The following is a 57,671-nucleotide window of genomic DNA, read 5'->3' as shown; positions in this document are numbered from 1 at the left end:
AGTCAAAAGACTCATAACACTGACTGACCAGTAAAAGTCGTCAAAATGTCACAAAAAGCCCTGTAATATAACGTTTTCGTGCTAGAAAAAGCCCCCTTCTTTGCTCTAGAATACACGGTTTTGACTAACGGGCAGGTTGCCATGATCAAGACACCTTATTATCTTATCGATAAAGCGGCTCTTTTGAAGAATTTAGAGAAGATCGCTTACGTGCGTCAACAGTCCGGAGCTAAATCGTTACTGGCGCTGAAATGCTTTGCTACTTGGTCGGTATTCGACTTAATGCAAGAGTATATGGATGGCACAACATCATCGTCGTTATACGAAGTAAAACTTGGAAAAACAAAATTTCAAGGCGAAACCCATGCCTATAGCGTGGCCTATTCAGACGATGAAATTGAAGAAGTATTAGCGCACTCAGACAAGATCATTTTCAACTCTATAGGCCAATTCAATCGTTTTAAAGAAGCCAGTAAAGACAAAACTCGTGGTTTGCGAGTCAACCCGCAAGTCAGTACATCTGAGTTTTTGATTGCCGACCCTGCACGCCCATTTAGCCGTCTTGGTGAATGGGATCCAGAAAAAATCGCCACAGTGATCAACGACATTTCTGGTTTTATGTTCCACAACAATTGTGAGAACAACAGCTTCGAACGCTTTGATGAGATGCTGACTCTCATTGAAGAACGCTTTGGCCATTTAATCCAAAAAGTACAATGGGTGAGCCTAGGTGGCGGCATTCACTTTACAGGTGAAGGTTACCCTATTGATAAGTTCTGCCAACGCTTAAAACGCTTTGCCGAACAATACGGCATTCAAGTGTACCTAGAACCTGGCGAAGCCAGCATTACGAAGAGCACAACCTTAGAGGTCACGGTATTAGATACCTTATTTAACGGTAAAAACTTGGCTGTTGTTGATAGCTCTATTGAAGCGCATATGCTGGATCTACTGATCTATCGTGAAAACGCCAAAATGGCACCTTGTGATGGCGAACATGAATACATGATTTGTGGCAAGTCTTGTTTAGCGGGCGATATTTTCGGTGAATTTAAATTCAACAAAGCATTACAAGTGGGTGATCGTCTTTCTTTCCAAGACGCCGCAGGTTACACCATGGTGAAAAAGAACTGGTTTAACGGTGTTAAGATGCCGTCTATTGCCATACGCCAATTGGATGGCAGCATCGAACTTGTCAGGGAATTCGGCTACAACGATTTTGAACAGAATCTATCCTAATTCTGTTTCAACAAAATACTTTGGAGATAGTGTTACTATGAAAAAAAATGTCCTCATTATTGGCGGCGGAGGCGTGGCACGAGTTGTGGCACATAAATGCGCCCAACACAATGACACACTGGGCAATATCGCAATTGCTTCGCGCAGCGTTACGAAATGCGACGATATTGTAGCCAGTGTCCTCGACAAAGGCAGCTTGAAGGTAGAGGGCCGCATTCAAGCATTCGCCCTAGACGCTCTTGACGTGCCAGCAACGATTAAATTGATTCAAGAAACCGAATCACAAATCGTCATTAACGTAGGGTCTGCTTTCGTTAATATGTCTGTACTTGAAGCTTGCATGGAAACGGGTGCGGCTTATTTAGACACCGCCATCCATGAAGACCCAAACAAAATTTGCGAAACACCACCTTGGTATGCCAATTACGAGTGGAAACGTCGTGACGCCTGTAAAGCAAAAGGCATTACCGCGATCTTAGGTGTAGGTTTTGATCCAGGCGTAGTCAATGCTTACGCCGCGCTTGCTTATAACGACTACTTAGACTCCGTTGACTCCATTGACATCATCGACGTGAACGCTGGTAGCCATGGTAAATACTTCGCCACAAACTTTGACCCAGAAATTAACTTCCGTGAATTTACCGGACGGGTCTACTCATGGCAAAACAGCGCATGGCAAGAAAATAGCATGTTTGAAATCAGCCGTACTGACGACCTTCCTGTCGTCGGCACTCAAACGACTTACATGACAGGCCACGATGAAGTGCATTCACTTTCACAAAATCTCAATGTACCAAACGTACGTTTTTGGATGGGATTTGGTGAACATTATATTAATGTCTTCACGATACTTAAAAATTTAGGTTTACTCTCTGAACAACCTGTTACAACGGCAGAAGGCCTAGAAGTGGTTCCTCTTAAAGTGGTCAAAGCCGTACTGCCTGACCCATCTTCACTTGCCCCAGCTTACACAGGCAAAACGTGCATTGGTGACGTGATCAAAGGGAAAAAAGACGGTCAGGACAAAGAGATCTTTATCTACAATGTTGCCGACCATAAAGACGCTTATAACGAAGTCGGTAGCCAAGGCATCTCTTATACGGCTGGTGTTCCTCCTGTTGCCGCCGCCATTCTTGTTGCAAACGGCACGTGGGATGCAAAAGAAATGCGTAACGTTGAGCAGCTGGATCCTAAACCTTTCCTAGGTTTGTTAAACGAGATGGGCTTGCCAACTCGCATTAAAGACGAAAACGGCGACCGCCCTTTTACCCTCTAATAATCTCATTCATATCGGCGCTTTTCTAGCAAGAGGAGCGCTGATATTTATTCTTATAAATACCCATTTTATTTCTCTCGCCTCTACTTACGTAATCTCAATAAAGCCCATACAATACGCCAAAATCCACCCATCTGAGATTCTCTCTCAAAGGAACTTCCATAATGAAACAGCAACTCAAAATTGCAGCTATCACGGCTGTAATTTCATTAACACTTGCCGGTTGTGCATCAAATCCTGATTCCGCTGCCAATTTGGCCGCAGACGCAAAATATTCGCAAACCATCATTCAGATCAATGAACTCAAGCAAGCCATCGATAATGCAGACAAAAGCTTGGCAAAAGGCACAGAAAACGAACTGCCTTGGTTCGCCACTCAAGATATAGAGCAAGCGAAAAAGGCTTTAGCTGAAGCAAAAGAGAACTATTCTAAATTTGAATTTGATCCATCTAAAGCAAACACTAGCACAAGCTTTTTTGGTTCAACCACCTATCTTGAGACCGCAAATAGCGCCATCAAAACATTTAACGAGCACATGACCAACGCGGTTAACCTAAAAACCAAGGCGCAATCAACCTTACCAGAAGCCTTTGATTATCGTGCTCAGCTCAAAACCCTAAATGCGAAACAATACTTCCCTGGCGCCGCGCAAGAACTGGAAGACAACCTTAAAAAACTTGTTGACCAGATCGCGAATAATAAAGCTCAAGCGGCTGTAAGCGCCCAACCAGCACTTGTCGCTAAGATGCGTGCACTTGAAGTAAAAACGGTGACGGCTATTTACCTTACTGATGCCAAAAATGCGCTAGATAAGCTGATGAAAACAGACGCGACTCAGCATGCGCCTAAATCACTTTCTCAAGCCATGACAGCACTGACGGCAGCAACGGCTTTTGCTGCAACACAGCCAAGAGCAATAGACGACATCAAACGCCAAGGTGAAAACGTTATGTTCGCAGTGAATCGAGCAAAACAGATCACCCAAGCCGTTAAAAAGCTAAAGACTATTCAACCAAAAGATTATGAAGACTACATTGTCGGCTATGAAAAAGTGTTACTTTCCATCAGCAATGCGCTTAATGCTGACGACCGTAGAGACCTCGCTTTTGAAGCGCAAGGCAAAGAATTGGTTAGCTTTATAGAGACCAACCTAAAAGGTCAAGAAGCGTCCATTCAAGCACAACAACAGCTTCGTAAGGAACTAAAAGATCAGAAAAACTATTCCGTTTTACTAGAAGAAAAAATCAGCACACTGACTAACAATCTAGAAGACATGAAAAAAGCATTGGCTGATGCCCTAGCCAAAAAATAAAACATGCTCAATTAGCGCACAAAAAAAAGCCAGCTAGCCAGCTGGCTTTTTCGTATTTAGATTGCCATTATCGCTCAGAAAACTCAGTGAAGTACTCAGAGAACTCAACGGTGAGCAAACGCCGTTTTGGTGCAATCACCGTCGATTCTGTCTTTCTCTTCTTCCAAGATCTCATCGGTAAACTGGCTCATAAAGCAGCAACAAACCCCCTCGCCAATCATGGTTCGCGGTCCCATTGGGTGGCCAATGTGCTTGTACACACCGTGCGAGTGTCCATGACTATGATCGTGGGAGTGACCATGGGAATGACTATGCCCATGAGAATGGCTATGACCATGAGAATGGCTATGACCGTGACCATGGTCGTGAGTGTGATTTTTCAACACACTAATACTGGGCACTTCCCCCATTGAAATAACCGCGTGCTTTAGATCAAACTCAGACAAGCCTTGCGTGTCGTCCTGCGGATCGACAAATTCGGCATGGTGATGATGCACATCCACTTCGCCTGCAGCAAGACGGCGCTTGAAGGAGTTCATTAGCGTTTCTTCCCCTGTCTGCAATTCGCCCTGCATAATTTCTTCCACGCGGTTTTGAAAGGCATCAATAACACGAGGATGATCATTCAAATAAGGCGTTTGAACGAAAGTTACTTCTGGATTTTCTTGCGCCACCTTGTCAACATAACCTTGAATACGCTTGATCAGGCGACCAGTAAATAAGAAATAGGGCGCGACAACAATGCGTTTAAAGCCAAGCTTCATAAGCTTTTCAAGGCCCACGCCAACAGACGGGTAAGTCACACCAGAATAGACAGTATCTGCCCAACCAAATCCCATGTTTTCATTAACAATACGCGTTAACTTTGCGGCTTCAGCATTGGCGGAGGTATCAGAGGTACCGCGACCAACCACCACCAATAGAGTGTCGTATAGGTTTTTTGGTGGATGATCGGGATCAAGGCCCAATGATTCATAGATACGCGCTTGAAACGCTTCGATCATGTCATCTTGCAACCCCAATTCACGACCATAAGTGATATGAAGACCCGGATGTTTTTCTTCATAGGTAGTCAAGACGGAGGGTATATCATTTTTCGCATGCGTTGCGGCGAATAACATACCAGGGACGGCATAAATCTCTTCCACACCTTGGCTAACGAGACTGTCTAAGCCCATGTGAATATTCGGTGCTGAAAATTCTAAAAATCCATACTCGACAGGCAAGTCAGGGAAACGCTCTTTAAGCCCTTTCGCCACAAGACCAAATTCGCGCTCTGCGTCTTTATCGCGACTGCCGTGACCACAAATCATAATGCCCTTTTTGGCCTGTTCTTTATTGCTCATTATTTCTCTCTACTTTGAATCGTCTTAGCTGATAGTGAGTGTAGACACTACCAGCCAGGTTACAAGCGATCTTCTGCCCAAGATCACTGACGTTGTTCTTGTTGCTGATCTAAATCAAGCAACAAGGATTGAATTTTTTCTCGATGCGCATCGGCATTTTGCCACATGCCACGCTGTATGGCTTCTAATAAGCGTTCACCCATTTCTTCGAGTGCATGAGGATTATTATCGCGCATAAAGGCCTGATTGTCTGGGTCAAGCAACAATCTATCCGTCACCTGCTCGTATTGATAATCCGCTACCAGATCGGTGGTCGCATCGTAAGCAAATAAATAATCCACCGTGGCGGTCATTTCAAACGCCCCTTTGTAACCATGGGTCTGCATGGCTTCGATCCATTTAGGATTCAATACTCGCGAACGCACCACACGATTCAGCTCTTCTTTTAAAGTGCGAATTTTTGGCGAACTCGGATTGGAATGGTCACTATGATAAACGCTCGGTGCTTGACCACTAAACTCAGTGACCGCATTCGTCATGCCGCCTTGGAACTGATAATAATCATCTGAATCGAGAATATCATGCTCACGATTGTCTTGGTTTTGCACCACTGCATCCAGTTGTGACAAGCGCTCAATAAACGCCGCTTTTGCTTCAACGCCTTCTCCATTATTCTTAACACCATCATAATCAGCGTTATCGTTATAAGAGCCATAAGCATAACCGCCCCAGTTCACATAGGCTTCGGCAAGGTCCGCTTTGGTGTCCCAACAACGCTCATCAATAAGACCTTGCAACCCCGCGCCATAAGCCCCAGGTTTACTACCGAATACACGATAAGTCGCTTGGCGATTCGCCACAGCTTCATTCATGCCTTGAGCAAGTAATTTACTTTTACGCGCCTCCACATTGGCGCGAATCACATTGCCTGTACCGGGTTCTTGATAGGCCGCAATGGCTTGCACGGCTGCATCATAGAGCCGCATAACATTGGCAAACGCATCGCGGAAAAAACCAGAAACACGCAAGGTCACGTCCACCCGTGGCCGACCTAATTGCATGCAAGAAAGGATCTCAAAATCCGTCACACGATTTGACCCTGGCGCCCAAATCGGACGCACACCCATCAAAGCAAACGCTTGGGCAATATCATCACCGCCCGTTCGCATAGTCGCCGTTCCCCATACAGACAAACCAAGGTTTTCCGGATAATCACCATGCTCTTGTAAATGACGCTGGATCAGAGCATCTGCCGATTGCTGACCTATCGCCCAAGCAGCGGGAGACGGAATAGCACGATTATCGACGGAAAAAAGTTGCGCCCTGTTGGCAAAGTATCCAGTCGTCCACGAGTCGGTGCACCACTTGGGCCAGGAGGAATAAAACCGCCCGCCAAACCAATCAGCAAAGCTTGAATTTCATCGTGAGCACTTTGTTGTAAGGCAACGAATAAACATTTTTTACTGTGCGCCAATAAAGTCGCTGTTTGAGGCAATGTTACAGCTAACTCGTCTGTAGAATCGTCACCAATAACATGGCTCAACACCAACGATTTGGCTAATAACTCTAAACGCTCTTTAGTATCCGCATGGGTACGCCAAGCCAGTTCGCTGACCGACAACAAACGTTCGGGTTTATCCCCTAACCAAGGCATTCGCTCACTTTTCATAGGATCAAAGTCATCTTGCTCTAACGACAGATCTTTGACTAACGCATGTAAAATACCTTGACTGGTAATTTCGCTACCACGTGGCAGACGCAATAAAGCCACCAGCGTATCAGCGAGTTTATCGTCCTCTGGCAGCTCTCCTAGTCGATGCAAACCGTGACGAATTTGTGCTTCTTTTATCTCACACAAATAGGTGTCTAGGCCTTCCAGCACAGATTCTGCGTTATCCGCCTGCACTCCTGTCAACTCTTCAAGCAAATGTGTGGATTGAACTTTTTCAAGAATTTGCCCACGCAGCCAGGTTTCGCGGCGCACATCCATGCCCATGGCTTGGTAGTATTCATCCACAAGATTTTCTAGCTCAGCCATGTCGCCATAGGTTTCAGCGCGAGTCATGGGTGGCATAAGATGATCAATAATCACCGCTTGCGTGCGGCGCTTAGCCTGCGCACCTTCCCCAGGATCGTTGACAATAAAAGGATAAAAATGTGGCATCGGGCCAAGAGCAATATCTGGCCAGCAAGACGCCGATAAAGCGGTACCTTTGCCAGGCAACCATTCAAGATTGCCATGTTTGCCCACATGAACAAAAGCATCCACCTGATACACATGGCGCAACCAAAAATAAAACGCCAAATAGCTGTGCGGCGGAATCAAGTCTGGATCATGATAATTCGCGGCGAGATCTAAGTTAAAACCGCGAGCGGGCTGAATCCCCACAAAGGTTTCCCCTAAGCGAATCCCTGCCAACATCATACGACGTTGACCGTTTTGCTCGCGGCATTTGTGATCCTCTTCTGGAGGTACCCAGCGCCCCCAAACAGCGTTTTGGCATTCCAGCGGCAGCTGATAAAAATATTCTAAATACTCTTCCAAGGCGAGGCTTTGCCAGCAACCACGTTCATGCAAGGTGCTGGGGTTGTTGGTAACCGCACCGAGTAATTCTTCGATCAAGGCATTGCCATGCTCAGGAATATTGTCGATAGGATAACCAGCAGCTTCTAAAGCTTTTAATAAATTTACCGAGGACGCAGGTGTGTCCAAGCCTACGCCATTACCGATACGGCCATCTTTAGTTGGGTAATTGGCTAACACAAAAGCGATGCGTTTTTGATGGTTGGGTTTACTGGCTAAAATGGCAAAACGTTTAGCCAGCTGAGCCACAAAACGCGCACGTTCTTCATGCAACTCGTAGCGAACTAAATCGACTTGAGCAATGTCGTTATAATGACTCGAAGCCTTAAAACTCAACGCGCGAGTAATAATACGTCCATCCATTTCTGGTAAGACAATTTGCATGGCCACATCACGACTGCGTAAACCTTGGGTCTGTGCTTGCCAATCCTCTTCAGTGCTGCCAGAAAGGATTAACTGCAACACGGGAATCGGCGACGCAAAAGCCGACTGAAAATCTGTCGGCTCAGAGGCTAAATCAGGACTCCCTACTCGATTCGCCGCGAAGCCCGTGGTATTTAAAATCACCTTGGCTTGGGTGCGCTCCACTAATGATTCGATCAGGCCCACCGACACATCATCTTTTAGTGAACTCACCGCCACGACCAATGGTACCAGCCCTTCTTGCTCTAAAATCTCAATCAGACCATCAAACATAGCAGTGTTACCGCTCTGTAAATGAGAACGATAAAACGCCAGAATAGCGACAGGACGAGCTTCTGCTAATGACTCTGAATAGTGGCTCTGCCACTGAGCAAACCCCGTCGAATAACCTGCATGATAGATTAGCGCACTGGGCAAAGGGGCTGGCTCTTGCCAAGAAAAAGGCTTTCCAAAGTAACGCTCTGCGAGAAAATAGAACAACTGCTGAGCGTTTATTTGCCCACTTTCACGCAAGTAGCGCCACACTCGGTGACAGTCTTCTGGACTGGCATTAGAAGCATAGGTGAGAGAAGGATCATGGGCCTCATCACCGGGAACAAAAATTAAAGTTCGCCCCGCTTTGGCTTGTGCCCACTCCTGCAAACGCTGAAAACCATACGTCCAATAGTGCTCCCCGCCAAGTAGAGAAACGACGACAACCTTAGCGTGATCAAGCACTTTATGTTCATACAAGTCGAAAGCGGCAGGCTTAATCAGCTGCATCCAATTGGCGAGACGAACACTCGGTAATCGCGTGATGTCCCATCCATCATCGGTGCCATAAAAAGCAATGATCTGATCAAGCGCACTGCCCAGCGCACCAAGCACACTATCCGCTGCGGCCAGAATGACGAGGCTCTGCAGGAGTTTGCCCAAGATCGACAATCCCTTCGTCGTCAACAAAGCCACCCGGTTTGGCTGCTAATAAGTGCACTCTTTCTCCAATTGTTTTTCACTAAATCAATCTAGTTATTCAGTTATTCGATATTTATTCACGGCGTTACGAGCGAAGCCAAGACGAGGCAAAAATAGACGAGAAAGCGGAGTTTATAGTTATAAATGAGCAATTCGAGTCTATTTTTAACAAAGTATTGGCAAGTGCAGTAGCCGTGATCAAGCACTCAGGGCATCATGCAAAACGCCTTCTATCTGCTCTTTATGAATACCTTTACCGATGAACACTAACTGGGTTTTACGCACTTCTTCTGGTTGCCATAAGCGGTCAAAATAACGATCCAAACGTGTTCCCACGACCTGAAATACTTGACGCATTGGCTTACCGTGTACTGCAGCAAAGCCTTTCACACGAAAGATATTATGTTCTTCAACCAGTTGAGTCAGGGTGTCTTGCAAAAGATCAGACTGCACTTCACCTAATGTCACGACAAAAGAATCGAAATGATCGTGAGCATGGTCATGATGCGCACCATGAGCGTGATGATGATCATGATGGTTATGTACCTCATCGATTCGGCTTTCTGTTGCTGCATCAATGCCTAACAAAACATCCAATGCCGCCTCACCATTTTCGATATAAACGGTTTTGACCGTGCTTGGCACTTCATGGGCAATAATGGCTTGAACACGGGCGCGCTCTTCGTCATTGAGCAAGTCGTTTTTACTGACCACAACCAGATCGGCGGCACTTAGCTGATCATCTAATAATTCTTGCAAGCTTGGATCATGATCCAAACTTTCATCCGCTAAACGTTGTGCTTGCACCTTGTCTTCATCATGGGCAAAACGACCTGCTGCAACTGCAGCGCCATCCACCACAGTAATCACTGCATCCACAGTGCAATACTCTTTTATCCCCGGCCAATTAAATGCCTGTACTAACGGTTTTGGTAGAGCCAGCCCACTGGTTTCAATCAAGATGTGGTCAATATCACCACGGCGTGCCACAAGCTGCTGCATAACAGGCAAGAACTCTTCTTCTACCGTGCAACAAATACAACCGTTAGCCAGTTCATAAAAGCCGTCGTCACTGCGCTGTGACGTCTGTTCGCCCTCTTCCCCTTCAGGACAATCTAATGGACATGCTCGCAATAGATCCGAATCAATATCTAATTCGCCAAATTCATTGACGATCACCGCTATACGTTTGCCTGCGGCTTGCTTTAGCACATTGGATAATAAAGTGGTTTTACCACTGCCCAAAAAGCCAGTCACAATTGTGGTAGGAATTTTATTCAATTGCATGATTCATCCTTTCTTACTTTTAGGGATAATATATTTAAGTTAGGTATTTTTAGGCTTATGTATCTTACGAAAAATGTGCGCTTGTCCTTTATCGTACAAATAGGAATCCGCAAAATCTTCTGTGTCTAACACCTTCCCGACCAGTATCAAACTGGTACGAGTGAATTTTTTCTCTCTTACTTTGGCGACAATGTCCGCTAAAATGCCCACCACATAATCTTGATCTGGCCAGCTGGTGCGATAACACACCGCAACAGGACAGTCCTCACCATAGTGTGGAATCAGCTCTTCAACAATTTTATGAATACGCGTAATACCAAGATGAATCGCTAACGTCGCGCCACTTTGCGCCAACGCTGGCAAACGCTCTCTTTCTGGAAAAGGCGTTTTGCCTTCATAGCGTGTCATGATCACTGTTTGTGACACGCCTGATAAGGTCAACTCTTTGCGTAATAACGCGGCCGAGGCGGCAACAGCACTGACACCTGGAATCACTTCGTAATCAATACCTAAGACTTCTAAACGGCGAATTTGTTCACCAATTGCACCGTATAACGCCGGATCACCAGATTGCAGACGAGCAACGTCCTTGCCTTCTTGTGCCGCCTTTTCGATAACGGCGGTGGTTTCATCCAGATTCATCTCGGCGGTATCGTATATCGCTTCCGCAGAACCACGCACACTGTCAATCACTTGTGGGGGAATCAAAGAGCCTGCATAAAGAACTATCGGGCAGCGTTCCATGGTTTTGACGGCTTTCACTGTCATCAACTCTGGATCGCCAGGACCTGCACCAATAAAGTAAACCTTCATTTATTTTCCCTTATCACTTTTTTATACAGAGCAAACACCATAAAAACTAAAGCTTTTTAGAATAGCCACGCGGGGTGTAAATCCAATGTTTTTCACCATTCACAATGTGTTTGGTGTCAGAATTACCGACGCTAACCATGGTAAACATATCCACGTTTTTGGCATCTAATTCACCAAGCGTCGTAAAGGTGATTTCTTCTTCCGGACGGGTTAATTGACGGCCAATCATAACAGGGGTGCTGGCTGGACGGTATTGCAATAAAACATCACGAGCGTGGTTTAATTGCCAATCGCGTTTTTTTGACACGGGATTATAAAAGGAAACCACAAAGTCACCAGCACCACAGGCATGAAGACGCTTATCAATGGTTTCCCATGGTGTTAATAAATCGGACAGTGAAATAGTACAGAAATCGTGACCCAGCATGGCACCAACTCGGCTAGCGCCGGCTTGCATGGCGGAAATACCAGGGATAACTTCAATATCGACATTTAGCCACTCAGGGTGATTTTCTTTGCCTTGTAATTGCATATCCAGCAACTCAAATACCAAAGTCGCCATGGCATAAATGCCAATATCACCACTGGAAATCAGCGCGGTATTTTTGCCTTGCGCAGCCAAATCTAAAGCCAAACGGGCACGACCAATTTCTTCGCCTAGAGGCAAGTCATGGAAGGTTTTTCCGGCGCTAAGCTCACCCAACAAGTCCAGATAATAACCATATGCAACCCAATCACTGCAGACCGCTAACGCTTTCGTGGCATTGGGAGCCACCAGACCTAAATCACCGCGCCCATGCCCATTACAAATAACTTGCTCATGCACTCTCTACAATCTAATCATGCGCCACAAGGCGCGAATAAGACTATTGTACACGGATTGCAAATCTGACGGGATGAAAACACCACTATTTCAAATGAACGCTTTTCAGGAAAAAATTAAGACTCAATGCGCACAAGCTGACACTGGAACTTTTTCATGCTGCGAAGTTCAAGTTGCGCTTCATCACTATGAATCCAAAAAGATACCCCCTCACCCAAGTAAGAAGCGCCGGAGGCACTCACGGCTTGGGTTAACTGATACTCTTTTTTCTGCCAAGACAGTTGAGCTTGATCAGCGTGAAAAAGAATGGCTAATGGTTTTCCATTGCAGTTATAAACAGCAGAATTAGTTTGTATGGTATTTTCAGCTTCATACATGTCATCGTCAGAGACATTAGTCGTCTTAACGGAACTGCAGGCTACCAAACCCAAAAAAGAAAAAATCACTAAGGTATTTTGTAAGGCTATTTTTTTTATACGCATTGTCGAGACTCCATTCTAGAACCACTTGTTCCAGTCCACTTATTTGTCTGAGTGATGGCTAAGTAGCTTAAATTTTAACACTCCATTCGATCTCTAGCCAGAAAATAAGACCCGCCACATTGATGGAGGTGGTTACTTCCACCAATCCGCTCTTTTATTTATTGATGAACAAAAGCGTTGTCACAAAATCACCACAATTGAGCCGACTTGAGACTTTGACAGCAAGTGACAAAAACGAGTATATTTCCTTGGTCGGATGTATCCGACTTCGTTCTCGGGGCGGGGTGAAATTCCCCACCGGCGGTAAAGACTTTGTTTAAACTAAAAAGTTTAAACAACAATCTAAGCCCGCGAGCGCCTTTAAGAAGTTTTTCTTTTAGGGTCAGCAGATCTGGTGTAATTCCAGAGCCGACGGTCATAGTCCGGATGATAGAGAGCGCGTCAGACAAAACCTATTAGAGTACCGTATTTTTTGCGGTGCCCAACAAAGGTATGCCATTTAAACATGGTGTATTTGCCTGCCCGTTCGCCCTGATTCACCTTAAATATTTAGGATTATAAAATGAATCAGAGACTCAACGAATATTGAATTCACTCCAGCAACAAAACGTATCGCTATTCTTCATGCTTCTTGGCACACTGAAATCGTGCTCAATTGCGTGGAAGGCTTCACTAAAGAACTTGTTTCTCGTGGTTACGATGCGTCGTTAATTGACATTATTCCCGTGCCTGGTGGCTACGAAATCCCACTACAAGCAAAACTGCTCGCAAAAAGCGGACAATATTCCGCGATTGCAGGCACAGCATTGGTTGTGGATGGCGGCATTTATCGCCATGATTTTGTTGCCTCAACTATTTGCAACGCCTTGATGCAAGTTCAATTGGAAACGGAAGTACCGGTTCTTACCGCAGTACTGACGCCACATAACTTCCATGAGCACGACGAACACAAAAACTACTTCAGCCGTCACTTTATTAAGAAGGGGATTGAGCTGGCGAACGCTTGCGATCAGACTATTCGCTTGACTGAGAAAGCCAAACAAATGCGATAAGCGTTTACTCTTACGATCAACAGAATCGTTAAACGCCTCGTATCTCATGAGATACGAGGCGTTTTTTTGTTTTAACTGTAAACCCTACTAAGAAAAAGCATGAGATTTCAGCGATATATAAAGATCACTATTCTTATCAGCCTCAATACATAACCCCAACAAATCATCAATAAAAAAACCTAACGCCCGTCGCTCTATTCGCTCTATTCCTTGTTGCTGTTGTAACGACAAGTTGGCATATTTTGATGCCGCACCAAAGTCACCAAACAACACGTGGCCCTCTTCGTTGATCAGAGCATTGTGGGCATAAAGGTCACCATGGCTGACTTTTTTCTCGCAAAAATGTGCTACCAATTGATCCACTTGCTCCACAATACGAGCGATTTTATCAATCGAAAACCGCTGATCTAAGGCAAAAGTATCCCGTGTACAAGAAGCAAGACTGGGTGGCTGGCCTAGATTCGTGTAATGAGCTGGAATCAATTCCATCACCAGCGCAGCACAGTCTTCCTCTGTTACTTTTGCCAAAGGCTGAACAAGATTAGGATGATTCCCTACCGCTAAGCATGCATCCAGTTCATCCTGCGGAAAACCGTCACTGGTCACCTCGCCTTTAAATACTTTTACTGCCACAGAGTCTGAAAAATGAAAGGGGTTTTCTCGCCATGTCGCGAGGGAAATAACCCCAGATGCGCCCTGCCCTAAAACCTGATGTAATTCTAAGTCTCGAAATTGCACTGTCTTAAATTCATTATGGGGATCACGTGCAGCACAAAATGGATTACCAGAAAATGCTAACCAAGCCAAACGAGGTAGCGTTAATAAAACATCAGGAAAAGCCGCCAGCTTATTTGCCGACAAACGAATCAACTCTAATTTACGACAATGAGCAATGGAATCAGGCAATGCTGTTAAACGATTCCCTGCTAAAGCCAGCTTCTGTAGACGAACTAACTTTCCAAAATCCTCCGGAAGAGAATCGATTTTGTTATCGGTAAGAATTAACCAACGAGTCAGTATAGGCAATGAATCAGAAGACACGGTCATAATTTGGTTGCTTTTAAAGCCAATCATTTCCAAGTTTTCACATTGCCCTAGAACCTTTGGCAAGTGAGTGAAACGATTATTCGAGCAAAAAAGTATACGAAGTTTTTTGAGACGCGACAGGTCTGCGGGTAACTCACTTAGCTTATTATTCGACAAATCTAAAATTTCTAAACTATCAGCAAGATCGAAAATAGCCTCAGGGAAAGTCGTTAAATTATCGGATAGCTGCAAGCGGACAACGCCTTTCAGCTCTCCACGGTTAAGTTGATCGAGTGTGTGCAAAATAAAACTCTTTATAATGAAAATTTACACACATTATAACCAATTATGTACATTGTATGGTGGCTTTTAGCCCGTTAATAACACAGCAATTAATGCCATCAAACCTGGTAAACCTTGTACAAACAAAATCTTCTTGCTTGAGGTAATGGCACCATACACGCCAGCGACAACCACACAGAGTAAAAAGAAAATCGTTACGTGCGATCCCCCGTCACCAAGCCACAAGCTCCACAGCAGGCCCACAGCAAGAAAGCCATTGTAAAGTCCCTGATTCGCTGCCATCACCTTACTTGCTTTGGCAAAGTCTGGCTTCAATCCAAAAATCTTCATGCCTTTAGGCGTATCCCAAAGAAACATCTCAATATACATGATGTAGAAATGCAAAAATGCGACAAAAACCGTGGCTAACGTTGCGATTAACTCCATACCCTCTCTCCTTCTTATTTTTATCCCATTAAGCATGGCTTTCCCCAGTCTCCTATCTCATTGCCGTCAAGAAACAGAGAAACTATTTTGCTCTATCCTGGTCTACTTCACCAAGCACGTTGGATTTTTCATCTGTTTGTGCAAGTTTTTGCTGGAAATCTTGCAGCGCAATGGTCAGCGCACCTACGGCGACTCTGGGACTCAATATCGTGACTTTCCAATAATGCAATAAGATCAACAGCCAACTTGATATGATCTGGCGCCTGGTCTAAAGACATAAAAACTCCATGCGAAAAACGGCAATAATATATAGGTAAAATACACTAAATAGTCCGTAAAAAACCATTTTGCCGTCTATAATGGCTTTTGGCATTATCAATTGTTCAGCGAAAATAAGACAAATACAATACACACCGAACATAAACAAGCCTAATTTAACGAGGTTACCGTGATTACAAATGAATTTTGGTTAGATCGATGGAAAACGGGACGTATCGGCTTTCACCAAGAAGGTGTTAATCCTAAACTAATTGAGTTTTGGCCCATATTACCAAAAGGCAGTAGCGTTCTTGTGCCTTTATGTGGCAAGTCCAATGATATGATCTGGTTGGCGGAACAAGGCTATTGGGTTACGGGCGTTGAACTGTCTTCCTTAGCAGTAATTCAATTTCTAGGTGATAATGACTTATCCTATGAAACCTATCAACAAGGCGAATTAAAAATTCATACTGTCAACGGCTTGCCATTGCGTATTGTTGAAGGCGATTACTTTTTATTCAACGAAACCGAATTTAATGCCTGCTACGATCGTGCCGCGATGATCGCTATGCCAGATTCCAAACGCACTGAGTATGTCTCACATACTCTTCAACGCTTATCCTCCACTGCCAGCTTATTGTTAGTCTCATTACACTATGATGGCGACAAACAAGGACCACCATTTTCTGTCAATGATGATAGTGTTGTGTCCCTCTGGGGAAATCAAATTCAAAAAATCGCCTCTGAAAACTTAGCTCTGACAAATCCGCAGTATAAAGAGGAAGGACACAATATATTTGAGGAAAGCGTGTGGCGTATTCAACCTTAAATAATATAAGCCCTAATAGACCTAGATTAGGCTGTCTACCCTAGGTTTTTTCTGGGATAATACAGCACAATTTTTCACCGATAATCCATGTATCCTTGTAATTGCAGCACGATAGTCATCGCCATTACGCCCGATACCAAGAGTAGATAATGATCAAACGACATAAAACCGCCAAGCATCTCTTTTCTTACCCATTGTATTGGGCCGAGTGTTACGGTGTTTCCCCCTTTCTTCCGACCACCAGAGAGGAAATGGATGCCCTTGGTTGGGACAGCTGCGATGTGATTATTGTCTCCGGTGATGCTTACGTGGATCACCCAAGTTTTGGCATGGCGGTATTGGGCCGCTTATTAGAAGCGCAAGGTTATCGTGTCGGCATTATTGATCAGCCTGATTGGCGCAATACGCAAGACTTTATGCGCCTTGGTCGCCCTAATCTGTATTTTGGCGTTACCGCTGGCAACATGGACTCCTTGATCAACCGCTACACCGCCGACTTAAAAGTACGCAACGACGATGCTTATACGCCGTACGGCGTTAGTGGAAAACGTCCTGACCGCGCGGTTATTGTCTACTCTCAGCGCTGTAAAGAAGCCTTTCATGATGTCCCTGTGATGATTGGTGGCATTGAGGCCAGCCTGCGACGCATTGCTCAATACGATTACTGGAGCGATGAAGTGCGCCGCTCAGTATTAATCGACTCTACTGCGGATATTTTGCTTTACGGCAACGCTGAACGGGCTATGATTGAAGTTACCCATCAAATGGCCATGGGTAAAACGCTTGACGAACTCACAGACATTCGCGGCACAACTATTGTTCGTAATGCGCCTCCTGGCGGCTACACTGAAATTGACTCCACGCGTGTTGATTGGCCAGGCAAAGTCGATCAGATCTACAGCCCTTACGAATACATTCCAGAAGGGAAATGTCAGACTAAGGATGAAGACGAGTCCGATGTCATGCCAATCCGTGTGATTCCTGCACCGCTGCGTCGCGGTGAAAAGCTCGATCCTGAAAAAACGTATATTCGTTTACCGTCTTTTGAAAAAGTATCCAAAGATCCCGTTTTGTACGCGCACACCTCTCGTATCTTGCATCTTGAGTCAAACCCACATAATGCTCGGGCGTTGATTCAAAAACATGGCAAAAAAGAAATTTGGGTTAATCCACCACCGATTCCATTAGAAACACCTGAAATGGACGGCGTGTTTGATTTGCCTTATGCGCGTGTGCCGCATCCGAAATACAAAAAAGCCCGCATTCCGGCTTATGATATGATTAAGACATCGATCAATATCATGCGTGGCTGTTTTGGTGGCTGTACTTTTTGTTCGATTACCGAACATGAAGGACGAGTCATTCAATCTCGCTCACACGAGTCCATCTTGAAGGAAATTGAAGACATCAAGGATAAGGTGCCAGGCTTCACAGGCCACATTTCTGACCTTGGTGGACCAACCTCCAACATGTACACACTAAACTGTAACGACGATGAAGTACAAGCGTCGTGCCGTAAACTGTCTTGTGTTTACCCGACCATTTGCTCCAACTTGAATACCGACCATAGTCCAACGACGCAACTGTATCGTAAAACTCGTGCAGTTGAAGGCATTCATACTGTGTCTATCGCTTCAGGCTTACGTTATGACCTTGCTGTAGAAGATCCTGAGTACGTTCGTGAGCTTGTCACTCACCATGTGGGCGGCTTACTAAAAATTGCCCCAGAGCACTCAGAGCAAGGCACCTTATCAAAAATGATGAAGCCAGGAATGGGAACATACGACCGCTTCAAGCGCATGTTTGATAAATATTCCAAAGAAGCAGGCAAGAAGCAGCATTTAATCCCTTACTTTATCGCTGCCCATCCAGGCAGTTCAGACGAAGATATGCTCAACCTTGCCGTCTGGTTAAAAACCAATGATTTCAAACCAGATCAAGTACAAACGTTTTACCCATCGCCCATGTCATTAGCAACGGCGATGTACCATTCTGGCAAAAACCCATTAAAGCCGGTGACATATAAGAGTGAAGACGTTTATACCCCTAAAGACGCCAAGCAACGCACTGTACAAAAAGGCTTCTTGCGCTATCACGATCCTAGCAACTGGCAAAATCTTCGCGATACGCTCATTAAAATGGGCCGCACCGACCTTATTGGTCATGGTGACAACAAATTAGTACCAGCGGAAGAGAAGGACAAACAGATTCATCGTCGTCCTCAGAAAGCAAAACCAGGTCAAGCGACAGGCGCCTCTCACACGTCAAACAGACCAACGATGGAAAAAAATATTGCGGCAGAAAAGGCTCGTCGTAAAAACAGCAACACGATGACAACAGTGCCAGCAAAACGTCGCAAGACAAAAGTAAAATCTCGTCAACAGTAAGCCTGTACCAGACGTCATTTTCAATATAAAACGTCAAACACAAAAAATGCGTCATGTTTCTTCAACATGACGCATTTTTTATTGAATGACATATTGGCTATGTTCTATTTAATCAACGCTCTGCGACGGCAAGTAATGACTAACTCAATCGCAGCGATAAAAATTAAGGTATAACCCAAGGTTTCAACGCCCTCTTCAACAATATTCTTCACAAGGCGCATATAGGAATCTCCCATAATAGCTTGCCAATATGACCCTCGCCCAAGTAAACGAGAAAAGACTACGATGGTGACAAAACCCGCCAAAAAAGTGCCAAAGCTGGGTTGCTGAGAATATTCTTTTAATGAAGCATATATGGAAGAAAAGCGTCCCCATAGAAAAACAAGCACGCAAACAAAAATCAAACCAACAATACTTTGCCAAGCGCCATCAAACACATACATGTCCAATAAAGAATCAGATTCACGCACAAACATCATGGCCAGCAAAGCACCAAGTAAGGTTGCTGCTATGTTTAATTTCGCGTCTAAACGTGCTGCATACAAAAACAACATACAGCTGAAAAATGACATAAAGTCTTGCATATGCTCAGTCAACGAACTCTCACTGTACTGAGCGGCTGTTTGAAATTCATAACCCTCTAAAGAGATTAATTGAGCCACTCCAGCCACGGCAAAAAGATACGCAAGACTACGAAAGATAAACATATAAAACCTCGACTTGTAATAGCGAGATTTTAATGAAAAAAGTGAAAAACGATGCATTACAAGAAGATGACACTATCATTTCTTATTTCATGCGCATGTTATGACATTTTATAATTAATATGTCATAACATGCGCACTAATATGATGAATAATATCGCAAGAGATAATTAAGAAGATTTATAATCAATAAGACTTAATGACGCCTCACTATCCATTAACTCATCTTGCATACTTTCTACATAACCTGCCACTTCATCAGGCGCCAAAAAGTGTGCTATGTGATACATGGCATCCCCTTCTTGAACTAATGGAATATTCTGCTTACCAATAATGATCCCGCCATTTTTGCACAACACCTTGTCCAGAATATCACCATAGGGGTCTTTAATTTCAGCCAGCACATCCCCCTCTTCAACAAGGTCACCCAATTCTTTGATGTGCGTGGTAAAACCGCTGTCCGTGGCGCGAATCCAGCTGCTGCTTCGAGCAATTCTAGGTTCTGATAGCGATTTTTTACTACGCGACTTAGGCAGCATACCTAAATGCCTCATCACACCCACAATGCCTTTCACACCGGCTCTTATAGACAGTTCATCAAAACGTAAAGCCTCTCCTGCTTCATAAAGAATGACTTTCGCGCCCACATCATTTGCGCATTCTCTTAATGAACCATCACGAAGGTTGGAATTCATCAGCACAGGCACACCAAATGCTTTCGCAATTTCTAGTGTTTCGGGGTCATCAAGGTTGGCTCGAATTTGCGGCAAATTCGTACGGTGTAAACTCCCAGTATGAAGATCAATACCGTAATCTGCTTTGGAAACAATTTCATTTAAAAAGCGATCAGCGACACGACCGGCCAAAGAGCCACGCTGAGAGCCAGGAAAAGAACGATTCAAATCACGACGGTCGGGTAAATAGCGACTCTGACTTAGAACACCATACCCATTCACAATGGGCACAGCTATCAGAGTCCCTTTCAAATTTTCTAAATACTTACTTTGAATAATACGGCTAATAATCTCAATGCCATTAAGTTCGTCGCCGTGAATGGCCGCACTAATAAATAATGTTGGACCAGATCTCTTTCCACGTTTAACAAAAACGGGCATCGACATATTTGTATCTGTATACAATTTCACCATTGGCAGCTTTATTCTTGCAGTGCCGCCTAATGGAATATCCACACCACCAATTGTTAAAACTGTTTTCGCCATTAGCCCTTCCCTTTTGTTTTGGTATTACTCAAAAAAGCTGTCTTTTCAATGTGCTGAATAATCATCGAAGCAACGTCTTTTCCTGTTGCTGCCTCAATACCTTCTAAACCTGGCGACGAATTAACTTCCATAATCAAAGGACCATGATTAGAGCGTAAAATGTCAACACCACACATATTCAAACCCATCACCTTTGCGGCTTCTACTGCCGTTCGCCTCTCTTCTGGAGACAATCTAATTAACGATGCCGTTCCACCACGATGAAGGTTAGAGCGAAATTCACCTTCAGCGCCTTGTCGTTTCATAGCAGCAATAACTTTACCACCAACAACTAGACAGCGAATGTCAGCACCACCCGCTTCTTTGATGTACTCTTGCACCAAAATATTGGCTTTTAGTCCCATAAAAGCCTCAATGATCGATTCTGCGGTTTTATTAGATTCCGCCAACACCACGCCGATCCCCTGTGTACCTTCTAATAACTTAATGACAACAGGCGCACCACCGACGTTTTTCAACAAGTCGCCTATTTTATCAGGATGGTGAGCAAAACCTGTTTTAGGCAAGCCCAAGCCCTTACGAGACATAAGCTGCAAAGATCTTAACTTATCACGTGAACGACTGATCGCCACGGACTCATTAATACTGTAAGTCCCCATCATCTCAAACTGTCTAACCACTGCTGTACCATAAAAAGTTACTGACGCGCCAATTCTTGGAATAACGGCATCGTATTTTGGTAAAGGTTGACCATTGTAACGCACAGACGGATTGCTACTGGTGATGTCCATATAGCAATGCATGGTATCAATAACATCTACCTCATGACCGAGCTGCTCACCGGCTTCAACCAATCGACGAGTAGAATAAAGCCGAGGATTACGAGAAAGTATTGCGATTTTCATAGATGTCCTTTGAACAGAAAAATAAAGCACACAAGCAAACTATGCTTATAAAAAGTGTCTATAAATAGAGAAAGACCATTGGCGCGAGAATAGTGAATCAGAATAAATTTAGAAAGAGATTTCTGCTTTTTCCATCAAAAAATCTCCAAGCATCTTTGCATCACAAAAACACTTAGAGATTCATTGAGCATTCAACAGAAAATAGCGATTATTTTTTCGGTGAAAACGGGTTTTCAGATGACTTGAACTCAAAAATAATCGGTGTACCGGTGATATTGAGCACCGTTCTAAACTTATTTTCCAAGTAGCGCTTATAACTACCAGGTAAAGAGTCTGTCTGATTTCCGTGCACCACAATGCGTGGCGGATTAGAGCCGCCTTGGTGGGCATAGCGTAACTTAATACGACGACTGTTCACCATTGGAGGCTGATGCTCTGCAACAGAATCTTCCAAAATCCGTGTCAAACGGTTGGTTGTCCATTTGGCATAGCAAGATTCATACGTACTCTCGATGGTATCGTATAAATCACCAACGCCCGTACCATGCAAGGCTGAAATATAATGAACCTTCGCATAAGGAACAAAACCTAAACGACGCTCTACTTCACTCTTAATGTGTTCGCGATCCTCTTTTTTAAGACCATCCCACTTATTAATAGCAATAATCACACCGCGACCAGCATCCAACACATAACCGATCATATGAAGATCTTGCTCAACCAAGTCTTCGTGAGAGTCGATCACAACAATAACCACGTTAGCGTCTTGAATGGCTTGCAACGTCTTCACAATAGAGAACTTTTCAACCGCTTCTTTCACGTGTTTACGACGACGAATACCTGCTGTATCAATAAGAGTGTATTCTTTATCATGACGAACATAAGGTATATACACACTATCGCGAGTCGTACCAGGCATATCATAGACGACCACACGGTCTTCACCTAACATGCGGTTAACCAACGTAGACTTGCCCACATTTGGACGCCCCACTACGCCAATACGAATACCACGAGACTCTAAACTAATCTGGTTTTTCGCTTCTTCAACACGCTCAGCATAAGGCAACATGACTTTATCAATTAAGACATGAACACCTTTACCATGGGAAGCCGCAATCGGGTGCAACTCACCAAACCCCAATGAATAGAAGTCCGCTAATGCGATATCTTCGTTAATGCCATCTGTCTTATTAACCACAAGAGAAACAGGCTTATTCGAGCGACGCAAATGATTAGCGATCATCTCGTCAGCAGGGTTTAAACCATGGCGGCCATCCACAATAAACAAAACAGTGTCGGCCTCTTCGATTGCCAACAAAGACTGTCGTGCCATTCTTTCATCAATACCTTGCTCATCACCACTGATACCACCAGTATCAATAACGATAAACTCATGTTCGCCAAGCTTACCATCACCGTATTTACGATCACGGGTCAGGCCAGGGTAATCGGCAACTAAAGCATCACGGGATCTCGTCAATTGATTGAAGAGCGTTGACTTGCCAACATTGGGTCTACCTACCAATGCAATAACTGGAATCATTTTTTTACCTATAAAAATACAAAGCGGCCACCACCCTAAAAAAGGATGGCAGCCTCTTTAAAAAATCGCTAACAAAATCAAAATTAATTTCAGTAGCTCAATGCCGTCACATTAGAGTTCGGCGTAAGAATAAACAGCTGCTTATCATTTGCGACCATACGACTGCCTGGTGGCACCTTGTTGTCAGCAACCTTGTGCACTGCTATTTCACCTGTGTTTAAGTCAAGTAAATGAACATAACCAGCTCGGTCCATAACAGCAACATAATCTCGGAAGAACTCAGGTGAAATCAAATCTCGCTCAACAAGATCTGTATTCTCCCATACTTCTGTACCATTTTTTGCATTCAGAGCAATGACTTTACTCGTCATATCAACAGCAATAAGTAGCTCTCCTCTCACCGCCACGCCAACTGAACTCGCAATACTGCGTTGCCATAATGGTCGTCCGCTATCAAGAGAAAGCGCAACAAGTGTTCCATTATAAGCGACAGCGTAAACAACGCCATTGCTTACCACCAAACGACCATCAATGTCACTCAGCCTTTCTATTTCATAACGGCCCTCAGGCTTCCCTACTTCATAAGACCACAGTAGATTACCACTTTGCAAAGAAAACGCTTTTAACTTACCACTTGCGAAACCGGCAACCACTTTGCCATCCGCAATAATGGGTGCGCTTGTACCACGTACTGTTAACGATGGCAAATCTTCTTTGGCCCGCCATAAAATATCACCAGACTCTGCATCCAGCACATTCAACCAGCCATCCGCTGTCTGTATTGCTAATTTACCAGCAGCATAAGCCGCTTCTGACAACACTTCTGAACTTAACGTTTTCTCCCATAAGACAGATTTATTCGTCAAAGAAACAGCAATCAGCTTGGCATCATATGTACCAAAAAACAGTGTATCACCATGACGCGTGACGCCAGAGCTGGGTTGAAACTCTGTCGATACGGTGTTTCTCTTTTTACCTTTTTCTTGCCCTAGCTCGTAAACAGTGCCTTTTTCTGTCACAAAAAACAGAGCATCATCTTCCGCAACAAGGTTAAAACGCTCGCTCGATTCACCAAAGTTTCCATCCACTCCAGTTCGCCATGACGTTTTTAAGTTCACTTTCGCATCTAAAGCAGGCAAGTCTGGTAAAGCAGGACGAGAGTTAGAGCACCCTTGGATGACTAGAGCAGAAAATAATACAACAAGAAAAAGAGACTTGTTCATAATTTAGCCTTTTACCAAATCTTTTAGTTTAATATCAAGCAGAGGATGATTCACACCCACGCCTAATGCTTCGTTTGCTTTCATGTAAGCAACACGCGCATCATCACGCTTGCCTTGCGATATTAAAATATCACCAATTAATTCTTGCTGTTGCGCAGCAAACTCTTCAGCGGTTACTTGCTCAGCACGAGCCATCGCACCCGCATAATCTTCTTTTTGAAGCAATAAACGCGCAACTCGTAAATTCGCAATAGCGATAAAAGACACATCCTTAGTCTTTGCGATAGCCGTGTCTAATGCATTGATAGCGGCATCGTATTGACCATTCTCAGCATCGACTCGCGCTAAAAACAATTGACCGAACATCGCGTAACCTGTGTCGCCATAATCATCAACTAACTGCTTGGCGATAAAGGTAACTGTTTTTTGGTTCTCTTCGTCACTCAAATCCGCTGATGCTTGAATCAAATTTTGATAAAGAGCGGACGCTTCACTCGTGTAATTCGCTTGACTCGTTTTCCAAGCTTGCCAGCCGAAATAGCCACCAACAGCAAGCGCTACTGCGACAAGCAGAATAACACCATTCTTCTTCCACCAAGATTTAAACGCTTCGATTTGTTCTTCTTCAGTCTTTAATTCAGACACTTTCTTTTCCTCATATAAGGCACTGCCAAATTACTTAAATGGCAGCACACCATTAAATCCAAAAATTCAATTAAATTTAGTATTTAGGTAATTAATAACATCATCGAGTGGGTAAGATTGTTGCTCTCCCGTTGACATGTCTTTTACTTGGCAAATACCTTGATCTATTTCGTCTTGACCTAAAATAATTGTAAAGCGTGCCTCTGATTTATCTGCCTTTTTCATTTGGTTCTTAAAGTTACCACCACCACAATGACGCAATATAACCAAATTGGAGCTCATTTCGCGCAATGTCTCAGCCAAAATAAAAGAAGCGACTTCGGCATCGTCACCAATACTAACAATAAAAATATCAGCAGAAAATTTAGCTGATTGAGGAATCAAATCTAACGTTTCAAGCAATAAAACTAAACGCTCGATGCCCATTGCAAATCCTACAGCAGGTGTCGACTTACCTCCTAGTTGCTCGACCAAACCGTCATAACGACCACCTGCACAAACGGTCGCCTGAGAACCTAGATGCGTCGTTACCCACTCAAAAACAGTTTTACCGTAATAATCTAAACCGCGCACTAAGCGGCGGTTAATAACATACGGTATTCCATTAGCTTTCAAGATGGCCTGTAAAAGATCAAAATGAGCCTGCGATTCTTCACCAATAAAATCTTCTAAGCTTGGCGCTTCTTTTAGTATCGCTTGGGTCGATTCATCTTTAGAGTCTAATATCCGTAATGGGTTCGTCGCTAAGCGGCGCTGGCTGTCTTCATCCAATTGCTCTTTAAAGGCCGTCAAGTATTCAACCAAAGCGGCTTTATACGTTTCACGCTCAGACGCCAATCCTATGGTATTCAATTGCAGCTCAACATGCTCCAACAACCGCAATTTTTTCCACAAGCGAGCAGACAAAATAATCAACTCAGCGTCAATATCAGCCGACCCCATACCAAAAGATTCGACACCGATCTGGTGAAACTGACGATAACGCCCCTTTTGCGGACGCTCATAACGAAACATAGGCCCCGTATACCAAAGGCGTTGAGTTTGATTAAACAATAATCCAGCCTGATCCGCAGCGCGAACACAACTTGCAGTACCTTCAGGGCGCAAGGTCAATGACTCGCCATTGCGATCATTGAATGTGTACATTTCTTTTTCCACAATGTCAGTTGTTTCACCGACACCGCGCTTAAACAAATCCGTGTTTTCTACGATAGGAAAACGAATTTGCTGGTACCCATACGACTTAACAACATCGGCCACTGTTTTTTCTAAATATAGCCAAACAGAGGATTGATCAGGCAAAATGTCATTCATTCCCCTAATCGCTTGAATTTTACGAGCCACAATGGATCCTTAATTTTTTACAATGATATTGGCTAATTCTCGTTCTTTGAGAAGCGCCTTTTTACGAATCATTTTTTCTAAGTCATCAACAAGCGTTTCATTCTTAGTTTTGCTATTAGGCTTGCCATCTTGGTAAATCAAGTTATTTGGCGACCCACCAGCGAGGCCAATATCAGCCTCTTTGGCTTCACCTGGGCCATTAACTACACACCCAATAACAGCCACATCCATAGGAATAACAATATCTTCAAGTCGCTCTTCGAGTCTCATTCATTGTCTTAATGACATCGAAATTCTGACGAGAGCAGCTTGGACAAGCAATGAAATTAATGCCACGATTTCGCAGTTTCAAACTGCGCAACATATCCCAACCCACTTTAATTTCTTGAACGGGATCTGCAGCTAAAGAGACACGCAAAGTATCACCAATACCGTCCATCAAAAGTAAACCAAGCCCAATAGAGGATTTCACTGTGCCAGAACGCAAACCACCAGCCTCTGTTATCCCTAAATGCAACGGGTTATCTATTTGACTGGCAATTTTCCGGTAGGCTTCTACCGTCATAAAAATATCAGATGCCTTTAAGCTCAACTTATATTCATGAAAATCTAACTCATCAAAATATTGAATCTGACGGAACGCAGACTCAACCAAGGCATCGGGTGTCGGCTCTCCGTATTTTTTTTGCAGGTCTTTTTCCAAAGACCCCGCATTAACACCAATACGAATGGGAATATTTTTATCGCGAGCGCAATCCACAACCGCACGAACACGGTCTTTATTGCCAATGTTACCAGGATTGATCCGCAGGCAATCAACACCATATTCGGCCACTTTCAAAGCGATTTTATAGTCAAAATGGATATCAGCAACCAATGGAATTGACACCGCTTCACGTATTTTTTTAAACGCTTCAGCCGCATCCATTGATGGAATAGATACACGCACAATATCCGCACCCGCCTCAGCGATGGCACGAATTTGAGCGACTGTTGCATCAACATCGCAAGTTTCAGTGTTCGTCATACTTTGAACACTGATGGGTGCGCCACCACCAACTGGCACATTCCCAACCATAATTTGACGTGAATGGCGACGTTTTATAGGGGATTCAAAATGCATAAGAGTCTCTACTTGAGCCTCAAATCGAGCCAAATCGTTACGAATAGAAGAAGAAAAATCGAACACTTCGCCTTTAAATTTCAAAGATGACACGCCTCTCGCGTAACCAAATACAATGCGATAAGGCGCTTTGCCTGTTAAAGACAAATTACTGCCCGCTGTCTTCACGCCAGAAAATAGAATTTTACCTGTGGCATCACGCACTTCTGTCCAACAATCCGCACTAAATGCGACTTCAACCTCATCGGTATAAGACGGCACAGTAGGGGCCGGCGTTGAAGGTACTTCAGCTGTTGCTCTTATAACATCCTCTGGTCGTACGCCCGCCTCTTCTAAAATGGCCATAGTCTCAGCTGACAAGCCAGTCACAACGGAACTAGTAGGTACTGATGGCGATTCAACAGCTTGCTCCTTAATGTCACTGACACCTAGATCACTTGTACTACTGCTCACATCACTATCACCGAGCCTCTGCTTCGTTCTCGCTTGTCGAAGTAGGTAAATCTGTTGACGCCTCTGGAGACACAGTCGGCTCATCGGGGGTTTGTAATGCCTCCATATTCGGCTCAACCATAGAAGCACTTTCACTGGCTTCTATTTGCTGTTCCTCTAAGGCTACTGTAGCCGATTGAGACGGCCACCAAAAAACTAAAAATACGAGAACAGCAACAATAACGACGGAAATAAACACAACAATAGGGTCACCTAGATGCGTTTGCTTATTCACCTTGTCGACAGGCTTAATGGTTGACTCAGCAACGTCCCTGCTACTGTCAAATGCATGCAACATCTCTGTATGCTCTATGCCTAACAAACGACAGTAGCTCTTTAGAAATCCTCGAGCAAAGGTCACAGAACGGAAATATTTAAAATCATTCGCCTCAAGTGCTCGCACTTGATCAATCGGAATTTTTAGCGCGGTCGCAACATATCTTTCATCAAACTCTAGCTCTAGTCTTTTTGACTTTAATCTATTGCCAATGTTAATAGTGTGCGTTTTGCTTACAGAAGCGTTCGTTTGAGATTCAGTTGTCATGTCAATACCTTGAGCCATGCAGGCATGTAAAATTACTCGCTGATGAATACAGTGTAGGGTCAGTCTCGCGTGCAGTTAGATGCCGCGACAGACAGTTGTATTCATCAAAATGCACCGATCCTCGGGCAATTTCTTTATCAGCCTGGATATTATTAAAAATTAAGCGAGCTTTGTCATTACTACCCTGTATTAAAACAAGATTGAGCCTCGGTCATCAAACCAATCAGAGGTAAATCTGCAATTTCTTTTGCCTGTTTGAGATAGTTTCCTGCCAAGTTTACTTGATTCTGACGTATTGCACATCTAGATAGATTTATTTGCACAGATTGACGTTTTAACAAGCGACTGGTATCGGCTTTTTCAAACGCATTACAGGCCTCTCCCCAGCGCTTCTTTAAGCCCAGCAGCACACCGTAGTTATTCCAGATAAAATCATCGTCTGGGTATTTTTGCAGCGCCTGATGATGTATTGAAAGCGCTTTATCATTAGGGTCAACGCTGAGCCAATACAAACTCAATAGTCGCCAATAATCATTGCCACGCTCGGACATACGAACCTGGTCAAGTTGCTTTTTCGCCAAGACCCACTGCCCCAGCAAAAGATGCGCTTGAACCATCAACAACCTCTCAGAATCAGACGTTGAGGATGATGGCGTGGAAACAGGTTTGTAAGCACAAGAGGCGCTCAATAAACAACACAAAAAAAGTGGCAACCAACACAACCGCATACTGACATCCTTGTCATTCACTAAAGAAAATAATTAACTTTTCACTTCTCGCAACTCAATGTATTTCTGACTACGGCGTGTTTTATCGTGGAAATCTCCAACCAACTGGCCACAAGCCGCATCGATATCATCTCCCCGAGTGGTTCGAACGGTCACAGTGTAACCCGCATCCGCCAAAATTTTCTGGAAACGGCGCGTACGATTATTCGATGGCTTTTCATAACCAGAGTGAGGGAATGGGTTAAATGGAATTAAGTTAACCTTACACTCCAAATCTTTAAGAAGCTCAGCTAACTCATAAGCCTGCTCTTCGTTATCATTCACACCAGACATTAAAGTATATTCAATTGTGATATGACGCTTGTCTGGCAGGTTGGCCAAATAAAACTGGCACGCCTCTAACAGTTCAGCAATTGGGTATTTTTTATTAATGGGTACAAGCTCGTTGCGCAAAGCATCGTTTGGCGCATGCAATGAAATCGCCAAAGATACGTCTGTACGTTTCACCAACTCATAAATTTTAGGGACGACACCAGAAGTACTCAAGGTGACGCGACGCTTAGACAAACCATAAGCATGGTCGTGCATCATTAAAATCATCGCATCAACAACCGGCTCAAAGTTCATTAAAGGTTCGCCCATTCCCATCATGACCACATTGGTAACGCGACGAGGGCCGTTTGGATCCATAGGTCCAAAGGATTTAATCGCAATCCAAACCTGACCAATGATTTCAGCAGGCGTTAAATTTCGGTTAAAACCTTGCTTACCCGTTGAACAAAAACTGCAATCCAGAGAACAACCTACCTGCGAAGACACGCACAGCGTGGCTCGGTCACCATCTGGAATCAAAACCGTTTCAACACAGTCATTCTTGCCCCCTTCAGTACGAATAATCCACTTACGCGTACCGTCAGTAGAAATAGTCTGCGACACCACTTCGGGTCCACGAATTTCACAGATCTGCTCTAGTTTTGCTCGTAACGCCTTACTGACATCTGTCATTTCTTCAAAGCTTTCAGCCCCCTTTTGATGAATCCATTTGATCACTTGAGTAGCACGAAATTTCTTCTCACCAATAGATTCAAAAAACTCAATCAGCTTGTCGGGGGATAAACCTAAAAGGTTTACTTTTTTGATGTCAGTCATAATTCAATATCGCTTGCTATAAGTAGCATTAAGTGTAAACGAAAAAAGCCTCTGAAAAGAAAAATCTTTTCAGAAGCCTCTGTAAAAAAGCGGGCTAGCGCCCGCTTTTTTAAAACAGATCGGACATAAAAGTCCTAGCTGTCAATTACTTACCGAAGAAGTAAGCAATTTCACGAGCTGCAGACTCAACAGAATCAGAACCGTGAACAGCGTTTGCATCGATAGACGTTGCGTAATCTGCGCGCAAAGTACCTGCAGCTGCATCTTTAGGGTTAGTTGCACCCATCAGTTCACGGTGACGAAGAACAGCGCCTTCACCCTCAAGAACAGACACAACAACAGGACCAGAAGTCATGAAAGCAACCAAATCTTTGTAGAAAGGACGCTCTTTGTGTTCAGCGTAGAAACCACCAGCCAATTCATCGTCTAGTTGAATCATTTTAGCTTCAACGATTTTGAAACCAGCACGCTCAAAACGAGTGTAAATTTCGCCAATTACGTTTTTCGCAACAGCATCAGGCTTGATGATAGATAGAGTGCGTTCTAACGCCATGATATAACTCCAAATTAAATTTAAAGGGACGATGCCTTTTGCATGGCCCGGACTTAAAAGTTCAGCGCGCGTATTATACGCATCAATTCATTAAAATTGTATGATCAAACGAACATTATTTATTCAAATAAGAATAAAAGTACCATTTTTCACACCTAAGCGACTGAACGAAGACGAGTCACTGCGTTTTTAATGGTTTCAGCGGCAAAATCCACTTCTTCCTCGGTCGTAAAGCGCCCTACAGAAAGACGCAAGGAGCTGTGCGCTAGATCATCAGCCAAGCCAATCGTGCGCAATACATAAGAAGGCTCTAGGCTGGCTGAAGTACAGGCGGAACCTGAAGAGACTGCAATATCGCTCAAGGACATTAATAAAACCTCCCCATCCACTCCAGAAAAGCCAACATTTAATACACCGGCAACGCGGTTATCTGAATCACCGTTAAGATACACACCAGATAACTCTGTCAATGAAGACCACAAACGTTCGCGCAGGGCTTTAATACGAGCACAATCCTGCTCCATTTCTTCGCCCGCTAAACGAAATGCTTCGCCCATACCAACAATTTGATGGGTTGCTAAAGTGCCAGAACGCATACCACGCTCATGACCACCACCGTGAATTTGCGCCTCCAGTTTTACTTTAGGCGAGCGCCTTACAAACAAAGCACCAATCCCTTTTGGACCATAGGTTTTATGAGCGGTAAGTGACATTAAATCTACATTCATTGCATTAACATCTATCTCAACTTTCCCTGTCGTCTGTGCCGCATCAACATGAAGAAACACGCCACGAGATCGAGTTAAACGACCAATAGATGCAATATCCGTCAGCACACCAAGCTCATTATTACCATGCATCAAAGACACCAAAACAGTATCTTCACGCAACGCTTCTTCCACCTGGCTTGGTGAAATCACACCATGCACGTCTGGCTGCAAATACGTCACTTCAAAACCATCTTTTTCAAGTTGCTTACAAGGATCCAAAACCGCCTTATGCTCAATCATGGAAGTAATGATATGGCGACCTTTTTGACGATAAGCATGAGCGACCCCTTTCAAGGCTAAATTATTGGCCTCCGTCGCACCCGACGTCCAAACAATCTCACGGGAATCCGCTTTAATTAAACTGGCCACCTGTAACCGAGCCTCTTCAACAGCCTCTTCTGCTCGCCAACCAAAAAGATGTGAGCGAGATGCAGGGTTGCCAAAATTCCCATCCTGCGTTAAACACGCCATCATTTTTTCAGCGACTCTTGGATCCACGGGTGTGGTTGCAGAGTTATCTAGGTAAACCAGGGTATTCATTAAAGCTCTCCAATATAAATTAAACAGGTACACATAAGCCGATAGCTCAACAGCCCAGAGTTAAGCCGCGGCCTGAGCGATACCTTTTATGCGACCGACAATGGAACGCAAACCGTTACCACGAGTCGGACTCAAATGTCTTTCAAGATCCAACTCTTCAAAATACGCTGTAATGTCGAAATCTAAAATTTCTTGTGGTGTTTTGTGATCCAATGCCGCAAGCACTAACCCCAACAAACCACGAACGATAATGGCATCACTGTCTACCGCAAAAGTAAGCACTTCACCTTTTATCGAATCCTGCTCACTACCCGGCTGAATCCAAACACTGCTCTGGCACCCTTTCACTAGACGTTCCGGCGTACGCCACACTTCATCAAACTCAGGCAATGACTTCCCCAAATCTATTATGTACTTATATTTATCTTCCCAATCGTCAAAGAACGACAGATCGTCAACGATATCTTCCGTACTAGGTAAAGCCATGACTACCCTCTTTTTTCATCAAGCCTATTAAAACAAAAACGGCTTTGGCTATATGCCAAGGCCGTTTCTTATTGTATTCGATTTTAGCAAATGACCGAAACTATCCCCAAAAAGACATTAGAAGAAAAGACCCGCTTCCAATTGCGCCTCTTCACTCATCATTTCTCGTGACCAAGGTGGATCAAACACCAAATCCACTTTCACTGAATCAACATTTGGCACTTTCGCCACTCGATACTTAACATCCCCCACCAACACAGGCCCCATTCCGCAACCTGGTGCCGTTAATGTCATATCAATCAAAACAGATTTTGCTTCTTGATCTAGCGTCACCTTATAAACCAAGCCTAACGATACTAGGCTGATCGGAATCTCAGGATCGTAAATGGTATCTAACGCCTGCCAGACTTGATCTTCACTGATCTGCCCAGTACCAAGATCTTCAAAATCCAAGACCTCAGGTTGCTGACCAATGGCCTCCGCGTCGGTACCGTCTATGCGCAGCATATTACCTTGCCAAGTGACTGTATAGTTGCCACCTAAACTCTGGTTGATCGTAATAAACTGACCTTCTGGAATACTAACTGGCTCACCACTCGGTACTCGTCGTGCTGGACAAGCACGATTTGTTACTACCATTTTTTGCATGAAGTTAACTCACACTAAAGCTTTCGCCACAGCCACACTCTGCTACAACGTTAGGGTTTTTAAACTTTACAACTTCGTTAACGCCCTCGCGCACTAAGTCGATCTCTGTGCCCTTCAACATGGCAACAGAGTGCGAATCCACTGCAAGTATCACGTTACCAAACTCTAATACGGTATCGTCACCTGAGGCGGTATCAACAATATCCAGCACATAAGAAAAACCCGTACAACCACTCTCTTTCGTGCTCAATCGAATCAACTTGCCAGGCTGCTTAACCAATTTAGAGGCAAAATATTTCTGTGCAGAAGCGGTTAAAGACACGCTAGAGACAGGATCAAACGTTGTTACTGTCATTGAAACCTCCTAAGCCAGCATTGTTTGCACTTTTTTCAGTGCCACAAACAAAGCGTCAACTTCTTCTAATGTATTATAAATCGCAAACGATGCGCGTGCTGTACCTGGCACATTAAAGCGCGCCATCAGTGGCTGCGCACAATGATCACCCGTACGCACAGCAATGCCTTGCCGATCCAACAAAAACCCGATGTCAGCAGGGTGTCCCTGATCCATCACAAAGCTCAACACGCCAATTTTTTCTTTGGCGGTCCCAATTATTGTCAAACCTTCAAACTGCTCAGCAAGCTCAGTTGCATGGTCCAACAAGGCTTTTTCATGAGCCGCAACAGCCTCTTGATCTAATGCACTAAACCAACGAATCGCTTCCGCCATCGCAATCGCATCACCCACATTAGGCGTACCTGCCTCAAAACGATAAGGCAAAACGTTCCAAGTTGCGTCTTGCAAAGTCACGGTAGAAATCATCTCGCCACCAGTGCGCCAAACAGGCCACTCAGCGAGAACTGACTCTTTACCCCAGAGCACACCGACACCCATTGGTCCATAAATCTTATGCCCAGAAAAGGCATAAAAATCACAACCTATGTCTTGCACATCAACATGACCATGAGCGGCACCTTGAGCACCATCTACCAGTACCCAAGCTCCGACTTTTTTTGCTTTCGCCGTCATTTCTTTAATTGGGTTCACGGTACCCAAGGCATTGGAAACATGCGGAAAAGCAACAAACTTAGTATGCTCATTTAGCATGGCATCATAAGCCCCTTGATCTAATTCACCAGAATCCGTTACCGGAACGGTTCTTAAAATCGCACCAGAAGCTTTACAGGCTTGTTGCCACGTCACTAGATTGGCATGGTGATCCATTCCTGTTGCAATAACCTCATCACCCGATGACAACAAAGAACCTAAACCATTGGCGACAATATTAATCGCCTCGGTAGTACCCGTCGTCCAAATCACTTCTTCGCGTTTTGGCGCGTTAATGAAGTTTTTTACGATGTCGCGCGCATCCTCAAAGCGACGTGTCGCTTCATCAGCAAGACGATGGGCACCACGATGCACATTAGAATTACAGGTCGAATAGTAATCCACCAAAGCATCAATCACACATTGCGGCTTTTGCGTCGTCGCTGCATTATCGAGGTATATCAAAGGTTTCCCATCAATCTCTCGCTTTAAAATCGGAAACTGCTTACGGATAGCGGCTACATCAAAACTCATCGTTTTCTCGCTTATTTCACTTCCATTTGCGCAAATCGTTCACGGATAATAGGACGAATCCACTCCGCTAACGCCGCATTTGGCATTAAATCAATCAACTCATTAATAAAACCAAAGTTGAGCATCACTTGCGCTTTCGAGCGGCTTACACCACGAGTCTGCAGATAATACAAAGCTTGCTTATCAATCTGAGCTACCGTTGCCCCATGAGCACATTTCACGTCGTCAGCGTATATTTCTAACTCTGGCTTAGTGTTAATCTCGGCTTTATCGGATAACAGCAAGTTGCGGTTATTTAGCTCTGCCAAGGTTTTCTGTGCATCACGGTGAATATGAATACGACCATTAAAAATAGCGCGAGAACGATCGGCTACGATACAACGCACATTCTCTTCAGTTTTGCCATTGGGCATAGCGTGCTCAACCGTCGCATGCAGATCAAACAGCTCTTTTCCATCTAACAAATACATGGCATTAAGCTTGGCATCGGCAAACTCACCCGCATGAATAATGTCGGTGTCTAAACGAGACAACTCACTACCAAAACCCACAAGAGTACTGTGCATTTTAGCGTGGTCATACAAGTTAAAATGGCTACCACCAATGGAAACATTACTGCCTGTCTGTAGAGCAAAGCGATAATGCTCTAGGCTAGCATTCGCTGCGACCTTATATTCAACAAACGCGGTATTAAAACTATCGCCTTGCGCTTGGACATCTTCAATCACGGTTAATCGCGAGCCAGCTGCCAAAGTGATTTGCACACGAGTGTGGGATTCGGCGCCTTGACTCAACAAAGAGCTAATACGAATCGGCTGAGTAACCTCGACCCCTTCCGCCACCGTGACCACCACGACATCTTGTGCTATTGCGTCGTTAACCAAACCGAAAATGTGGCGCTCTGGTTTAATAGTCGAAAATATATGTAGTGCTTCTGCTTGTTGCGCCGCATCTAAGTCACCACCCAATGAAATAGATAAACCTTCAGGCAAGGTTTTCGTCAATTGCGTTTGGTCAAACTGCCCATTAACAAAGACCAATTCAATTGCGGATAAATCCGCAATGGCAACCGGCAACAACTCGACTTTATCGGTAATGACTTTTGCTTGCGTACGCTCTACAGGGCGCAAAGGCGTATAACGCCACGCTTCCGTTTTACGCGTTGGCCACTTAGTATTTGCTAAAAGTTCCACTGCGTGAGGCTCGCTTTGGCGCAAGCCAGTCATTGATACCTTGCGCTCGAGCAATGGCGCTTTCTAACCATTCACTCATGCGTTACCCCTCAAGTTCGTCTTCAACTGGCTCTTTCTGCAACCAAGCATAACCTTGAGCTTCTAACTCAAGCGCAAGGGAAGCATCACCACTCTTAACGATTTTGCCGTCAGACAATACATGCACAAAATCAGGCTTAATGTAATCTAAAAGACGTTGATAATGGGTTACAACGATAAAACTGCGATCTGCGGAACGTTGGCTATTCACACCCTCTGCCACTATCTGCAGAGCGTCAATATCCAAACCAGAATCTGTTTCATCTAGAATGCAAAGCTTTGGTTTCAGCAATAACATCTGCATTAGCTCATTACGTTTTTTCTCGCCACCGGAGAAACCTTCGTTAACACCACGCTTCAAGAAAGCCACTGGCAAGTTAACTTGCTTACACGCCGCTTTCGCTTCTTTCAAGAAATCCGCAGAAGTAATGGCGTCTTCACCACGGGCTTGACGCTGCGCATCCACCGACGCTTTTAAAAATTCTAAGTTGCTGACACCAGGAATTTCGACTGGATATTGGAACGCCAAGAACAAACCCGCGCGAGCCCTGGTCTTCCGTCTCCATTTCCAGTAAATCTTCGCCATCAAGCGTCACGCTACCACTGTCTACACTGTAACCATCACGACCAGACAAAACATAGCCAAGAGTACTTTTACCAGCACCGTTTGGTCCCATGATTGCGTGCACTTCACCCGGTTTGATGTCTAAATCCAACCCTTTGATGATTTGTTTTTCTTCAACGCTGGCGTGCAAATCTTTTATCGTCAACAAACTTTTCGTGTTCGACATCTTTAATAATTCCTTAACCTACTGAGCCTTCAAGGCTTATTTCTAGTAACTTGCCCGCTTCAACGGCAAATTCCATTGGTAATTCTTTGAATACTTCCTTACAGAAGCCATTCACAATCATGGAAACGGCTTTTTCAGGATCGAGGCCACGCTGACGACACAAGAACATCTGTTCATCACTGACCTTAGAGGTTGTCGCTTCATGCTCAATAATGGCTGATGGGTTACGACTTTCCACGTAAGGGAAAGTGTGTGCGCCACACTGATCACCAATCAACAAAGAGTCACACTGGGTAAAGTTACGTGCGCCTTCGGCACCTGGGTTCATACGAACAAGCCCACGGTAGCTGTTGTTACTTCTGCCTGCCGAAATACCTTTAGAGATAATGGTGGATTTTGTATTCTTACCGATATGGATCATCTTGGTCCCAGTGTCTGCTTGCTGACGACCACGCGTCAAAGCAACTGAGTAGAACTCGCCTACACTATTATCGCCTTTCAAAATGCAGCTTGGGTACTTCCAAGTGACCGAAGAACCTGTCTCGACTTGCGTCCAAGAAATCTTAGCGTTGGTATGACAAATACCGCGCTTGGTGACAAAGTTGTAAATACCGCCTTTGCCGTTCTCGTCACCTGGATACCAGTTTTGCACCGTTGAGTATTTAATCTCAGCGTTATCCATGGCAACGAGCTCTACTACCGCTGCATGCAGCTGATTTTCATCACGCTGCGGCGCAGTACAACCTTCTAGATAACTCACGTGGCTACCTTCATCCGCGATAATCAGTGTGCGCTCGAATTGCCCCGTATTTTGCTCATTGATACGGAAGTAAGTAGACAATTCCATAGGACAGCGAGTGCCTTTAGGAATATAAACAAAAGAACCATCCGTAAACACAGCACAGTTCAACGCCGCATAATAATTGTCTTTCTTAGGAACAACACTACCGATGTACTTTTTAACAAGATCTGGATATTTGTGCAGCGCTTCAGAAATTGGGCAAAATATCACACCCGCTTCCTCTAGTTTCTCACGGAATGTCGTTACAACAGAGACAGAGTCAAATACCGCATCAACCGCGATACCGGCCAACATTTGCTGCTCTATCAAAGGAATACCAAGTTTTTCATAAGTACGCAGTAGTTCCGGATCCACCTCGTCCAAAGACTTAGGCTTGTCTTTCATACTTTTTGGAGCCGAATAGTAAGAAATAGACTGAAAATCTATTTTTGGGTAATCGACTAAAGCCCATTCAGGCTCTTCCATTTCCAACCATTCACGAAATGCGCTCAGGCGCCATTCGAGCATCCATTCAGGCTCACCTTTCATTTCAGAAATACGTCGGATGACACTTTCATCCAAACCTGGCTCAAATGTCTCTGATTCTACATCAGACACAAAACCTGCTTCGTACTCCCGTGCCAGCGCCTTATCTATCTGCTCAGTCATATAAAAACTCACTCAATTATAGCCACTAATACGCCGTGAATCAGCGCATTAAGCTCTATTAATTTATTTTCTATTTAATCAACAATGGCCGCGCTAATTTTGTCATTTTGAAGACAGCGTTGTCGGCTCTCAAGATCTTGTCGCTCAGCAACTTGACGTACATCATTGCGACGCACAAGCTGCTCTAAGCTAATTTGATTTAAAAAATCGTGTATTTGATCACTTAAATCACACCATAAATGATGGGTGAGACAAGTATTACCGCTTTGACAATCACTTCGGCCTTTGCAGCCCGTTGCATCTACCGACTCATTAACCGCATCGACTATTTGAGCAACAAAAATATCATGGTTAGATCGGCTAAGACGATAACCGCCACCAGGTCCTCGGACACTGTTTACCAAAGCTTTCTTACGGAGCTTAGAAAACAATTGCTCAAGATAAGACAATGATATTCCTTGTCTATTCGAAATATCCGATAACGACACAGGTCCTTTATCCGAATGCAATGCTAAATCAAGCATGGCGGTTACCGCATAACGACCTTTTGTTGTCAGGCGCATAAACTATCCACTTTAGATTATTCTGTAAAAGTAAATAGTACACAAAACCTACTGTTTTGATCAAGTATTTACCTGACTATTTTAGTAGGTTATTACACACCCATTGTCATGGGCGCATATTTTACGTGTACTGAGGCAAAAACTAAACCGCTGAATGTGTCTCTAAAGACTACCCTAAACATAATCCAGAGCAATAATAGAGCACGCCGTGGTGGTAATAAGGCAAAACTGACATAAAACCGATAAAAGCAAAGATAAAAACGTGTTCTTTTTATGCAAAAAAGCACACTATTAAATCATCATATGAGTGAAGTAAGGAGGGCCAATTATGCCACAAAAACCTATTGTCGATAAAAAAGTGGAGGTAGAAGAGCCGACTCCCAAAAAAAGCAAAATACCTATAGTCGCTTTTTTATCCTGTTTCCTATTGAGTGTTTGCGCTTCTTCTGGCGTGACCTACTTTCTACTTCAATCCCAAGAAGATGTTGAAACCCTCAACAAACTGAGCACTCATGAAGAACAATTACTCAACATACAGAAAATACAGTCTCAACAAGATATCAAGATACAAACCATTGAAGAACAAAATGAAACACTAAAGCTTTACCTAAGACACAGTAGCGCGACGGCTCTAAAAAATATCTTAATCAATCAAGAACAAAATATTCAGGCTTACCTAAAAGTCATGAAATCCGCCATGAGCGACCTATCTGCACTCAGTCCTAGAACAACGGACTGGAATAACGAATACCAATATCAATTAGATCTCGCACTAAAAGGCAGTATAAAAAGAGAAGATTTATTGAAGTTACTCAAAACGGGAGAACCGAACGAAAAAAGCCAGTAGCCGCAAATTTCCAACAACACACAAGGACGTATCCTTTTGCCATTACCAATGATTAAAAACACTAAAATATTAAAAGTGTACGATACCGCTAAAACCAGTTTCTGGTTTACACCATGCCTGATTTTATCGCTCACCATTTTAAGCTGTATATCACTGCTGCTGATTGATCTATACGCTGGGCTAAACTCGTTAAATTGGCTAAATTTCTTATACCACGCCGATGCAAGCATCACTCGAGACCTTCTTACTACCGTCGCGAGCAGTGTGATGACGGTAGTAAGTATCACGTTTTCCATTACCATAGTTGCCCTTACCAACGCCTCGTCGCAGTTTGGACCGAGATTAATTCGCAATTTTATGGAAGACTCTAGCACCCAAGTCGTACTTGGTATTTTTATATCTTTATTTGTTTACTGCTTGATTCTGGTTAGAACAACTGATGATTTTGCCGGTGGTGCTTTTCTTCCAGGGCTTACTATTGCTGGCGCAATATTAATGACGATGTTCGGCATTCTTTTGCTTATCTATTTTATTCACCACGTTTCTCTCAATCTGCAATCTGACAGTGTCATAGACAATGTTTATAAAGAGCTGCAAGACAGCATTAACCAAATCTTTAAACAGCAAAAAGAGGAAGAAGACACCTGCTCCTCAAGGAACAAAAGCCAAACTCAAGAGTCAACGCAAACAGAAAACAACAAGCAGTTCAATTTCAAAAGCCATTCATGTGGTTATATTCAAGCAATTAATTACTCAGATTTAACCGATTTAATGTGCAAACTAGATGGCCATCTGAATATCACAGTCAATCCAGGCGATTTTGTCGTCAACCGCATGATTGTGATGAAAAGTGACATCGAAAACTTTTCAGAAGAGGATAAACAAACACTGCACGAGTGCTTTACGTTGAGTACCTAAAACGCACCCCAATACAAGACCCAGAGTTTGCAGTGCACCAACTGGTTGAAATCGCCTTGAGAGCCCTATCACCCGGCATAAATGACCCCTATTCAGCCATCGCCTGCATAGATAAACTCACCGCAACGATTTGTGATTTGACTCAAAAAAACTTCCCTGAAGGCATCACCTATGATGAGGAAGGAGTAGAACGAGTAACCTACAAAACGACATCATTTGAAACCCTAGCCAATATCGCCTTTGACCAAATTCGCCAATATTCACAATCTTGCCTAGCAGTGCGTTTGCGTCAATTAGAAGGTTTGATTCGTATTGCTGAACAAGCAAATTATGCAACTCATTGGTCCTTTGTCCGTCATCAAAAGCTCATGATCGAACATGGATTAGAGCAACAGCAACTAATAGACTTGGACAGAAAGGAAGTCTCCATCCGCCTACAAGCCTTGAGCAAACTATTAGATAATGCGTAAAAAAATCGACAATGATTAGCCTATATAAAAAGCTAATCATCTGCGAGACGAAGTGACAAACTGATTGGGTAATGATCAGACGAATGGATATCTGTGTGAACATGCACGTCAACAACGCCTAATCCGCGGCAATAAATGTGATCAAGATGACGAAATAAATGACCTAGCCTTGGCTGACGAGTGATATCAACTTCTTTTAACGAGCATGACATAGCTAGCTCATCAAAATACTGCATTCTTTTTTTGTTCCAAGTATTAAAGTCACCGGCCAATAATATCGGGCCACTATGATGCTCTAGAGCCTGAAAAGCTTGATCAAGATGCGCGCTGAATTTTTCGAAAGAAACAAAGTTAATCATGTGAGTATTGATAACGAGCAGCGACTGCTCAAGGGTAGGTTCTGTTGTACTTGCTAACGGATACTCGGTTGCTAACACCATTTTTTTAGTTTTAGTAATAGGCTCACTATGAGTAGATGCTGAAAAAAATGCTTATTTGCCATAACGCTTGATCCGGTTTTAACTCCCGTTTCAATGTTAGACTTTACGTTTTTAAAGCTGCTCGCCATAATCCACTGATGTTGCGAAGAATGGTTAAACATTCCGTCAAAGGGCGAGTTTAGAATGGCTTCTTGCAACAGGATTAAATCTTTATCGTCAATGAGAGAAGTAAAATCATTCTGCCAACCCTTTCGTTTGCATTTAAACACATTCCACAACAATACCTTAATATCTGGCCCTATCACCTGTTTCGAAGCGCTTCCCATTATTTTTAACGACTCAACAGTGCTATAACGACTTTTCATCATAAAAAATAGCCTTTAAAAATGATAACAACAACGAACAAGAATTCGGATTACAAATACGGAGAAAACAAACGAAATAGGTTATTACGGATTTTCTTATAGATGGATAAACCTCGAACATCCTCTTCTACCACACCTTCAGCGTTGAATTTCTTGGACTCAAATAATTCCGTCAGCTGCGCATTCAGATCCGTATCAAAACATTCTAAATTGATTTCGAAGTTGAACTCTAAACTTCTGGCATCCCAGTTAGTAGAACCTATGAATGACCAGACATCATCAATAAGCACTATTTTGCTGTGATCAAACGGCCGCTTATTTTTATATATTTTTATACCATGCTCTATAATTCTTGGATAATTGGCTTCCATAACCCAATCTACAAATAGAATATTACTGTGCTCAGGCACAATAATTTCAACAGACACGCCACGCAAAGCTGCGGCATGAAGCGATGTCATTAATGTTTGATCAGGAATAAAATAGGGAGTGATGATTTTAACGCTTTTCTGCGCACAAACGAGTGCGTTAATTAGTGTCCAACGTATCCTATTATGATGCTCATCCGGGCCATCTTGAATAACTCTAGCGACAACAGATTTATCATTTTTTACCTTCAGAGTGCTTGGGCTATAGGAAGGAAATTGAATCAACTCTCTTGTAGCAAAGAACCAGTCCTCTATAAAAACTTGGCTAATTTGATCAATAACAGGGCCCACCACCTTAAAATGAACATCATCAATCGGGTGTTTTGCAGACTTAACCAGATTACTTTTACTGATATTCATGCCACCAATATAAGCTTCTTCACCATCAACACAGAGTATTTTCCTGTGGTTTCTTAGGTTAATAAAACGAATGCTTGTAAACGAAATCGCAGGTAAAAATTGTGCCGTTCTCACACCTCGTTTCTTTAATGCCCTATCTGATTTACGCCAGCTGTAACCAACTCCAATACCATCTAACAAAACATGCACTAACACACCACGCTGCTGCGCTTGCGCTAGTGCGTTAACGAATTGACGTCCAAGTGAGTCGTAATCAAAAATATAACTTGATAAAACTATGTGATGTTTTGCAGCTTGAATCGATTTTATCATCGCAGGATAAGCATTATCGCCGTTAACAAGGGGCTCAATACTATTATCATCAACATAATTCACTGGATGAATAGCGTACCCCGCGATAACAGAGGAATGCCAGTTTTCAGGTAGGCAATGAAAATCAATACAATCCTCTTTATAGCGGAAGTCTTGTTTGAGCGTTTGAGGGTGCTCTCTCTTTGCTATACGCCTAATGCGGTTTATGCCAAACAACCAGTAGAACAAACTGCCTAAGACAGGCGAAAATATCACCAAACCTATCCAAGCAAGAGAAGTACGTTCGTTTTCTTTGAACAGCAGCACATGCAAGGATGTCACAGCAGACAAACCAATATGCAACACGACGATAATAGTTACCCAGTGAAAGCTAACCCATTCAAGCAATACTTCAAATATCGGCATAAATCTCAACTCAAACAATACGCTGCTAAATCCATTCACCAACAACCTCTACTTCAATCACGTATTTTATAGTGATAAGTTACAACAATACTCAACTGGATAAAGCGATTTACATAATTTTTATAAAATACTTGATTATAAACATCAGCAATAATGCTAAACAACTCGACACGAAAGGCAACAATACATAACTTACGACAGAGACATCATTGGAAGACTGCATGAACGCATCCCGACGTTTGAATGCAAACCAAGCTGTCACAATTGTTGCGGTGCTGTCACAGCCTCTTCAGAGGAAATGTTGCGCCTACCAGTTAAATCAGACGCTGAGCGTAACGCCGTTTTAAAAGAGCTTAATTGTGTTCACTTGGGACCAAGTGGTTGAGAAGTGTATGATGAACGCCCATTAATCTGTCGATTATTTGGTACCACACCGAAAATGGCCTACCCATACGATTGCCGTCCAAAAGCCATGATTGATTCAGGTATTGAAGATCAAATTCATGAGCACATTGCCACTACTCGGCAAGTGTTAGTCTAACTTCTGAACGCAAAAAATGACTAGAGTGGTATAGCCCGATTTTTTAAGCCAACCACTCAAGCAATGAGTTTACGGCATCATAATGAACAAGCCAACAAAGTCCCTTGTTTAATTGCGCGTTTGGCATCTAACTCTGAGGCGACCGCAGCACCACCAATAAAATGCACTGGCCGATCTAAGCTTTCACCCAACGCCTTATTTGGCAATTGACCTGCACAAATAACCACATGATCAACGTCTAAACATTGCGGCTTACCAGATACTAGTATGTGCAGCCCTTGATCATCCACCTTTTGATACTCACAATCAGCGATCATGGTCACACCTTTTTTTAACAACTCCGTTCGATGAATCCAACCTGTCGTTTTACCTAAGTTCGCCCCCACTTTTGAGGCTTTTCGCTGCAATAGAAAAATATCTCTTGCTGCTGGTGCAAAATCGGCTTTCATGCCCTCGACACCCCCCTGGCACGAAACGTCATATCAACGCCCCACTGTTTCATAAAACCGTCAATACTTTGTGGGGAATGATTTGGGTCATGAATCAAATATTCACTGATATCAAAACCGATACCGCCTGCACCAATTACAGCCACACGCTTACCGACCGTATGACCGTTCATAACATCCAAATAGCTCAATACTTTAGGATGATTGATCCCCTCAATATCCAAATCTCTTGGTACAATCCCTGTGGCAAATACCAATTCATCAAAGTCGTATTGTTGCAACAGTAATTCGTCAACCTCGGTATCAAGCTGCAAGGTCACTCCTGTCAATTCCAACTGACGCGTAAAGTAACGTAAGGTTTCATAAAACTCTTCTTTACCAGGAATACGCTTAGCTATATTAAATTGCCCGCCAATTTCACTAGCAGCATCAAACAAAGTAACTTTATGACCTCGTCTCGCAGCGGTCGTCGCAAACGCCAAACCTGCAGGTCCTGCACCAATCACACCAATGTGTTTTGTTGTTTCTGACGGAGTAATGAGTAATTCAGTCTCATGACAGGCCCTTGGATTTACCAAACAAGATGTCATTTTATGATCGAAAACATGATCCAAACAGGCTTGGTTGCAGCCAATACAGGTATTGATTTCATCTGCTCGACCCTGCTCAGCTTTCACCACAAACTCAGGATCGGCCAAAAATGGCCTTGCCATTGAGATAAGATCCGCATCACCACGAGCCAAGACCGCCTCTGCAACATCGGGCATATTGATACGGTTTGACGTAATTAAAGGGACATTCAATGACTCTCTAAGCTTTGCGGTTACCCAAGTAAAGGCCGCTCTAGGTACTTTTGTCGCAATAGTCGGTACTCTTGCCTCATGCCAACCAATACCTGTATTAATAATACTGGCTCCTGCTTTTTCAATTCCTAAACCCAGTGTAACCACTTCTTCCAACGTACTTCCCTGTTCAACCAAATCCAACATTGACAGACGATAAATAATAATAAAATGATCACCTACCGCCTCCCGAATTCGACGCACAATTTCTAACGGTAGGCGAATACGATTTCCATAATCTCCACCCCAATCATCATCACGATGATTGGTGCGAGAAACAACAAACTGGTTAATTAAATACCCTTCCGACCCCATGACTTCAACGCCATCATAACCCGCCTTTTGCGCCAACACCGCGGCGCGCACAAAATCTTCAATTTGTTGAGAAACCTCTTCATCGGTTAACTCATGAGGACTAAAGGGATTAATTGGAGCCTGTAATGCAGAAGGCGCTACTAATTTAGGATTGTAGGCATATCGCCCAGTATGTAAAATTTGCATGCATATCTTACCGCCTTCAACATGAACCGCCTTGGTTACTTGGCTATGGTTGGCAACATCCTCATCGCTGACCATCAACGCGGCCCCAGCATACACACCACCTTCCACATTCGGGCCAATTCCACCTGTCACAATCAAAGCGACGCCACCTCTAGCACGTTCTGCATAAAATGCCGCCATACGAGCAAAACCGCCTTTGACTTCTTCTAACCCTAAATGCATAGATCCCATAATGACGCGGTTTTTTAACTGAGTAAAACCAAGATCTAATGGTTGAAAAAGGTGTGGGTATGGTGATTGGCTCATAATGTGACTCACTTTGTTTATTATTTTTAAATATTGCAGCTGCCCGCGTACAATTTTGACACTGTCAAGATAGATATTCATTTTGACATTGTCAAGATACAAGTATTTAATCAGCTCATGCCAACACTAAAAACTCAGTATCACCATGGTGATCTCACTAAATCACTGCTTGAATCCGCCTCTTTCATTATCAAAGAACAGGGCGTAGAAAGTCTCAGTATGCGCAAATTAGCAGACACCGTTGGAGTCTCAAGAACGGCGCCATATCATCATTTCAAAGATAAAAACGCCTTACTCTGTGCTCTAGCTGAAAAAGGTTTTCATGAACAAGAAGGCATATTGAATACCTTAAAAGCGCAAAAAATTAGTGCTGAAGAAAGCTTTAGGAATTACGTATGTGCTTACGTTGAGTATGCCCTTCGACACAGTGAAACCTACGATCTCATGTACGGTAGGACATTATGGAAAGCTGGCACACCAAGCGATTCACTAAAAAAAGCCTCTAAACAGACCTTTAAAGCATGGATTGACTGGGTCGAAACATTGCAAGCAGAAAACGTATTGCCAAAAAACAATACCGCATTAAGAATTGGACAAACCACATGGGCAAGTCTTCATGGGCTGGCTAGGCTTTTTATAGATGGTATCTACCTAGACCAAGCAGATCTTTCGGAAATGATTGAGCAAATGATTAAAAATCTTTGCTCAAATGCTTCAACCGGCTCCCAAATTTGATCGGGTATTAGACAACAACTGCTCCTTCCGTAAGCGTCTAATGTCCTTATGACTCAAATAAAGCAAAGGCGCTATAACGAAAAAAGAACCAACAAACAAACCTAAATCTGGCGCTTCACCAAAAAACCACCAACCAATCAGGAAAGCAAAAATCAATCCGGAATACTCAGCACTGGTTACCTGACTTGATGCAACATATCGATACCCGACTAGACACGATACGCTATATAAAATTGAGCATATCGACGACAAAGCCGAATACATTAATACATCCAACTGAAACGCAGCCCCCTCCCAAAAAGCCAATCCTCCAGCCAATGGCAACGCAAAGAGCTGGGTCACGAATAAGCCATATAGCATATCTTGTTGCTGCGGTAGACGCTTAATTAACAAGCTATTTGTAGCAAGCACAATCGCAAACAGAATGGCACTCACCATACCAGAGCTAACCTCTGTCGGCCTCAGTATCACTAAAATACCAATAAAGCCAAGAACCGCGGCGAACACAACATCCACTGTTAATCGCTCTTTATAGAAAAAAGCCCCCAAAAGCATAATAAAAATCGGGGCGGTATAAAACACCGCATTAGCCGTTGCCAATGATAGTTCCGCCAAAGAAAGGACCAATAAAACAGCCGCCAACACCCACATATTACCGCGAATAAAATGAAGCTTTAGCCCTAAAAAAGCGGTCGATTTTGCGTAGTGACGAAACCTAAACGCCACAATAGGACAAAGAATGAGGCACATAAAAACAGCACGCAGAAAAGTGAACTGAAAAATAGCCACATCAGAGCCTGCCATTTTGATAAAAGTGTCACACAGGGTAGCAAAAAAACTGCCTAATACTAATACAAAAATAGCACTACTAACGGTACGACCCGACACACAACTCTCCTACAAAGTATTCAAATTCACAGTAGCTTAGTAAGTTTACATCATTAGATAAAGTGATATATTCAAACCCAGTATTAGTTATTTGGATAATAAATATGACGCCTTTAAAATCCCTACCTGTGTTTGAGACAGTGGCTCGACTTAACAGCTTCTCATTAGCAGCCAACGAGCTAAATGTGAGCCAGAGCGCCGTATCCCATCAGATAAGAATTCTTGAAAACTATCTAGGAGAAAGCCTTTTTCATCGCCAAGGTAGAAACCTAGAACTCACCAAAGAAGGTAAGCAGTATTTAGATGCCATCAGCAGCTCATTACTGCAAATAAACGAAGCCACAAATCGTCTGAAGGGTGTACAGAAAACACATATAAGACTGGCCGTGTACAGCTCGTTTGCCGTCTACTGGCTAATCCCCAGACTACCAGAACTTAAACGTCTACACCCAAGCTTAGAGCTGAGTATAGAAATGAGCCACCACTCTCCAGATTTATCAGACAGAACGGCAGACTTTTTTATCACCGTTGAAAAAGAAAAAAGAGGGTTCTTATTTGAATCTTTATATCAAGAGGAGCTTTTTCCAGTATGTAGTCACCAATATTTTGAAACCATTAAAAACAAACTAAATATCACCTCAACTCAAGAATTAAGTGACAAACTAAAAGCAACGCCAAGCTTACTGGCACAATTTCCACTTATCACCTCATATAGCATCTATGATCGTCATACAGAGGATTGGAGACGATGGTTTGCAAATTTAAAGCAGCCTCTACCAAGTACAATACAATTTCACCGCTTTAGTCACCTCATGCTCGCATATGAAGCCGCAAAACACTCACTTGGCATTGCACTCGTTAATGACTATATGATGAATGAGAAATACGAAGAAACACCACTCACACGATTACCTTGCCAAGCGTTCAAAACAGGTGACAACTTTCATTTAGCGTACAAAGAAAGTCGTAAAAATGAAGACGCAATCAGACACCTAAAGCAATGGCTGAAAGAAGAGGCCAACTCTTTACCTCGATTTTAGCCTCTTTCACAAACATCAGATTCAGCGATTAGCTAATCAGTGGAGATAGAATATGCTGATAAAAGCGTATAGCGGCACATCACGCAGTATCTGCAGGTCGGCATTTATTCGACAAAAACTATATAAATCAAATTTTTGAAAAAATGCACAACAATCGCCTTGGTGTTGGATTCGCGCTGACGCGTAGAGCCTGCGAAACAGGCGCAAGCGAAGCGAATACTAGGGTGATATATAGTTAAAACCCTGTAGGTCGGTCTTCAGGCTTAAGGATCCCCACAAATATAGAGTGATGCCCACTTGTTGGTTAAACTATTTTCGCCAAAAAATAAGCCAGACAAGGGGCATCACATTGTTATTATCAAGTTTACTTCCTGACAATTCAATCTCCATTGATAAGCGAACCTATACAGCTTTATCAGATGCAGTATCCTCCGTTAAAGAAGGCGCCAGATTAAGCCTAACGGCAATTGGTAGAAAACTAGGAGAAGACGCTAACGTCATTGAAAAATATTGCATTAAACGAGTTGATCGACTGTTAGGAAACATCCAATTACACCAATGCCGAAATCAATTTTATAAGACCCTTGCCTCTCACTTTTCTTCACAAGAGTTCTTGCCCATCATTGTTGATTGGTCAAGTGTTTATGATTTTAGCTTTGTTTTACTGCGCGCCTCAGTGGCCTTTCAGGGAAGAGCTTTCACTTTATATGAAGAAGTACACCCTGAAGGAGCTATGAATAATCATAAAAGACATGTCGACTTCTTAAATAATTTAAAGCAAATACTTCCCTCTGACTGTACCCCTATTATCTGCACGGACGCAGGATTTAAGGTTCCGTGGTTCAAAGCAATAGAGCAATTAGATTGGTATTGGCTTGCACGTACACGTGGAACGGTAAAATGCCAAACGGATAAACGACCACAATGGACTCTCGTTGACGGTTATCATCATCAAGCCACCACAAAACCAATGGAGTTGTCCGGCTTGCGTCTATCAAAACAACAACAATGGCCTTGTCGTGGTGTTTTGTATAAAAGTCCACGCCCTACAAAGAAAAAAGCAAACCCGTTAAAAGACCAAACTGTAACAATTATAAGAAGTGCTCTAAAGCAAACAGAGAGCCTTGGTTTCTAGTCAGTAACTTGCCAAAAGGCGAGTTTCCTCCTCTTGCTCTAGTCAATATTTATAAGCGCAGAATGACTATCGAAGAAGCATTCCGAGACACGAAGAACGAATATTATGGGCTAGGACTAAAACGTAGCCGAAGCCAATCTATTGAGCGATTACAAACCCTTCTGTTAATTGCCTTACTTGCTCAATGGTGCCTTTACGTCATTGGGAAAGCGGCAGAGATGCAAGGTTATCATCGTCATTTCCAATCAAATACGATAACAACGAGGCGAGTATTGTCTTATTGCTATTTAGCCAAAAGGATCCTGAAAACCTCTCGTTATGAAATAACAGAAAAAATGTTATTTGAGGCGTTAGACCTTCTTCTATTGGAAACCAAGTGCTAGAAATAAATGTGGGGATCCTTAAGTCTTCAGGCCGTCAAAAAAGCTCGCGACAACACATCATGTCTTGTCGGGCTAAAGCCTTAAGGATCCCCACAAATATAGAGTGATGCCCACTTGTTGGTTAAACTATTTTCGCCAAAAAATAAGCCAGACAAGGGGCATCACATTGTTATTATCGAGTTTACTTCCTGACAATTCAATCTCCATTGATAAGCGAACCTATACAGCTTTATCAGATGCAGTATCCTCCGTTAAAGAAGGCGCCAGATTAAGCCTAACGGCAATTGGTAGAAAACTAGGAGAAGACGCTAACGTCATTGAAAAATATTGCATTAAACGAGTTGATCGACTGTTAGGAAACATCCAATTACACCAATGCCGAAATCAATTTTATAAGACCCTTGCCTCTCACTTTTCTGCACAAGAGTTCTTGCCCATCATTGTTGATTGGTCAAGTGTTTATGATTTTAGCTTTGTTTTACTGCGCGCCTCAGTGGCCTTTCAGGGAAGAGCTTTCACTTTATATGAAGAAGTACACCCTGAAGGAGCTATGAATAATCATAAAAGACATGTCGACTTCTTAAATAATTTAAAGCAAATACTTCCCTCTGACTGTACCCCTATTATCTGCACGGACGCAGGATTTAAGGTTCCGTGGTTCAAAGCAATAGAGCAATTAGATTGGTATTGGCTTGCACGTACACGTGGAACGGTAAAATGCCAAACGGATAAACGACCACAATGGACTCTCGTTGACGGTTATCATCATCAAGCCACCACAAAACCAATGGAGTTGTCCGGCTTGCGTCTATCAAAACAACAACAATGGCCTTGTCGTGGTGTTTTGTATAAAAGTCCACGCCCTACAAAGAAAAAAAGCAAACCCGTTAAAAGACCAAACTGTAACAATTATAAGAAGTGCTCTAAAGCAAACAGAGAGCCTTGGTTTCTAGTCAGTAACTTGCCAAAAGGCGAGTTTCCTCCTCTTGCTCTAGTCAATATTTATAAGCGCAGAATGACTATCGAAGAAGCATTCCGAGACACGAAGAACGAATATTATGGGCTAGGACTAAAACGTAGCCGAAGCCAATCTATTGAGCGATTACAAACCCTCCTGTTAATTGCCTTACTTGCTCAATGGTGCCTTTACGTCATTGGGAAAGCGGCAGAGATGCAAGGTTATCATCGTCATTTCCAATCAAATACGATAACAACGAGGCGAGTATTGTCTTATTGCTATTTAGCCAAAAGGATCCTGAAAACCTCCCGTTATGAAATAACAGAAAAAATGTTATTTGAGGCGTTAGACCTTCTTCTATTGGAAACCAAGTGCTAGAAATAAATGTGGGGATCCTTAAGGCTAAAGCCACGACCTACAAAAATCGAATAACCTGTCGGCCTTTAGGTCGTCAAAAGCGAAGCGAATACCAAGGTGATGGTGATGCACCTCGGCCCCTTTCTTTGAGACGAAAAAAAGCCCTGACAGCGTTAGCTATCAGGGCCTTCTTAATATAAAGCTTGACGACGACCTACTCTCACATGGGATCTCCCACACTACCATCGGCGATGGCGCTTTTCACTTCTGAGTTCGGGATGGGATCAGGTGGTTCAACGCCTCTATGATCGTCAAGCAATTCGTTTTGCGTTTTGTTCTGGCTGGGCGTTTTGTGGCCTCACCAAAACACGCGAATACGTGCTTGGATCTTTAACAATTCATTTTGAAATAGTGATAACCAAGTATCAAACCGATGCTCATCATTGCTGATGCTTTATCGTAATCTGTGTCTGTGATTGTAGCGTTTCCGCTTTAAAAACCACTTTGGTGTTATATGGTCAAGCCTCACGAGCAATTAGTATTGGTTAGCTCAATGCCTCACAGCACTTACACACCCAACCTATCAACGTCCTAGTCTCGAACGGCTCTTTAGGGAACTTATGTTCCAGTGAGATCTTATCTTAAGGGAGGCTTCCCGCTTAGATGCTTTCAGCGGTTATCCCGTCCGAACATAGCTACCCGGCAATGCCACTGGCGTGACAACCGGAACACCAGAGGTTCGTCCACTCCGGTCCTCTCGTACTAGGAGCAGCTCCTCTCAAATCTCAAACGTCCACGGCAGATAGGGACCGAACTGTCTCACGACGTTCTAAACCCAGCTCGCGTACCACTTTAAATGGCGAACAGCCATACCCTTGGGACCGGCTTCAGCCCCAGGATGTGATGAGCCGACATCGAGGTGCCAAACACCGCCGTCGATGTGAACTCTTGGGCGGTATCAGCCTGTTATCCCCGGAGTACCTTTTATCCGTTGAGCGATGGCCCTTCCATACAGAACCACCGGATCACTAAGACCTACTTTCGTACCTGCTCGACGTGTCTGTCTCGCAGTTAAGCGTGCTTTTGCCTTTACACTCTATGCATGATTTCCGACCATGCTGAGCACACCTTCGTGCTCCTCCGTTACTCTTTGGGAGGAGACCGCCCCAGTCAAACTACCCACCACACAGTGTCCTCGATCCGGATTACGGACCTGAGTTAGAACCTCAAACATACCAGGGTGGTATTTCAAGAGTGGCTCCACGGTAACTGGCGTCACCGCTTCAAAGCCTCCCACCTATCCTACACAAGTAGGTTCAAAGTTCACTGTGAAGCTATAGTAAAGGTTCACGGGGTCTTTCCGTCTAGCCGCGGATACACAGCATCTTCACTGCGATTTCAATTTCACTGAGTCTCGGGTGGAGACAGTGTGGCCATCGTTACGCCATTCGTGCAGGTCGGAACTTACCCGACAAGGAATTTCGCTACCTTAGGACCGTTATAGTTACGGCCGCCGTTTACTTGGGCTTCGATCAAGAGCTTCGCTTGCGCTAACCCCATCAATTAACCTTCAAGCACCGGGCAGGCGTCACACCCTATACGTCCACTTTCGTGTTTGCAGAGTGCTGTGTTTTTAATAAACAGTCGCAGCCACCTGGTATCTTCGACCGACTAGTGCTTACGGAGCAAGTCCTTCACACCGGCCGGCGTACCTTCTCCCGAAGTTACGGTACCATTTTGCCTAGTTCCTTCACCCGAGTTCTCTCAAGCGCCTTGGTATTCTCTACCTGACCACCTGTGTCGGTTTGGGGTACGGTTCCTGCATATCTGAAGCTTAGAAGTTTTTCCTGGAAGCATGGCATCAACCACTTCGCCCAAAAGAGGCTTCGTCATCAGTTCTCGGTCTTAAAAGGTACCGGATTTGCCTAAGCCCTAAACCTACCGCCTTAAACACAGACAACCATCGCTGTGCTGGCCTAGCCTTCTCCGTCTCTCCATCGCAATATGCACGAGTACAGGAATATTAACCTGTTTCCCATCGACTACGCATTTCTGCCTCGCCTTAGGGGCCGACTCACCCTGCCCTGATTAACATGGGACAGGAAACCTTGGTCTTCCGGCGGGGGAGTTTTTCACTCCCCTTATCGTTACTCATGTCAACATTCGCACTTCTGATACCTCCAGCCTGCCTTACAGCTTGACCTTCAACGGCTTACAGAACGCTCCTCTACCATGCCTAGTAAACTAAGCATCCGTAGCTTCGGTGTACAGTTTTAGCCCCGTTATATCTTCCGCGCAGGCCGACTCGACTAGTGAGCTATTACGCTTTCTTTAAAGGATGGCTGCTTCTAAGCCAACCTCCTAGCTGTCTAAGCCTTCCCACATCGTTTCCCACTTAACTGTAACTTTGGGACCTTAGCTGACGGTCTGGGTTGTTTCCCTTTCCACGACGGACGTTAGCACCCGCCGTGTGTCTCCCGTAATTGCACTCATTGGTATTCGGAGTTTGCATGGGGTTGGTAAGTCGGGATGACCCCCTAGCCCAAACAGTGCTCTACCCCCAATGGTGAGATACGAGGCGCTACCTAAATAGCTTTCGAGGAGAACCAGCTATCTCCGAGCTTGATTAGCCTTTCACTCCTATCCACAAGTCATCCCCAGCCTTTTCAACGGATGTGGGTTCGGTCCTCCAGTTGATGTTACTCAACCTTCAACCTGCTCATGGATAGATCGCCCGGTTTCGGGTCTATTCCCAGCAACTAAACGCCCTATTAAGACTCGGTTTCCCTACGGCTCCACTACATGTTTAACCTTGCTACTGAAAATAAGTCGTTGACCCATTATACAAAAGGTACGCAGTCACGGAACAAGTCCGCTCCCACTGCTTGTACGTACACGGTTTCAGGATCTATTTCACTCCCCTCACAGGGGTTCTTTTCGCCTTTCCCTCACGGTACTGGTTCACTATCGGTCAGTCAGGAGTATTTAGCCTTGGAGGATGGTCCCCCCATATTCAGACAGGATAACACGTGTCCCGTCCTACTCGTTTTCATGATTAAGGTGTTTTCGTATACGGGGCTATCACCCTCTATCGCGGCACTTTCCAGAGCCTTCTACTAACACCAAAACCACTTAAGGGCTAATCCCCTTTCGCTCGCCGCTACTTAGGGAATCTCGGTTGATTTCTTTTCCTAAGGGTACTTAGATGTTTCAGTTCCCCTCGTTCGCCTCCTCACAGCTATGTATTCACTGTGGGATACTCTACAAGTAGAGTGGGTTCCCCCATTCGGACATGTTCGGATCAAAGCCTGTTTATCGACTCCCCGAACCTTTTCGCAGATTACCACGTCCTTCATCGCCTCTGACTGCCAAGGCATCCACCGTGCACGCTTGGTCACTTGACCATATAACCCAAAATAGTTTCGGATCACATACCAAAGGGCTTTTGTACCCCTCTGGATTTACGATTTAGAAAGTCATCTAGGTTAAAGATGCTTTCCACCGGTTTGACGCTTGATTATCGTCTATTTCAAAATTCGAATTGTTAAAGAGCAAGTTTAGTGCAAAGCACTAAGTCAGAGACTAAAAATCACCCAACACACGAATGCATAAGATGTTTAGCGTCTTGCTTAGAACTCTCTTCTAATCTTTTACACAGAATGATCCGTAAATGGTGGAGCTATGCGGGATCGAACCGCAGACCTCCTGCGTGCAAAGCAGGCGCTCTCCCAGCTGAGCTATAGCCCCATTTTTCTCTAGATCGTATTTGCTAATTGGAATAAACATCTCCAATTAAATACCAGAATTTCAAGAACAAGACTTTTAAGGTCGACGTTTAATTCGCTAAACGAGATCTTAAATAACGAAGTTATTGGAATTCTGGTGGGTCTGGGCCGATTTGAACGGCCGACCTCACCCTTATCAGGGGTGCGCTCTAACCAACTGAGCTACAGACCCAAATACAATATAATTTGCTGTTTGTTTTAGTTCGGTCGACCTCACCCTACTCTTTACCAAAATAATGGGGTACGCTCTAACCAACAGAACAACAGATTAAAACACTTCTGTGCTTCTCATAAATTAGACATCAGATAATTTGTGTGAACGCTCACCAGAGGTTTCTATCGTTTAAGGAGGTGATCCAGCCCCAGGTTCCCCTAGGGCTACCTTGTTACGACTTCACCCCAGTCATTGACCACTCCGTGGTAAGCGTCCTCCTTACGGTTAGACTACCTACTTCTGGAGCAATCAACTCCCATGGTGTGACGGGCGGTGTGTACAAGGCCCTGGAACGTATTCACCGTGACATTCTGATTCACGATTACTAGCGATTCCGACTTCATGGAGTCGAGTTGCAGACTCCAATCCGGACTACGACGTACTTTCTGGGATTCGCTTACTCTCGCAAGTTCGCAGCCCTCTGTATACGCCATTGTAGCACGTGTGTAGCCCTACTCGTAAGGGCCATGATGACTTGACGTCGTCCCCACCTTCCTCCGGTTTGTCACCGGCAGTCTCCTTAAAGTTCTCGGCATTACCCGCTAGCAAGTAAGGATAAGGGTTGCGCTCGTTACGGGACTTAACCCAACATTTCACAACACGAGCTGACGACAGCCATGCAGCACCTGTCTCAGAGTTCCCGAAGGCACAAACACATCTCTGCGTTCTTCTCTGGATGTCAAGAGTAGGTAAGGTTCTTCGCGTTGCGTCGAATTAAACCACATGCTCCACCGCTTGTGCGGCCCCCGTCAATTCATTTGAGTTTTAACCTTGCGGCCGTACTCCCCAGGCGGTCTACTTATTGCGTTAGCTGCGCCACTAAGTCATTACAACCCAACGGCTAGTAGACATCGTTTACGGCGTGGACTACCAGGGTATCTAATCCTGTTTGCTCCCCACGCTTTCGCACCTCAGTGTCAGTATTAGTCCAGGGTGTCGCCTTCGCCACTGATGTTCCTTCCTATATCTACGCATTTCACCGCTACACAGGAAATTCCACACCCCTCTACCATACTCTAGCCTGCCAGTATCGGGTGCCATTCCAAGGTTGAGTCCTCGGGATTTCACATCCGACTTAACAAACCACCTACGCGCGCTTTACGCCCAGTAATTCCGATTAACGCTTGCACCCTCTGTATTACCGCGGCTGCTGGCACAGAGTTAGCCGGTGCTTCTTCTGGGGCTAACGTCAAGATAATTGGGTATTAACCAATCACCCTTCCTCACCCCTGAAAGTGCTTTACAACCCTAAGGCCTTCTTCACACACGCGGCATGGCTGGATCAGGCTTGCGCCCATTGTCCAATATTCCCCACTGCTGCCTCCCGTAGGAGTCTGGGCCGTGTCTCAGTCCCAGTGTGACTGGTCATCCTCTCAGACCAGTTAGAGATCGTCGCCTTGGTAGGCCTTTACCCTACCAACTAGCTAATCTCACGCAGGCTCATCTAATAGCGGAAGGCTCCGAAAAGTCCCCTCCTTTCCCCCTCAGGGCGTATGCGGTATTAGCATGCGTTTCCACATGTTGTCCCCCTCTACTAGGTAGATTCCTACGCGTTACTCACCCGTCCGCCGCTCGTCACCCAAGAAACAAGTTTCTCCGTGCTACCGCTCGACTTGCATGTGTTAAGCCTGCCGCCAGCGTTCAATCTGAGCCATGATCAAACTCTTCAGTTAAAAAGTTTGCTTACTCAAAATCTATTACACTAACAATAACTTAATCATTTCATCATCCCGAAGAACAACGAAACAACATAAAGCGAATTGACGTGTTAGACGTTTCGCAAGACTTCAATTTTTTTGACCATCTCGAATCAGTTAAAAACCAATCCGGACAATCTTCTGAAGCCTCCAGCGAGCGCCCACACAAATTATCTGATTATCTATTTTAAAGAGCG

General features: G+C 44.0%; 46 protein-coding genes, 2 tRNA genes, 3 rRNA genes, 7 pseudogenes and 1 riboswitch. Of the genes and pseudogenes, 15 read left to right on the top strand and 43 right to left on the bottom strand.

Annotation, left to right across the window (positions count from 1 at the left end):
- Nucleotides 1-141 precede the first annotated feature (141 nt).
- The 3 genes from nspC (at nt 142) to AC0L6V_RS00280 (ending at nt 3,828) form a co-directional block, all read left to right on the top strand.
- On the top strand, nt 142-1,239 hold the full coding sequence (nspC, locus tag AC0L6V_RS00290) for a carboxynorspermidine decarboxylase (protein WP_265216737.1): 1,098 nt from the start codon (nt 142-144) through the stop codon (nt 1,237-1,239).
- Nucleotides 1,240-1,276: 37 nt separating this feature from the next.
- Nucleotides 1,277-2,515 carry a saccharopine dehydrogenase family protein gene (locus tag AC0L6V_RS00285; protein WP_409419188.1) on the top strand — a complete coding sequence of 413 codons (1,239 nt, stop codon included), beginning with the start codon at nt 1,277-1,279 and terminating at the stop codon, nt 2,513-2,515.
- Between the two features lie 164 nt (nt 2,516-2,679).
- The gene (locus AC0L6V_RS00280; protein ID WP_265216736.1) at nt 2,680-3,828 is read left to right on the top strand and encodes a hypothetical protein; all 1,149 of its coding nucleotides are present in this window, start codon (nt 2,680-2,682) and stop codon (nt 3,826-3,828) included.
- A gap of 104 nt (nt 3,829-3,932) precedes the next feature.
- Here the strand turns inward: AC0L6V_RS00280 and AC0L6V_RS00275 are convergent, their stop codons facing one another.
- The 6 genes and pseudogenes from AC0L6V_RS00275 to AC0L6V_RS00250 all read right to left on the bottom strand — a co-directional run bounded on the left by AC0L6V_RS00275 (nt 3,933) and on the right by AC0L6V_RS00250 (nt 12,540).
- Complete coding sequence (locus tag AC0L6V_RS00275) at nt 3,933-5,174, bottom strand: sirohydrochlorin chelatase (protein WP_409419187.1); 1,242 nt, start codon at nt 5,172-5,174, stop codon at nt 3,933-3,935.
- A gap of 83 nt (nt 5,175-5,257) precedes the next feature.
- Nucleotides 5,258-9,154, bottom strand: a pseudogene (gene cobN, locus AC0L6V_RS00270) (cobaltochelatase subunit CobN).
- A gap of 179 nt (nt 9,155-9,333) precedes the next feature.
- Nucleotides 9,334-10,422, bottom strand: coding sequence for a cobalamin biosynthesis protein CobW (gene cobW / locus AC0L6V_RS00265; protein ID WP_409419185.1), 1,089 nt, complete (start codon nt 10,420-10,422; stop codon nt 9,334-9,336).
- A 39-nt stretch (nt 10,423-10,461) separates the two neighbouring features.
- Nucleotides 10,462-11,235: a precorrin-4 C(11)-methyltransferase gene (gene cobM / locus AC0L6V_RS00260; protein WP_409419184.1), complete on the bottom strand. Its 774-nt coding sequence runs from the start codon at nt 11,233-11,235 to the stop codon at nt 10,462-10,464.
- 46 nt (nt 11,236-11,281) lie between these two features.
- Nucleotides 11,282-12,057: pseudogene (gene cobJ, locus AC0L6V_RS00255) on the bottom strand (precorrin-3B C(17)-methyltransferase).
- 117 nt (nt 12,058-12,174) lie between these two features.
- Nucleotides 12,175-12,540, bottom strand: coding sequence for an MliC family protein (locus tag AC0L6V_RS00250; protein WP_265216735.1), 366 nt, complete (start codon nt 12,538-12,540; stop codon nt 12,175-12,177).
- 266 nt (nt 12,541-12,806) lie between these two features.
- Nucleotides 12,807-12,982: riboswitch (FMN riboswitch) on the top strand.
- 124 nt (nt 12,983-13,106) lie between these two features.
- Here AC0L6V_RS00250 and AC0L6V_RS00245 point away from each other — a divergent pair.
- Nucleotides 13,107-13,592: a 6,7-dimethyl-8-ribityllumazine synthase gene (locus tag AC0L6V_RS00245; RefSeq protein ID WP_265217754.1), complete on the top strand. Its 486-nt coding sequence runs from the start codon at nt 13,107-13,109 to the stop codon at nt 13,590-13,592.
- Between the two features lie 87 nt (nt 13,593-13,679).
- Here AC0L6V_RS00245 and AC0L6V_RS00240 read toward each other — a convergent pair whose 3' ends face one another.
- From AC0L6V_RS00240 to AC0L6V_RS00225, 4 genes and pseudogenes are all read right to left on the bottom strand, one after another.
- Nucleotides 13,680-14,921, bottom strand: a complete 1,242-nt coding sequence (locus AC0L6V_RS00240) for a leucine-rich repeat-containing protein kinase family protein (protein WP_265216734.1) — start codon at nt 14,919-14,921, stop codon at nt 13,680-13,682.
- A 66-nt stretch (nt 14,922-14,987) separates the two neighbouring features.
- The gene (locus tag AC0L6V_RS00235) at nt 14,988-15,347 is read right to left on the bottom strand and encodes a DUF1304 domain-containing protein (protein ID WP_265216733.1); all 360 of its coding nucleotides are present in this window, start codon (nt 15,345-15,347) and stop codon (nt 14,988-14,990) included.
- A gap of 82 nt (nt 15,348-15,429) precedes the next feature.
- A complete protein-coding gene (locus AC0L6V_RS00230; protein ID WP_418139110.1) occupies nt 15,430-15,552 on the bottom strand; it encodes a hypothetical protein in 123 nt (40 codons plus the stop codon).
- Between the two features lie 25 nt (nt 15,553-15,577).
- Nucleotides 15,578-15,625: pseudogene (locus tag AC0L6V_RS00225) on the bottom strand (DUF2496 domain-containing protein); the annotation flags it as partial.
- A gap of 170 nt (nt 15,626-15,795) precedes the next feature.
- Between AC0L6V_RS00225 and AC0L6V_RS00220 the strand changes: the two are divergent.
- A complete protein-coding gene (locus AC0L6V_RS00220) occupies nt 15,796-16,434 on the top strand; it encodes a class I SAM-dependent methyltransferase (RefSeq protein ID WP_265216732.1) in 639 nt (212 codons plus the stop codon).
- A 149-nt stretch (nt 16,435-16,583) separates the two neighbouring features.
- A complete protein-coding gene (locus tag AC0L6V_RS00215) occupies nt 16,584-18,821 on the top strand; it encodes a YgiQ family radical SAM protein (RefSeq protein WP_265216731.1) in 2,238 nt (745 codons plus the stop codon).
- 104 nt (nt 18,822-18,925) lie between these two features.
- Here AC0L6V_RS00215 and AC0L6V_RS00210 read toward each other — a convergent pair whose 3' ends face one another.
- The 23 genes and pseudogenes from AC0L6V_RS00210 to iscR all read right to left on the bottom strand — a co-directional run bounded on the left by AC0L6V_RS00210 (nt 18,926) and on the right by iscR (nt 39,098).
- A complete protein-coding gene (locus AC0L6V_RS00210; RefSeq protein ID WP_265216730.1) occupies nt 18,926-19,528 on the bottom strand; it encodes a hypothetical protein in 603 nt (200 codons plus the stop codon).
- 167 nt (nt 19,529-19,695) lie between these two features.
- Nucleotides 19,696-20,745, bottom strand: a complete 1,050-nt coding sequence (locus AC0L6V_RS00205; RefSeq protein WP_265216729.1) for a succinylglutamate desuccinylase/aspartoacylase family protein — start codon at nt 20,743-20,745, stop codon at nt 19,696-19,698.
- Nucleotides 20,745-21,650, bottom strand: coding sequence for a 30S ribosomal protein S6--L-glutamate ligase (gene rimK, locus AC0L6V_RS00200; protein ID WP_111606423.1), 906 nt, complete (start codon nt 21,648-21,650; stop codon nt 20,745-20,747). The genes AC0L6V_RS00205 and rimK overlap by 1 nt, the downstream gene beginning before the upstream one ends.
- A 208-nt stretch (nt 21,651-21,858) precedes the next feature.
- Nucleotides 21,859-23,196 (bottom strand): ribosome biogenesis GTPase Der, encoded by a 1,338-nt coding sequence (gene der / locus AC0L6V_RS00195; protein ID WP_265216728.1) that lies wholly within the window; start codon nt 23,194-23,196, stop codon nt 21,859-21,861.
- An 89-nt stretch (nt 23,197-23,285) separates the two neighbouring features.
- The gene (gene bamB, locus AC0L6V_RS00190) at nt 23,286-24,419 is read right to left on the bottom strand and encodes an outer membrane protein assembly factor BamB (protein WP_265216727.1); all 1,134 of its coding nucleotides are present in this window, start codon (nt 24,417-24,419) and stop codon (nt 23,286-23,288) included.
- A 3-nt stretch (nt 24,420-24,422) separates the two neighbouring features.
- Nucleotides 24,423-25,064, bottom strand: coding sequence for a YfgM family protein (locus tag AC0L6V_RS00185; RefSeq protein WP_265216726.1), 642 nt, complete (start codon nt 25,062-25,064; stop codon nt 24,423-24,425).
- A gap of 66 nt (nt 25,065-25,130) precedes the next feature.
- Nucleotides 25,131-26,408, bottom strand: a complete 1,278-nt coding sequence (gene hisS, locus AC0L6V_RS00180) for a histidine--tRNA ligase (protein ID WP_418138663.1) — start codon at nt 26,406-26,408, stop codon at nt 25,131-25,133.
- Between the two features lie 9 nt (nt 26,409-26,417).
- A pseudogene (gene ispG / locus AC0L6V_RS00175) lies at nt 26,418-27,531 on the bottom strand (flavodoxin-dependent (E)-4-hydroxy-3-methylbut-2-enyl-diphosphate synthase).
- A 78-nt stretch (nt 27,532-27,609) separates the two neighbouring features.
- Nucleotides 27,610-27,876 (bottom strand): annotated as a pseudogene (locus AC0L6V_RS00170) (RodZ domain-containing protein); the annotation flags it as partial.
- 115 nt (nt 27,877-27,991) lie between these two features.
- A complete protein-coding gene (locus AC0L6V_RS00165; protein WP_265216724.1) occupies nt 27,992-28,567 on the bottom strand; it encodes a helix-turn-helix domain-containing protein in 576 nt (191 codons plus the stop codon).
- A 179-nt stretch (nt 28,568-28,746) separates the two neighbouring features.
- Nucleotides 28,747-29,184, bottom strand: a complete 438-nt coding sequence (locus AC0L6V_RS00160; RefSeq protein ID WP_418138662.1) for a tetratricopeptide repeat protein — start codon at nt 29,182-29,184, stop codon at nt 28,747-28,749.
- A 144-nt stretch (nt 29,185-29,328) separates the two neighbouring features.
- Nucleotides 29,329-30,444, bottom strand: a complete 1,116-nt coding sequence (gene rlmN / locus AC0L6V_RS00155) for a dual-specificity RNA methyltransferase RlmN (protein WP_265216722.1) — start codon at nt 30,442-30,444, stop codon at nt 29,329-29,331.
- Nucleotides 30,445-30,589: 145 nt separating this feature from the next.
- Nucleotides 30,590-30,997 (bottom strand): nucleoside-diphosphate kinase, encoded by a 408-nt coding sequence (ndk, locus tag AC0L6V_RS00150; RefSeq protein ID WP_111638332.1) that lies wholly within the window; start codon nt 30,995-30,997, stop codon nt 30,590-30,592.
- Nucleotides 30,998-31,152: 155 nt separating this feature from the next.
- Nucleotides 31,153-32,307 (bottom strand): IscS subfamily cysteine desulfurase, encoded by a 1,155-nt coding sequence (locus tag AC0L6V_RS00145; RefSeq protein WP_265216720.1) that lies wholly within the window; start codon nt 32,305-32,307, stop codon nt 31,153-31,155.
- Nucleotides 32,308-32,367: 60 nt separating this feature from the next.
- Nucleotides 32,368-32,793 (bottom strand): SufE family protein, encoded by a 426-nt coding sequence (locus AC0L6V_RS00140; protein ID WP_265216719.1) that lies wholly within the window; start codon nt 32,791-32,793, stop codon nt 32,368-32,370.
- Between the two features lie 117 nt (nt 32,794-32,910).
- Nucleotides 32,911-33,441 (bottom strand): putative Fe-S cluster assembly protein SufT, encoded by a 531-nt coding sequence (sufT, locus tag AC0L6V_RS00135; protein WP_265216718.1) that lies wholly within the window; start codon nt 33,439-33,441, stop codon nt 32,911-32,913.
- Nucleotides 33,442-33,445: 4 nt separating this feature from the next.
- Complete coding sequence (locus AC0L6V_RS00130; protein ID WP_265216717.1) at nt 33,446-33,796, bottom strand: HesB/IscA family protein; 351 nt, start codon at nt 33,794-33,796, stop codon at nt 33,446-33,448.
- A gap of 9 nt (nt 33,797-33,805) precedes the next feature.
- Nucleotides 33,806-35,023, bottom strand: a complete 1,218-nt coding sequence (locus AC0L6V_RS00125; RefSeq protein ID WP_265216716.1) for an aminotransferase class V-fold PLP-dependent enzyme — start codon at nt 35,021-35,023, stop codon at nt 33,806-33,808.
- Between the two features lie 11 nt (nt 35,024-35,034).
- The gene (gene sufD / locus AC0L6V_RS00120; protein ID WP_265216714.1) at nt 35,035-36,216 is read right to left on the bottom strand and encodes a Fe-S cluster assembly protein SufD; all 1,182 of its coding nucleotides are present in this window, start codon (nt 36,214-36,216) and stop codon (nt 35,035-35,037) included.
- Nucleotides 36,217-36,298: 82 nt separating this feature from the next.
- Nucleotides 36,299-36,880 carry a Fe-S cluster assembly ATPase SufC gene (gene sufC, locus AC0L6V_RS00115; RefSeq protein WP_418138661.1) on the bottom strand — a complete coding sequence of 194 codons (582 nt, stop codon included), beginning with the start codon at nt 36,878-36,880 and terminating at the stop codon, nt 36,299-36,301.
- Nucleotides 36,881-36,893: 13 nt separating this feature from the next.
- Nucleotides 36,894-37,004: pseudogene (locus AC0L6V_RS00110) on the bottom strand (ATP-binding cassette domain-containing protein); the annotation flags it as partial.
- 94 nt (nt 37,005-37,098) lie between these two features.
- Nucleotides 37,099-38,535 (bottom strand): Fe-S cluster assembly protein SufB, encoded by a 1,437-nt coding sequence (gene sufB, locus AC0L6V_RS00105; RefSeq protein WP_111606439.1) that lies wholly within the window; start codon nt 38,533-38,535, stop codon nt 37,099-37,101.
- Between the two features lie 74 nt (nt 38,536-38,609).
- Nucleotides 38,610-39,098, bottom strand: coding sequence for a Fe-S cluster assembly transcriptional regulator IscR (gene iscR / locus AC0L6V_RS00100; RefSeq protein ID WP_265216713.1), 489 nt, complete (start codon nt 39,096-39,098; stop codon nt 38,610-38,612).
- 328 nt (nt 39,099-39,426) lie between these two features.
- Here iscR and AC0L6V_RS00095 point away from each other — a divergent pair, with 328 nt between their 5' ends.
- The 3 genes from AC0L6V_RS00095 to AC0L6V_RS00085 are packed head-to-tail and all read left to right on the top strand — an operon-like array spanning nt 39,427 to nt 41,333.
- Nucleotides 39,427-39,945, top strand: coding sequence for a hypothetical protein (locus AC0L6V_RS00095; RefSeq protein WP_265216712.1), 519 nt, complete (start codon nt 39,427-39,429; stop codon nt 39,943-39,945).
- Between the two features lie 36 nt (nt 39,946-39,981).
- Nucleotides 39,982-40,863, top strand: a complete 882-nt coding sequence (locus AC0L6V_RS00090) for a DUF2254 domain-containing protein (RefSeq protein WP_418138660.1) — start codon at nt 39,982-39,984, stop codon at nt 40,861-40,863.
- Entirely contained in the window at nt 40,842-41,333 is a 492-nt protein-coding gene (locus tag AC0L6V_RS00085) for a DUF2254 family protein (RefSeq protein ID WP_418138659.1), read from the top strand. Before AC0L6V_RS00090 ends, AC0L6V_RS00085 begins: the two co-directional genes overlap by 22 nt.
- Nucleotides 41,334-41,365: 32 nt before the next feature.
- Here the strand turns inward: AC0L6V_RS00085 and AC0L6V_RS00080 are convergent, their stop codons facing one another.
- From AC0L6V_RS00080 to AC0L6V_RS00070, 3 genes are read right to left on the bottom strand one after another with little or no spacing between them, the layout of a single operon-like run.
- Nucleotides 41,366-41,773 carry an endonuclease/exonuclease/phosphatase family protein gene (locus tag AC0L6V_RS00080; RefSeq protein WP_418138658.1) on the bottom strand — a complete coding sequence of 136 codons (408 nt, stop codon included), beginning with the start codon at nt 41,771-41,773 and terminating at the stop codon, nt 41,366-41,368.
- Nucleotides 41,764-42,141 (bottom strand): exonuclease/endonuclease/phosphatase family protein, encoded by a 378-nt coding sequence (locus AC0L6V_RS00075; protein WP_418138657.1) that lies wholly within the window; start codon nt 42,139-42,141, stop codon nt 41,764-41,766. Before AC0L6V_RS00075 ends, AC0L6V_RS00080 begins: the two co-directional genes overlap by 10 nt.
- A gap of 47 nt (nt 42,142-42,188) precedes the next feature.
- Entirely contained in the window at nt 42,189-43,643 is a 1,455-nt protein-coding gene (locus AC0L6V_RS00070) for a phospholipase D-like domain-containing protein (protein WP_409419172.1), read from the bottom strand.
- 388 nt (nt 43,644-44,031) lie between these two features.
- Here AC0L6V_RS00070 and AC0L6V_RS00065 point away from each other — a divergent pair, with 388 nt between their 5' ends.
- Entirely contained in the window at nt 44,032-44,184 is a 153-nt protein-coding gene (locus AC0L6V_RS00065) for a hypothetical protein (protein ID WP_265216707.1), read from the top strand.
- Between the two features lie 77 nt (nt 44,185-44,261).
- Here the strand turns inward: AC0L6V_RS00065 and AC0L6V_RS00060 are convergent.
- A pseudogene (locus AC0L6V_RS00060) lies at nt 44,262-46,282 on the bottom strand (oxidoreductase).
- A gap of 117 nt (nt 46,283-46,399) precedes the next feature.
- Here AC0L6V_RS00060 and AC0L6V_RS00055 point away from each other — a divergent pair.
- Nucleotides 46,400-47,017 (top strand): TetR/AcrR family transcriptional regulator, encoded by a 618-nt coding sequence (locus AC0L6V_RS00055; RefSeq protein ID WP_265216705.1) that lies wholly within the window; start codon nt 46,400-46,402, stop codon nt 47,015-47,017.
- Here the strand turns inward: AC0L6V_RS00055 and AC0L6V_RS00050 are convergent.
- On the bottom strand, nt 46,997-47,905 hold the full coding sequence (locus tag AC0L6V_RS00050) for a DMT family transporter (RefSeq protein WP_265216704.1): 909 nt from the start codon (nt 47,903-47,905) through the stop codon (nt 46,997-46,999). The genes AC0L6V_RS00055 and AC0L6V_RS00050 overlap by 21 nt on opposite strands.
- A gap of 104 nt (nt 47,906-48,009) precedes the next feature.
- On the opposite strand from AC0L6V_RS00050, the gene AC0L6V_RS00045 reads away from it, so the two are divergent.
- From AC0L6V_RS00045 to AC0L6V_RS00030, 4 genes are all read left to right on the top strand, one after another.
- Nucleotides 48,010-48,945 carry a LysR substrate-binding domain-containing protein gene (locus AC0L6V_RS00045; protein ID WP_409419170.1) on the top strand — a complete coding sequence of 312 codons (936 nt, stop codon included), beginning with the start codon at nt 48,010-48,012 and terminating at the stop codon, nt 48,943-48,945.
- A gap of 349 nt (nt 48,946-49,294) precedes the next feature.
- Nucleotides 49,295-50,080, top strand: a complete 786-nt coding sequence (locus AC0L6V_RS00040; protein WP_409419169.1) for an IS4 family transposase — start codon at nt 49,295-49,297, stop codon at nt 50,078-50,080.
- A gap of 8 nt (nt 50,081-50,088) precedes the next feature.
- Entirely contained in the window at nt 50,089-50,463 is a 375-nt protein-coding gene (locus AC0L6V_RS00035) for a transposase (RefSeq protein ID WP_188322931.1), read from the top strand.
- A 166-nt stretch (nt 50,464-50,629) separates the two neighbouring features.
- Nucleotides 50,630-51,799 carry an IS4 family transposase gene (locus tag AC0L6V_RS00030; RefSeq protein WP_409419168.1) on the top strand — a complete coding sequence of 390 codons (1,170 nt, stop codon included), beginning with the start codon at nt 50,630-50,632 and terminating at the stop codon, nt 51,797-51,799.
- A 180-nt stretch (nt 51,800-51,979) separates the two neighbouring features.
- On the opposite strand, the gene rrf is transcribed toward AC0L6V_RS00030, so the two are convergent.
- From rrf to AC0L6V_RS00005, 5 genes are all read right to left on the bottom strand, one after another.
- A 5S ribosomal RNA gene (rrf, locus tag AC0L6V_RS00025) occupies nt 51,980-52,094 on the bottom strand.
- 198 nt (nt 52,095-52,292) lie between these two features.
- Nucleotides 52,293-55,182: ribosomal RNA gene (locus tag AC0L6V_RS00020) — 23S ribosomal RNA — on the bottom strand.
- 267 nt (nt 55,183-55,449) lie between these two features.
- Nucleotides 55,450-55,525 (bottom strand) — tRNA-Ala (locus AC0L6V_RS00015).
- 133 nt (nt 55,526-55,658) lie between these two features.
- Nucleotides 55,659-55,735 (bottom strand) — tRNA-Ile (locus AC0L6V_RS00010).
- Between the two features lie 172 nt (nt 55,736-55,907).
- A 16S ribosomal RNA gene (locus AC0L6V_RS00005) occupies nt 55,908-57,450 on the bottom strand.
- The 16S, 23S and 5S rRNA genes sit together here with 2 tRNA genes alongside, the layout of an rRNA operon.
- Nucleotides 57,451-57,671: the final 221 nt, after the last annotated feature.

Source organism: Marinomonas sp. G8-14 (assembly GCF_055808935.1).
The sequence above is the reverse complement of the archived record's forward strand: the minus strand, read 5'-3'. Positions and strand labels throughout refer to the sequence as shown.

Bases quoted from the DNA above. Each gene is read 5' to 3' on its own strand.
- nspC (WP_265216737.1), top strand. From the start codon at position 142: ATGATCAAGACACCTTATTATCTTATCGATAAAGCGGCTCTTTTGAAG.
- AC0L6V_RS00285 (WP_409419188.1), top strand. From the start codon at position 1,277: ATGAAAAAAAATGTCCTCATTATTGGCGGCGGAGGCGTGGCACGAGTT.
- AC0L6V_RS00280 (WP_265216736.1), top strand. From the start codon at position 2,680: ATGAAACAGCAACTCAAAATTGCAGCTATCACGGCTGTAATTTCATTA.
- AC0L6V_RS00275 (WP_409419187.1), bottom strand. From the start codon at position 5,174: ATGAGCAATAAAGAACAGGCCAAAAAGGGCATTATGATTTGTGGTCAC.
- cobW (WP_409419185.1), bottom strand. From the start codon at position 10,422: ATGCAATTGAATAAAATTCCTACCACAATTGTGACTGGCTTTTTGGGC.
- cobM (WP_409419184.1), bottom strand. From the start codon at position 11,235: ATGAAGGTTTACTTTATTGGTGCAGGTCCTGGCGATCCAGAGTTGATG.
- AC0L6V_RS00250 (WP_265216735.1), bottom strand. From the start codon at position 12,540: ATGCGTATAAAAAAAATAGCCTTACAAAATACCTTAGTGATTTTTTCT.
- AC0L6V_RS00235 (WP_265216733.1), bottom strand. From the start codon at position 15,347: ATGGAGTTAATCGCAACGTTAGCCACGGTTTTTGTCGCATTTTTGCAT.
- AC0L6V_RS00215 (WP_265216731.1), top strand. From the start codon at position 16,584: ATGATCAAACGACATAAAACCGCCAAGCATCTCTTTTCTTACCCATTG.
- AC0L6V_RS00210 (WP_265216730.1), bottom strand. From the start codon at position 19,528: ATGTTTATCTTTCGTAGTCTTGCGTATCTTTTTGCCGTGGCTGGAGTG.
- AC0L6V_RS00205 (WP_265216729.1), bottom strand. From the start codon at position 20,745: ATGGCGAAAACAGTTTTAACAATTGGTGGTGTGGATATTCCATTAGGC.
- rimK (WP_111606423.1), bottom strand. From the start codon at position 21,650: ATGAAAATCGCAATACTTTCTCGTAATCCTCGGCTTTATTCTACTCGT.
- der (WP_265216728.1), bottom strand. From the start codon at position 23,196: ATGATTCCAGTTATTGCATTGGTAGGTAGACCCAATGTTGGCAAGTCA.
- bamB (WP_265216727.1), bottom strand. From the start codon at position 24,419: ATGAACAAGTCTCTTTTTCTTGTTGTATTATTTTCTGCTCTAGTCATC.
- AC0L6V_RS00165 (WP_265216724.1), bottom strand. From the start codon at position 28,567: ATGACAACTGAATCTCAAACGAACGCTTCTGTAAGCAAAACGCACACT.
- AC0L6V_RS00160 (WP_418138662.1), bottom strand. From the start codon at position 29,184: ATGGTTCAAGCGCATCTTTTGCTGGGGCAGTGGGTCTTGGCGAAAAAG.
- rlmN (WP_265216722.1), bottom strand. From the start codon at position 30,444: ATGACTGACATCAAAAAAGTAAACCTTTTAGGTTTATCCCCCGACAAG.
- ndk (WP_111638332.1), bottom strand. From the start codon at position 30,997: ATGGCGTTAGAACGCACTCTATCTATCATCAAGCCTGATGCTGTTGCG.
- AC0L6V_RS00145 (WP_265216720.1), bottom strand. From the start codon at position 32,307: ATGAATACCCTGGTTTACCTAGATAACTCTGCAACCACACCCGTGGAT.
- AC0L6V_RS00140 (WP_265216719.1), bottom strand. From the start codon at position 32,793: ATGGCTTTACCTAGTACGGAAGATATCGTTGACGATCTGTCGTTCTTT.
- sufT (WP_265216718.1), bottom strand. From the start codon at position 33,441: ATGCAAAAAATGGTAGTAACAAATCGTGCTTGTCCAGCACGACGAGTA.
- AC0L6V_RS00130 (WP_265216717.1), bottom strand. From the start codon at position 33,796: ATGACAGTAACAACGTTTGATCCTGTCTCTAGCGTGTCTTTAACCGCT.
- AC0L6V_RS00125 (WP_265216716.1), bottom strand. From the start codon at position 35,023: ATGAGTTTTGATGTAGCCGCTATCCGTAAGCAGTTTCCGATTTTAAAG.
- sufC (WP_418138661.1), bottom strand. From the start codon at position 36,880: ATGGCGAAGATTTACTGGAAATGGAGACGGAAGACCAGGGCTCGCGCG.
- sufB (WP_111606439.1), bottom strand. From the start codon at position 38,535: ATGACTGAGCAGATAGATAAGGCGCTGGCACGGGAGTACGAAGCAGGT.
- iscR (WP_265216713.1), bottom strand. From the start codon at position 39,098: ATGCGCCTGACAACAAAAGGTCGTTATGCGGTAACCGCCATGCTTGAT.
- AC0L6V_RS00095 (WP_265216712.1), top strand. From the start codon at position 39,427: ATGCCACAAAAACCTATTGTCGATAAAAAAGTGGAGGTAGAAGAGCCG.
- AC0L6V_RS00080 (WP_418138658.1), bottom strand. From the start codon at position 41,773: ATGGTGTTAGCAACCGAGTATCCGTTAGCAAGTACAACAGAACCTACC.
- AC0L6V_RS00075 (WP_418138657.1), bottom strand. From the start codon at position 42,141: ATGATGAAAAGTCGTTATAGCACTGTTGAGTCGTTAAAAATAATGGGA.
- AC0L6V_RS00070 (WP_409419172.1), bottom strand. From the start codon at position 43,643: ATGCCGATATTTGAAGTATTGCTTGAATGGGTTAGCTTTCACTGGGTA.
- AC0L6V_RS00055 (WP_265216705.1), top strand. From the start codon at position 46,400: ATGCCAACACTAAAAACTCAGTATCACCATGGTGATCTCACTAAATCA.
- AC0L6V_RS00045 (WP_409419170.1), top strand. From the start codon at position 48,010: ATGACGCCTTTAAAATCCCTACCTGTGTTTGAGACAGTGGCTCGACTT.